At 63.9% G+C, this 54,655-nt stretch carries 59 protein-coding genes and 1 tRNA gene (1 of these 60 cut by a window edge); 32 read left to right on the plus strand and 28 right to left on the minus strand.

Annotated elements, in window-relative coordinates; all coding sequences use genetic code 11:
• Positions 1–117: 117 nt before the first annotated feature.
• From LB515_RS15130 to LB515_RS15135, 3 genes are all read right to left on the minus strand, one after another.
• Positions 118–837 carry a helix-turn-helix transcriptional regulator gene (locus tag LB515_RS15130; protein WP_095767352.1) on the minus strand — a complete coding sequence of 240 codons (720 nt, stop codon included), beginning with the start codon at positions 835–837 and terminating at the stop codon, positions 118–120.
• A gap of 18 nt (positions 838–855) precedes the next feature.
• Positions 856–981 carry a hypothetical protein gene (locus LB515_RS28150; RefSeq protein ID WP_263483645.1) on the minus strand — a complete coding sequence of 42 codons (126 nt, stop codon included), beginning with the start codon at positions 979–981 and terminating at the stop codon, positions 856–858.
• Between the two features lie 204 nt (positions 982–1,185).
• On the minus strand, positions 1,186–1,350 hold the full coding sequence (locus tag LB515_RS15135; RefSeq protein WP_095767353.1) for a hypothetical protein: 165 nt from the start codon (positions 1,348–1,350) through the stop codon (positions 1,186–1,188).
• A gap of 187 nt (positions 1,351–1,537) precedes the next feature.
• Between LB515_RS15135 and LB515_RS15140 the strand changes: the two genes are divergently transcribed.
• Positions 1,538–1,717, plus strand: a complete 180-nt coding sequence (locus tag LB515_RS15140; RefSeq protein ID WP_042641561.1) for a hypothetical protein — start codon at positions 1,538–1,540, stop codon at positions 1,715–1,717.
• A gap of 50 nt (positions 1,718–1,767) precedes the next feature.
• On the opposite strand, the gene LB515_RS15145 is transcribed toward LB515_RS15140, so the two are convergent.
• The 6 genes from LB515_RS15145 to tkt all read right to left on the minus strand — a co-directional run bounded on the left by LB515_RS15145 (position 1,768) and on the right by tkt (position 10,471).
• Positions 1,768–2,508 (minus strand): DUF899 domain-containing protein, encoded by a 741-nt coding sequence (locus tag LB515_RS15145; protein WP_224708197.1) that lies wholly within the window; start codon positions 2,506–2,508, stop codon positions 1,768–1,770.
• A 154-nt stretch (positions 2,509–2,662) separates the two neighbouring features.
• Complete coding sequence (locus LB515_RS15150; RefSeq protein ID WP_224708198.1) at positions 2,663–3,688, minus strand: class I fructose-bisphosphate aldolase; 1,026 nt, start codon at positions 3,686–3,688, stop codon at positions 2,663–2,665.
• A 117-nt stretch (positions 3,689–3,805) separates the two neighbouring features.
• Positions 3,806–5,002, minus strand: a complete 1,197-nt coding sequence (locus LB515_RS15155; protein ID WP_224708199.1) for a phosphoglycerate kinase — start codon at positions 5,000–5,002, stop codon at positions 3,806–3,808.
• 160 nt (positions 5,003–5,162) lie between these two features.
• Positions 5,163–7,052 carry a potassium/proton antiporter gene (locus LB515_RS15160; protein ID WP_224708200.1) on the minus strand — a complete coding sequence of 630 codons (1,890 nt, stop codon included), beginning with the start codon at positions 7,050–7,052 and terminating at the stop codon, positions 5,163–5,165.
• A 269-nt stretch (positions 7,053–7,321) separates the two neighbouring features.
• Positions 7,322–8,332: a type I glyceraldehyde-3-phosphate dehydrogenase gene (gap, locus tag LB515_RS15165; RefSeq protein WP_095767356.1), complete on the minus strand. Its 1,011-nt coding sequence runs from the start codon at positions 8,330–8,332 to the stop codon at positions 7,322–7,324.
• A gap of 147 nt (positions 8,333–8,479) precedes the next feature.
• Entirely contained in the window at positions 8,480–10,471 is a 1,992-nt protein-coding gene (gene tkt, locus LB515_RS15170) for a transketolase (protein ID WP_224708201.1), read from the minus strand.
• Positions 10,472–10,731: 260 nt separating this feature from the next.
• Between tkt and LB515_RS15175 the strand changes: the two genes are divergently transcribed.
• From LB515_RS15175 to LB515_RS15185, 3 genes are all read left to right on the plus strand, one after another.
• Entirely contained in the window at positions 10,732–11,004 is a 273-nt protein-coding gene (locus LB515_RS15175; protein ID WP_023763725.1) for a DUF4164 domain-containing protein, read from the plus strand.
• Positions 11,005–11,008: 4 nt separating this feature from the next.
• Positions 11,009–11,374 (plus strand): cell division protein ZapA, encoded by a 366-nt coding sequence (locus LB515_RS15180; RefSeq protein WP_095767358.1) that lies wholly within the window; start codon positions 11,009–11,011, stop codon positions 11,372–11,374.
• Between the two features lie 183 nt (positions 11,375–11,557).
• Positions 11,558–12,217, plus strand: a complete 660-nt coding sequence (locus LB515_RS15185; RefSeq protein ID WP_224708202.1) for a peroxiredoxin — start codon at positions 11,558–11,560, stop codon at positions 12,215–12,217.
• 256 nt (positions 12,218–12,473) lie between these two features.
• Here LB515_RS15185 and rpoH read toward each other — a convergent pair whose 3' ends face one another.
• Positions 12,474–13,385, minus strand: a complete 912-nt coding sequence (rpoH, locus tag LB515_RS15190) for an RNA polymerase sigma factor RpoH (protein WP_095767360.1) — start codon at positions 13,383–13,385, stop codon at positions 12,474–12,476.
• Between the two features lie 215 nt (positions 13,386–13,600).
• Complete coding sequence (locus LB515_RS15195) at positions 13,601–14,671, minus strand: RluA family pseudouridine synthase (RefSeq protein WP_224527137.1); 1,071 nt, start codon at positions 14,669–14,671, stop codon at positions 13,601–13,603.
• 26 nt (positions 14,672–14,697) lie between these two features.
• Between LB515_RS15195 and LB515_RS15200 the strand changes: the two genes are divergently transcribed.
• The 6 genes from LB515_RS15200 to LB515_RS15225 all read left to right on the plus strand — a co-directional run bounded on the left by LB515_RS15200 (position 14,698) and on the right by LB515_RS15225 (position 17,902).
• Complete coding sequence (locus LB515_RS15200; RefSeq protein WP_095767362.1) at positions 14,698–15,081, plus strand: fimbrial protein; 384 nt, start codon at positions 14,698–14,700, stop codon at positions 15,079–15,081.
• Positions 15,078–15,491: a VOC family protein gene (locus LB515_RS15205; protein ID WP_095767363.1), complete on the plus strand. Its 414-nt coding sequence runs from the start codon at positions 15,078–15,080 to the stop codon at positions 15,489–15,491. The genes LB515_RS15200 and LB515_RS15205 overlap by 4 nt, the downstream gene beginning before the upstream one ends.
• Positions 15,492–15,577: 86 nt before the next feature.
• Positions 15,578–15,652 (plus strand) — tRNA-Glu (locus LB515_RS15210).
• A 143-nt stretch (positions 15,653–15,795) separates the two neighbouring features.
• Positions 15,796–16,377, plus strand: coding sequence for a VOC family protein (locus LB515_RS15215; RefSeq protein WP_224708203.1), 582 nt, complete (start codon positions 15,796–15,798; stop codon positions 16,375–16,377).
• A 23-nt stretch (positions 16,378–16,400) separates the two neighbouring features.
• Positions 16,401–17,249, plus strand: coding sequence for a glutathione S-transferase family protein (locus LB515_RS15220; protein ID WP_224708204.1), 849 nt, complete (start codon positions 16,401–16,403; stop codon positions 17,247–17,249).
• Between the two features lie 281 nt (positions 17,250–17,530).
• Positions 17,531–17,902 (plus strand): hypothetical protein, encoded by a 372-nt coding sequence (locus LB515_RS15225; RefSeq protein WP_224708205.1) that lies wholly within the window; start codon positions 17,531–17,533, stop codon positions 17,900–17,902.
• 146 nt (positions 17,903–18,048) lie between these two features.
• On the opposite strand, the gene LB515_RS15230 is transcribed toward LB515_RS15225, so the two are convergent.
• The gene (locus tag LB515_RS15230; RefSeq protein ID WP_224708206.1) at positions 18,049–18,264 is read right to left on the minus strand and encodes a hypothetical protein; all 216 of its coding nucleotides are present in this window, start codon (positions 18,262–18,264) and stop codon (positions 18,049–18,051) included.
• A 177-nt stretch (positions 18,265–18,441) separates the two neighbouring features.
• A complete protein-coding gene (locus LB515_RS15235) occupies positions 18,442–18,789 on the minus strand; it encodes a hypothetical protein (protein WP_224611108.1) in 348 nt (115 codons plus the stop codon).
• Positions 18,790–18,988: 199 nt separating this feature from the next.
• Here LB515_RS15235 and LB515_RS15240 point away from each other — a divergent pair, with 199 nt between their 5' ends.
• The 7 genes from LB515_RS15240 (at position 18,989) to phoB (ending at position 28,026) form a co-directional block, all read left to right on the plus strand.
• Positions 18,989–22,333 carry a response regulator gene (locus LB515_RS15240; RefSeq protein WP_224708207.1) on the plus strand — a complete coding sequence of 1,115 codons (3,345 nt, stop codon included), beginning with the start codon at positions 18,989–18,991 and terminating at the stop codon, positions 22,331–22,333.
• Between the two features lie 494 nt (positions 22,334–22,827).
• A complete protein-coding gene (gene pstS, locus LB515_RS15245) occupies positions 22,828–23,886 on the plus strand; it encodes a phosphate ABC transporter substrate-binding protein PstS (protein WP_224708208.1) in 1,059 nt (352 codons plus the stop codon).
• 64 nt (positions 23,887–23,950) lie between these two features.
• Positions 23,951–24,937 carry a phosphate ABC transporter permease subunit PstC gene (pstC, locus tag LB515_RS15250; protein WP_224708209.1) on the plus strand — a complete coding sequence of 329 codons (987 nt, stop codon included), beginning with the start codon at positions 23,951–23,953 and terminating at the stop codon, positions 24,935–24,937.
• Between the two features lie 3 nt (positions 24,938–24,940).
• Positions 24,941–25,792: a phosphate ABC transporter permease PstA gene (pstA, locus tag LB515_RS15255; RefSeq protein ID WP_095767368.1), complete on the plus strand. Its 852-nt coding sequence runs from the start codon at positions 24,941–24,943 to the stop codon at positions 25,790–25,792.
• Entirely contained in the window at positions 25,789–26,592 is an 804-nt protein-coding gene (pstB, locus tag LB515_RS15260; RefSeq protein WP_095767369.1) for a phosphate ABC transporter ATP-binding protein PstB, read from the plus strand. The genes pstA and pstB overlap by 4 nt, the downstream gene beginning before the upstream one ends.
• Before the next feature lie 20 nt (positions 26,593–26,612).
• The gene (gene phoU, locus LB515_RS15265) at positions 26,613–27,320 is read left to right on the plus strand and encodes a phosphate signaling complex protein PhoU (RefSeq protein ID WP_095767370.1); all 708 of its coding nucleotides are present in this window, start codon (positions 26,613–26,615) and stop codon (positions 27,318–27,320) included.
• A gap of 16 nt (positions 27,321–27,336) precedes the next feature.
• Entirely contained in the window at positions 27,337–28,026 is a 690-nt protein-coding gene (phoB, locus tag LB515_RS15270) for a phosphate regulon transcriptional regulator PhoB (RefSeq protein ID WP_010911896.1), read from the plus strand.
• A gap of 328 nt (positions 28,027–28,354) precedes the next feature.
• Here the strand turns inward: phoB and LB515_RS15275 are convergent, their stop codons facing one another.
• Positions 28,355–29,596: an ROK family protein gene (locus LB515_RS15275; RefSeq protein WP_224708210.1), complete on the minus strand. Its 1,242-nt coding sequence runs from the start codon at positions 29,594–29,596 to the stop codon at positions 28,355–28,357.
• 266 nt (positions 29,597–29,862) lie between these two features.
• Between LB515_RS15275 and xylF the strand changes: the two genes are divergently transcribed.
• From xylF to LB515_RS15295, 4 genes are all read left to right on the plus strand, one after another.
• Positions 29,863–30,903 carry a D-xylose ABC transporter substrate-binding protein gene (gene xylF, locus LB515_RS15280; protein WP_095767551.1) on the plus strand — a complete coding sequence of 347 codons (1,041 nt, stop codon included), beginning with the start codon at positions 29,863–29,865 and terminating at the stop codon, positions 30,901–30,903.
• A 249-nt stretch (positions 30,904–31,152) separates the two neighbouring features.
• A complete protein-coding gene (locus LB515_RS15285; RefSeq protein WP_224708211.1) occupies positions 31,153–32,505 on the plus strand; it encodes a sugar ABC transporter permease in 1,353 nt (450 codons plus the stop codon).
• A gap of 27 nt (positions 32,506–32,532) precedes the next feature.
• Entirely contained in the window at positions 32,533–33,333 is an 801-nt protein-coding gene (locus tag LB515_RS15290; protein ID WP_224708212.1) for an ATP-binding cassette domain-containing protein, read from the plus strand.
• A 132-nt stretch (positions 33,334–33,465) separates the two neighbouring features.
• Complete coding sequence (locus LB515_RS15295; RefSeq protein ID WP_224708213.1) at positions 33,466–35,088, plus strand: CHASE domain-containing protein; 1,623 nt, start codon at positions 33,466–33,468, stop codon at positions 35,086–35,088.
• A gap of 78 nt (positions 35,089–35,166) precedes the next feature.
• Here LB515_RS15295 and LB515_RS15300 read toward each other — a convergent pair whose 3' ends face one another.
• The 6 genes from LB515_RS15300 to LB515_RS15325 all read right to left on the minus strand — a co-directional run bounded on the left by LB515_RS15300 (position 35,167) and on the right by LB515_RS15325 (position 38,378).
• Positions 35,167–35,412, minus strand: a complete 246-nt coding sequence (locus LB515_RS15300; protein ID WP_095767375.1) for a YMGG-like glycine zipper-containing protein — start codon at positions 35,410–35,412, stop codon at positions 35,167–35,169.
• 256 nt (positions 35,413–35,668) lie between these two features.
• Positions 35,669–35,839: a hypothetical protein gene (locus LB515_RS15305; protein WP_181164947.1), complete on the minus strand. Its 171-nt coding sequence runs from the start codon at positions 35,837–35,839 to the stop codon at positions 35,669–35,671.
• Position 35,840: 1 nt separating this feature from the next.
• Positions 35,841–36,026: a hypothetical protein gene (locus LB515_RS15310; RefSeq protein WP_224708214.1), complete on the minus strand. Its 186-nt coding sequence runs from the start codon at positions 36,024–36,026 to the stop codon at positions 35,841–35,843.
• A 30-nt stretch (positions 36,027–36,056) separates the two neighbouring features.
• Positions 36,057–37,082 carry a sensor histidine kinase gene (locus LB515_RS15315; protein ID WP_224708313.1) on the minus strand — a complete coding sequence of 342 codons (1,026 nt, stop codon included), beginning with the start codon at positions 37,080–37,082 and terminating at the stop codon, positions 36,057–36,059.
• Positions 37,083–37,249: 167 nt separating this feature from the next.
• Positions 37,250–37,414, minus strand: coding sequence for a DUF1328 domain-containing protein (locus LB515_RS15320; RefSeq protein WP_018429836.1), 165 nt, complete (start codon positions 37,412–37,414; stop codon positions 37,250–37,252).
• A gap of 169 nt (positions 37,415–37,583) precedes the next feature.
• Positions 37,584–38,378, minus strand: coding sequence for a response regulator (locus LB515_RS15325; protein WP_095767378.1), 795 nt, complete (start codon positions 38,376–38,378; stop codon positions 37,584–37,586).
• Between the two features lie 219 nt (positions 38,379–38,597).
• On the opposite strand from LB515_RS15325, the gene LB515_RS15330 reads away from it, so the two are divergent.
• Both LB515_RS15330 and LB515_RS15335 read left to right on the plus strand, forming a co-directional pair.
• The gene (locus tag LB515_RS15330) at positions 38,598–38,801 is read left to right on the plus strand and encodes a NepR family anti-sigma factor (protein WP_224527505.1); all 204 of its coding nucleotides are present in this window, start codon (positions 38,598–38,600) and stop codon (positions 38,799–38,801) included.
• 3 nt (positions 38,802–38,804) lie between these two features.
• Positions 38,805–39,356, plus strand: coding sequence for an RNA polymerase sigma factor (locus LB515_RS15335; RefSeq protein ID WP_040985057.1), 552 nt, complete (start codon positions 38,805–38,807; stop codon positions 39,354–39,356).
• Between the two features lie 153 nt (positions 39,357–39,509).
• Here the strand turns inward: LB515_RS15335 and LB515_RS15340 are convergent, their stop codons facing one another.
• Positions 39,510–39,893, minus strand: a complete 384-nt coding sequence (locus tag LB515_RS15340; RefSeq protein ID WP_095767380.1) for a response regulator — start codon at positions 39,891–39,893, stop codon at positions 39,510–39,512.
• Between the two features lie 149 nt (positions 39,894–40,042).
• Here LB515_RS15340 and LB515_RS15345 point away from each other — a divergent pair, with 149 nt between their 5' ends.
• From LB515_RS15345 to LB515_RS15355, 3 genes are all read left to right on the plus strand, one after another.
• Complete coding sequence (locus LB515_RS15345) at positions 40,043–40,795, plus strand: Crp/Fnr family transcriptional regulator (protein WP_140847055.1); 753 nt, start codon at positions 40,043–40,045, stop codon at positions 40,793–40,795.
• 72 nt (positions 40,796–40,867) lie between these two features.
• The gene (locus tag LB515_RS15350; RefSeq protein WP_224708215.1) at positions 40,868–41,194 is read left to right on the plus strand and encodes a YqjD family protein; all 327 of its coding nucleotides are present in this window, start codon (positions 40,868–40,870) and stop codon (positions 41,192–41,194) included.
• Between the two features lie 6 nt (positions 41,195–41,200).
• Positions 41,201–41,665 carry a phage holin family protein gene (locus tag LB515_RS15355; protein ID WP_224708216.1) on the plus strand — a complete coding sequence of 155 codons (465 nt, stop codon included), beginning with the start codon at positions 41,201–41,203 and terminating at the stop codon, positions 41,663–41,665.
• 15 nt (positions 41,666–41,680) lie between these two features.
• Here the strand turns inward: LB515_RS15355 and LB515_RS15360 are convergent, their stop codons facing one another.
• Positions 41,681–43,207: a sensor histidine kinase gene (locus LB515_RS15360; RefSeq protein WP_224708217.1), complete on the minus strand. Its 1,527-nt coding sequence runs from the start codon at positions 43,205–43,207 to the stop codon at positions 41,681–41,683.
• Positions 43,208–43,364: 157 nt separating this feature from the next.
• Between LB515_RS15360 and LB515_RS15365 the strand changes: the two genes are divergently transcribed.
• A complete protein-coding gene (locus LB515_RS15365) occupies positions 43,365–43,568 on the plus strand; it encodes a hypothetical protein (protein WP_095767385.1) in 204 nt (67 codons plus the stop codon).
• A gap of 8 nt (positions 43,569–43,576) precedes the next feature.
• Here LB515_RS15365 and LB515_RS15370 read toward each other — a convergent pair whose 3' ends face one another.
• Complete coding sequence (locus LB515_RS15370; protein WP_224708218.1) at positions 43,577–44,497, minus strand: diacylglycerol/lipid kinase family protein; 921 nt, start codon at positions 44,495–44,497, stop codon at positions 43,577–43,579.
• Between the two features lie 243 nt (positions 44,498–44,740).
• Between LB515_RS15370 and LB515_RS15375 the strand changes: the two genes are divergently transcribed.
• A complete protein-coding gene (locus LB515_RS15375) occupies positions 44,741–46,105 on the plus strand; it encodes a PRC-barrel domain-containing protein (protein WP_224708314.1) in 1,365 nt (454 codons plus the stop codon).
• Positions 46,106–46,280: 175 nt separating this feature from the next.
• Here the strand turns inward: LB515_RS15375 and LB515_RS15380 are convergent, their stop codons facing one another.
• Complete coding sequence (locus LB515_RS15380) at positions 46,281–47,834, minus strand: alkaline phosphatase family protein (RefSeq protein ID WP_224708219.1); 1,554 nt, start codon at positions 47,832–47,834, stop codon at positions 46,281–46,283.
• A gap of 215 nt (positions 47,835–48,049) precedes the next feature.
• Between LB515_RS15380 and LB515_RS15385 the strand changes: the two genes are divergently transcribed.
• The 4 genes from LB515_RS15385 to LB515_RS15400 all read left to right on the plus strand — a co-directional run bounded on the left by LB515_RS15385 (position 48,050) and on the right by LB515_RS15400 (position 51,274).
• A complete protein-coding gene (locus tag LB515_RS15385; protein ID WP_224708220.1) occupies positions 48,050–48,982 on the plus strand; it encodes a VOC family protein in 933 nt (310 codons plus the stop codon).
• Positions 48,983–48,986: 4 nt separating this feature from the next.
• On the plus strand, positions 48,987–49,616 hold the full coding sequence (locus LB515_RS15390; protein ID WP_224708221.1) for an alpha/beta hydrolase: 630 nt from the start codon (positions 48,987–48,989) through the stop codon (positions 49,614–49,616).
• A gap of 1 nt (position 49,617) precedes the next feature.
• A complete protein-coding gene (locus LB515_RS15395; protein WP_095767389.1) occupies positions 49,618–49,917 on the plus strand; it encodes a GNAT family N-acetyltransferase in 300 nt (99 codons plus the stop codon).
• 298 nt (positions 49,918–50,215) lie between these two features.
• The gene (locus LB515_RS15400) at positions 50,216–51,274 is read left to right on the plus strand and encodes a dipeptidase (RefSeq protein ID WP_224708222.1); all 1,059 of its coding nucleotides are present in this window, start codon (positions 50,216–50,218) and stop codon (positions 51,272–51,274) included.
• A gap of 7 nt (positions 51,275–51,281) precedes the next feature.
• Here the strand turns inward: LB515_RS15400 and LB515_RS15405 are convergent, their stop codons facing one another.
• The 4 genes from LB515_RS15405 to LB515_RS15420 all read right to left on the minus strand — a co-directional run.
• Positions 51,282–51,539, minus strand: coding sequence for a hypothetical protein (locus LB515_RS15405; protein ID WP_224708223.1), 258 nt, complete (start codon positions 51,537–51,539; stop codon positions 51,282–51,284).
• Between the two features lies 1 nt (position 51,540).
• Positions 51,541–52,770 carry an aminomethyltransferase family protein gene (locus tag LB515_RS15410; protein WP_224708224.1) on the minus strand — a complete coding sequence of 410 codons (1,230 nt, stop codon included), beginning with the start codon at positions 52,768–52,770 and terminating at the stop codon, positions 51,541–51,543.
• Between the two features lie 211 nt (positions 52,771–52,981).
• Entirely contained in the window at positions 52,982–54,556 is a 1,575-nt protein-coding gene (locus LB515_RS15415) for a phytoene desaturase family protein (protein ID WP_224708225.1), read from the minus strand.
• Positions 54,543–54,655, minus strand: partial view of a phytoene desaturase family protein gene (locus LB515_RS15420; RefSeq protein ID WP_224708226.1) — the end only. The gene runs 1,507 nt beyond the window's last position; only the last 113 of its 1,620 coding nucleotides appear in the window; its start codon lies off the right edge, out of view; it ends in the stop codon at positions 54,543–54,545. Before LB515_RS15420 ends, LB515_RS15415 begins: the two co-directional genes overlap by 14 nt.

The raw sequence follows: 54,655 nt of genomic DNA on the forward strand, positions 1-54,655 counted from the left end.
GCCGAGACGGAGGCGGGGTGTTCCAGCGGAGTGAGACGCGGCGTTCCCTGGAACACCCCTCATCCGGCCGCTTCGCGGCCACCTTCTCCCACAAGGGGAGAAGGTGAAAAGCGCAAGTCACGTCCGCGCGGCGCGGTCGGGGGCCATACCGTAATCCTCTGAGCGCTCGACGGCGCGGTAGAAATCGGCGAGCTGCTTGCCCCGCTCCGGCTTGAAGATGCGGCCGGCAATGACGACCGAGGCGATGCGATCGATGCGGAAGGCGCGGAAATCGTCGCGCATCTCGCACCAGGCGACCAGTGTCCAGACCTTGCCCCAGAACCACAGCCCCAACGGCCTGATGTCGCGCGCGGTGCCGCGGCCGGCTTCGTCGGAATAGTCGATGGTCAGCACCTGGCGCTTCTCGATGGCGCGCTCGATCAGGTCGATCGCTTCCCGCGCGGCGTCGCTCACCACCCACATCGGCGTGTGGATCTCGGTGCGGGCGATGCGGTCCTTCTCGGTGTCGGGCAGCACGGCGCCGATCTTGACCAGCGCCTCGTCGGCGGCCCTCGCCATCGTAGCGCCGCCGAAGGCGCGCACCATGCGGGCGCCGGCAACCAGCGCCACGATCTCGTCACGTGTGAACATCAGCGGGGGAAGGTCGAATCCCTCCCGCATCATGTAGCCGACGCCCGCTTCGCCATCGATCGGCACGCCGGTCGACTGCAGGTCGGCTATGTCGCGGTAAATGGTGCGTTCTGAAACCTCGAGCCATGCGCCAAGCTTCTGCGCGGTGACCAACCGGCCGCCCCGCAAATGCTGCACGATCTGGAAAAGCCTGTCAGCACGACGCATCGCTAGATCCCCCGAGGATTATGGCATAAGCCCTTCGCGCTTGCGCTGCGCGGCAATGAATTTCGCACCGAAGGACAGTCGCGGCGACGGCTTGATGTGGTTGACGCCCGGTGCGTTCAGCTTGTCGTTCCAGCTTCTCACCATTGCGGATTACTCCGGATCGTCGAACCATGTTCGTTGCTGTCAGGATCGAAGTCGCTCCAATTACCGCATGCCTCCTGACAACATACTGTCAGGAGGCTACGGCGAAGCTACCGGCAAACAAAGGCTTCTTTCCCTGAACTCAACATCGCTGGCCATTACATCTGGGCGCGCTGCCGCCACAATCCAAGTCGCGGCGGCAAAATTTCAGTTTTCACGCACGCGGCCCTGGTAAAGGTCCGGCCAGCCGATGTCCTTGCGGATGTCCGCCGGCAAGGTGTTCAGGAAACGCTGGGTGCGAATCTCGTTGCGCACGGTGCGGATTCTGCCGACATAATGCTGCACACTACGCAGAATTGTAAAACCGTTCATGACCTCACTCCTCTCTTTTGGATGGGAAGAGTATCTCACACCCCTCCTGACAGCAGTCTGTCAGGAAGTTGGCAGGGTGCGGAGAAAGACGGTGCGGTGCCGCTCGCAGCGTTCGAATAGGCCCTATTTCTGTCAGGAATGCTGCGCCCGAGGCTGCGCTCGAGAACAGCTTTGACAGTCGCCATCGATGCTGGTCAAAGGCGGCATGACGAAACTGCTCGCCCTTGTCATCTGCGGCATCATGCTGATCCAGGTCATCAAGCCGCTGGGCTGGCCGGGGCTGAAGCGGCGCGGCGATTTTTGGAAGCTGGCGCTGCTTGCGATGGCCGCTATCTCGCTGGCGGCGGTGCTTGGGCACTGGGCATAGGCCTGTCCATATTCGGGGGAGGACGGCTCGCGAGTGGCGCGTCCTGCCGTTCACGCGCAGCAGTCCGACCGATCCTTGTCTTTGTCCCGATATTCGTCATGCAGGCGCACCCAGTCCATCAGGTTGTGATAGGGACCCGTCTCGCCGCGGCCCTTCGGCGTCATGTCGAGATAATGATAGGCGCCGATCAGCGCGTCGCCGCCGCGGGCGCGCGACATGAAGGTGAGGAAGATGTCGCCGCACTCGTTGCGATAGAAGATGCTGGTGCCGGGCAGGTCTTTCGACCGCAGCGGGCGCTTCTCGAAATTATAGGTGGTCTCGCCCGCCGCGATCTGCTTGTCGGTGAAGGAGACCTGCAGGTCGAAGTTGAAATCGGACGCATAGGACGACACCCAGTCGAACTTCCAGCCCATGCGCTGCTTGTAAGGCAGGATTTCGGCCAGCGGCGCACGCGAGATGACGACCAGCGAGACGTCATGATGCTTCAGATGCCGGTTGGCGCCGTCGATATGGTCGGCGAGGAACGAGCAGCCCTCGCAGCGGTGGTCGGAGCCCGGCGCCATCATGAAATGATAGACGATGAGCTGGCTCTTGCCGGCGAACAGTTCGGCAAGATGCTTCGGCCCCGCTTCGCTCTCGAATACATAATCCTTGCGCAGCTTGAACCAGGGCAACTGCCGCCGCTCCGCGGCGATAAGCTCGCGGAATTTTGTCAGCTCCTTCTCGCGCTCGAGATGCTTGCGATGCGCTTCGAACCAGTCTTCGCGCGAAACAACGGCATTGCGATGCATGACCATCTCCTGTCCTCTCCTGCCAAGGACGTTCGACATCGGCGCGATCCGACATGGTCGATAGCGGTCGGCGCCTGACAAGTGGGAACGCGGCTCGCAAAAAGCAAAAACCCGGGCTGCCGGCCCGGGTTTTATGCACTGCTCAGAGATGGCGTCAGGCGGCCTTTTCCAGCGCCGGCTGCCATTTTCCGAGCGCTGCCAGATGGTTCATGTGGGCCCGGTGAGTGAAGGCAGCCTGGCCGGCGGCAATGTTCGAGGCCTTGCCGCTCCATGCCTTCTGCGGCGCGGCCTGCAGCGCGCGGCCATAGGAGAAGGTCAGTTTCCAAGGATGCGGGCCGATGGCGTTGATGGCATTGAGGTTGGCGGTCGCCTCCTCGTCCTCCTGGCCGCCGGAGAGGAAGGCAATGCCGGGCACTGCCGACGGCACCACTTCGCGGAACAGCTTTATCGTCTTTTCGGCGATTTCCTCCGGGCTGTCGGTCTTGCCGGACTTCTTGCCGGAGATGACCATGTTCGGCTTCAGGATCGACCCTTCCAGGATGACGCGCGCCGCGTAGAGTTCGTCATACAGCTTGACCAGCGTCGCCTTGGAGACGTCGTAGCAGGTGTCGATCGAATGCGCCCCGTCCATCAGCACTTCCGGCTCGACGATCGGCACGATGCCGGCTTCCTGGCAGAGCGCGGCATAGCGGGCCAGCGCGTGGGTGTTCGAGGCGATCGAATTGGCCGAGGGCACGCCCTTGCTGGTGTCGATGTCGATCACCGCGCGCCATTTGGCGAAGCGGGCGCCGAGCTTGTAATAGTCGGCAAGCCGCTCGCGCAGCCCGTCCAGGCCCTCGGTGATGGTGTCGCCGGGAAAGCCGGCGAGAGGCTTGGCGCCGAGATCGACCTTGATGCCGGGAATGGCGCCGGACGCCTTGATGATGTCGACCAGCGGTGTGCCGTCGGCGGCCTTCTGGCGAATGGTCTCATCGTAGAGAATGACGCCGGAGATGTATTTTGACATCGCCTCCTTGGACCGGAACATCATCTCGCGATAGTCGCGCCGGTTATCGGCCGTGGATTCGACGCCGATGACGTCAAAACGCTTCTTGATGGTGCCGGAGCTCTCATCGGCGGCCAACAGGCCCTTGCCGCCGCTCACCATCGCGGCGGCGATATCTTCGAGACGTTCGCTCATGGGTGCTCTCCTACGCTGCGTTTATTCCGCGCTAGCAGAACACTACCGCCAAAGGAATGACGCCGGAAAGCCAGAATCGATTGAAAGCCGCGCGGGCTTTGCCCGGTCTCGGACTGTTTACCGCTTCAGCACCTCGACGCCCGGCAGCGGCTTGCCTTCCATCCATTCGAGGAAGGCGCCGCCGGCGGTCGAGACATAGGTGAAGTCGTCGGCGACGCCAGCATGGTTGAGCGCGGCCACCGTGTCGCCGCCGCCGGCCACCGAGACCAGCTTGCCTTCCTTGGTGCGTGCGGCCGCATGCTTTGCCGCGGCCACCGTAGCGCGGTCGAAAGGCTCGATCTCGAAGGCGCCGAGCGGCCCGTTCCAGACCAGCGTCGCGGCGCGGTCGATCCAGTCGTTGACGCTCTGCACGGTCTTTGCACCGACATCGAGGATCATGCCGTCGGACGGCACGTCCGAGATGGCGACGGTCTCGCTGGCGGCGCCCGCCTTGAATTCCTTGGCCACAACGCCGTCGGCGGGCAGGATGATGGCGCAGCCGGCTTCCGCCGCCTCGATCATGATCTGCTTGGCGGTGCCGGCGAGGTCATGCTCGCAGAGCGATTTGCCGACATCGGTGCCGCGCGCGGCAAGGAAGGTATTGGCCATGCCGCCGCCGATCACCAGCGCATCGACCTTCTTCACCAGGTTCATCAACAGGTCGATCTTGGTCGAGACCTTGGCGCCGCCGACGATGGCCACCACCGGCCGTACCGGATCGCCGAGGCCCTTTTCCAGCGCGTCGAGCTCGGCCTGCATGGTGCGGCCGGCAAAGGCCGGCAAATGATGCGCCAGACCCTCGGTCGAAGCATGCGCGCGGTGCGCGGCCGAAAAGGCGTCGTTGACATAGATGTCGCCATTGGCGGCGAGCTGTTCGGTGAAGGCCGGTTCGTTCTTCTCCTCGGCCTTGTGGAAGCGGGTGTTCTCGAGCAGCAGGACGTCGCCGTCCTTCATCGCCGCGACGGCGTCCGCGGCCTTGGCGCCGACGCAGTCGGCGGCGAAACCGACCGGGCGGCCGAGAACGTCAGCCGTGGCCCTGGCGATAGGCTCCAGCGAGAATTCGGCCGATGGGCCGTCCTTGGGGCGGCCGAAATGCGCAAGCAGGATGACCTTGGCACCCATTTTCGAGAGCTCGGCGATGGTCGGCGCGATGCGCTCGATGCGAGTGGCGTCGGTCACCTTGCCGTCGGCGACGGGAACGTTGAGGTCGACGCGCACCAGGACGCGCTTGCCGCTGACGGCGCCGATATCATCGAGTGTCTTGAAGCCGGCCATGGTCGTTCCTTCCTAGTGCCTTGATGCAATCCAGACGGAGAACCGCCCACACTTTTCCTGAAATTGCTCTAGCAAAAACGCGGCGACCTTACTCGGCGCGGAAGACGATGCAAGGGCCGCGTCAATGGCGCGCGCGCAAAAATGATGTCGCCGTGAGACATCAGCCTTCGCCGGTTGCCTTCTGCCCGTCCGCTGGGGGCGCCACGGTGTCGACCGGCACGTCGTCGGCTGCCTGCTTCGCCGCCGGCCTGCGCCAGCTGCGGATCAGCGCTGCGATGCGGTCGCCGATCTCGCCGGCGCTCATGAACACCGGCACGCGCGCGACCGGCGCGGTCGGCTCGAAGGACAGGCCGAGGCCGGTGATTCTGCCTTTCTCATCGACATCGCGCACGATCAGCTCGATCGGTCCGATCATCACACGGTCGGCATATTCGGCACGGCCGCCAAGCCGCTCGGTAACGAGCGCTGCAACGGTGAGCTTCTGCTCGGCCTCGGACAGACCGGGGGCATAGGCGGCTTCCAGCTCCGCGGCCGAGCGGGCCGGATCGACGGCAAAGGCGCCGAAGAAGTCGGCATCCTCCGGATCGACCACGGCGCGGCTGGCAAAAAGCTTGTCGAGCAGGCGCGGATAGCGGTCCGGCACGAAGATGTAAACCTGATCGCCGGCCGCCAGCCGGCCCATGTCCTGGAAGCGCATCGAGCGGCCGTCGCGCAGCACCAGCGAGGGCCTCGCCCAGCGCGGGATGCGCTCGCCCCGCGCCACCGGGCTGCCGGGTGCTACGCGATAGGCGAGCAGCTCATGATGTGCCGAGCCCGGCAATTCGAGCTCAACCTTGTCCAGCGGCCCAAGACGGGCCGGCACGATCAGCCCGAGGCGGCGCGCCAGCGGACCGACCGTCCAGCCCTGCACCACCAGCGACACCAGCACGATGATGAAGGCGGCGTTGAAGATCAGCCGGCCGTGCTCGAGCCCGCCGAGCAGCGGCGTTATGGCGAGCAGGATCGAGACCGCGCCGCGCAGGCCGACCCAGGAGACGAAGGCGACCTCTGGCCGCGGCAGCCGGAACGGGGTCAGGCAGAGCCAGACGGCGACCGGGCGGGCGACGAAGATCAGGAACAGGCCGAGCAGGATCGCCGGCACAAGGATTTCGGGGAATTGCGAGGGTGTGGCGAACAGGCCGAGGATCAGGAACATGATGATCTGCGCCAGCCACGACATGCCGTCCTGGAAACGCTTCAGGATGGTGACGGCGCGTATGTCGGAATTGCCGGCGATCAGCCCGGCAAGATAGACGGCGAGGAAACCCGAGCCGCCGACGGCGCCGGCTGCCGCGAACACCATCAGCGATAGCGTCAGCACGAAGATGGGCAGCAGGCCGTGATCGAGATTCAACCGCTCGACCAGACGCACGATGGCAAAACCGCCGAGCACGCCGATGACGGCGCCGAGCCCCATATTGGCGAGGAAGCCGAGCAAAAGGTTGGTGGCCAGCACGTTGGCTTCCGGGTTGGCATGCGCGGCGATGATCTCGACCAGGGTGATGGTGAGGAAGATGGCGATCGGGTCGTTGGTGCCGGATTCCACCTCGAGCGTCGCGCGCACGCGCTCGCGCAGATGGATCTCGCCGGCGCGCAGCAGGAAGAAGACGGCGGCCGCATCGGTAGACGCGACAGCGGCGCCAAGTAGAGAGGATTCCAGCCAGCTGAGATTGAGGAAATACGAAGCGGCGACGCTGAAGATGCCGGTGGTGAGGATAACGCCGATCGTGGCCAGCGACAGCGCCGGCCCGGCCGCCTGGCGCAGCGCGTTGAGCGGCGTGCCGAAACCGGAATCGAACAGAATGATGGCCAAGGCCAGTGAGCCGGCAAAATAGGCCAGCCGCGCATTGTCGAATTCGATGCCGAGCCCGTCGACGCCGGTAGCAAGGCCGATGCAGAGGAAGAGGAGCAGCAAAGGCGCGCCGAAGCGGAAGGCGATCAGGCTCGAAAACGCGGCGGCGACAATGAGCGCCGTGCCGACCAGCGTCACGAGATATATCGCATGCTCCATCCGCTATTGCCCCTCCAAGTCCCTCTGTTTGTGGCTTTACGGGAGAGTGGGGCGAAGACATGACCAGTGCAAGGCAACAGGATGTTTTTTGGGTTCAATGCTTCCAAACTTCGTCATTCCAGGGCGAAGCAGGAGCGAAGCTCAGCCGCGGATTCTGGAATGACGACGCGATTGGTGTTCCGGCTGTCACCAGGTGCGCTGATCCGCCGAGACTTAAACGAAAACGCCCGGCCGAAGCCGGGCGTTTTGAACTGTAAATTGACGAGCGATCAGCCGATGGTCTTGCCGAAGGCGACGGCGGTGTCGCCCATGCGGTTCGAGAAACCCCATTCGTTGTCGTACCAGGACAGCACCGAGACGAAGTTGCCGTCCATCACCTTGGTCTGGTCGAGTGCCACGATCGAGGAATGCGGGTCGTGGTTGAAGTCGATCGACACGTTCGGGTGATGGGTGACCGACAGAACGCCCTTCAGCTTGCCATTGGACGCGGCGATGACCGCTTCGTTGATCTCCTGCGCGGAAGTCGAGCGCTTGGCGATGAACTTGAAGTCGACAACCGAGACGTTCGGGGTCGGCACGCGGATCGAAATGCCGTCGAGCTTGCCCTTGAGCTCGGGCAGCACAAGGCCGATCGCCTTGGCGGCGCCCGTCGAGGTCGGGATCTGCGACAGCGCCGCGGCGCGGGCGCGGTAGAGATCCTTGTGCATGGTGTCCAGCGTCGGCTGGTCGCCGGTGTAGGAGTGGATCGTCGTCATCATGCCCTTCTCGATGCCGACGGTCTCGTGCAGCACGGCCGCCAGCGGCGCCAGGCAGTTGGTGGTGCAGGACGCGTTCGAGATGACGATGTGGTCCTTGGTCAGCTTGTCGTGGTTGATGCCGTAGACGACGGTGAGGTCGGCGCCTTCGGCCGGGGCCGAGACGAGCACGCGCTTGGCGCCGGCGGTGAGATGCGCGGCGGCCTTGTCGCGGGCGGTGAAGATGCCGGTACATTCGAGCGCGATGTCGACACCGAGCTCCTTCCAGGGCAGTTGGGTCGGATCCTTGATCGCGGTGACCTTGAACTTCTCCTTGCCGACCGAGATCTGGTCGCCGTCGACGGTCACCTCATGCGGGAAGCGGCCATGCACGCTGTCATAGCGCAACAGGTGCGCGTTGGTCTCGACCGGGCCGAGGTCGTTGACGGCGACCACGTCGATGTCCTTGCGGCCGGATTCATGGATGGCGCGCAGGATGTTGCGGCCGATGCGGCCAAATCCGTTGATGGCAACTCTGACGGTCATTGTTCTCTCCCTTGGGGCGGATGGGTCCGCAGTGTCATAACGGCGGAAGGCGCAAGAATCCAGCCGCAGAAGGTCGCATTTAAATCGATTAGGTTGGTCCAGTCCGGCAAAACCGTTAATCGGCCTGCCGGGCCCGAGGCAATTCTCCTACTCGCCGTGTAGCCGGGCTTCGACCGCCTTGGCGGCAGCTTCGGCGGTGATGCCGAAATGCGGATAGAGCTGCTCGATCGAGCCGGAGGCGCCAAAACCGTGCATGCCGACGAAAATGCCGTCGGTGCCGATCAGGTGATCCCAGCCCTGGCGGATGCCGGCTTCGATCGCGACCTTCACCTTGGCGTTGCCGATCGTCTTCTTGCGGTAATCCTCGCTCTGCTGGTCGAACAGCTCGAAGCAGGGCACAGAGACGACGCGGGTCGGATGGCCGTGCTTTTCCAGCAGGTCGCGCGCGCCAAGCGCGACCTCGACCTCGGAGCCGGTGGCGAAGATCGTCACCACGGCCTCGCCGCCGGCGGCGGCCAGCTCATAGGCGCCCCGGCTGGAGAGGTTCGTCGCCGAGTGCTCCGTGCGCACGGTCGGCAGGTTCTGGCGGGTCAGCGCCAGCGTCGAGGGCGTCTTTTCGGATTCCAGCGCGATCTGCCAGCATTCGGCGGTTTCGACCGCGTCGGCCGGGCGGAAGACATTGTGGTTGGGGATGGCGCGAAGTGCGGCCAGATGCTCGACCGGCTGGTGGGTCGGGCCGTCCTCGCCGAGACCGATCGAATCATGCGTCATGACGAAGATCGAGCGGATGCCCATCAGCGAGGCCAGGCGCATCGACGGGCGGGCGTAGTCGGAGAAGCACAGGAAGGTGCCGCCATAGGCGATCAGGCCGCCATGCAGGGTCAGGCCGTTGATCGCCGCCGCCATGCCGTGCTCGCGAATGCCGTAATGGACATAGCGCTGGCCGTAATCGTCGGGCGTGATGTTCTTGGTCTGGCTGGTCTTGGTGTTGTTGGAGCCGGTGAGGTCGGCCGAGCCGCCGATGGTTTCCGGCACCGCGCCGTTGATGACTTCCAGCGCCATCTCCGACGACTTGCGGGTGGCGACCTTTGGCTTGTCGGCCGACAGCTTCTTCTTGTAGTCGGCGATGACGGCGTCGAAGTTGGAGGGCAGCTTGCCGGCGAGGCGGCGCTCGAACTCGGCCTTGAGCTTCGGCTCGGCCTTCGCCAGGCGGCCTTCCCAGTCGGCGCGGGCCTTGGCGCCATCCGTGCCGACGGTCCGCCAGGCATCGAGGATGTCGGCCGGAATCTCGAAGGGCGGCGAGTCCCAGTTGAAGAATTTGCGCGCCCCGGCGATTTCCTCGGCGCCCAGCGGCGAGCCATGCGCCTTGTTGGTGCCGGCCTTGGTCGGGGCGCCGAAGCCGATGGTGGTCTTGCAGGCGATCATCGTCGGCTTGTCGGAATGGCGCGCCGCCTCTATGGCATAGGCGATCGCTTCCGGATCGGTGCCGTCGATGTGGCTGGCGTTCCAACCGCTGGCCTGGAAGCGGGCGACCTGGTCGGTGTTGTCGGCCAGCGAGACCGGACCGTCGATCGAGATGTTGTTGTTGTCCCAGAAGACGATCAGCTTGTTGAGCTTCAGATGCCCGGCCAGCGCGATGGCTTCCTGGGAGACGCCTTCCATCAGGCAGCCGTCCCCGGCCAGCACATAGGTATAATGGTTGACGAGGTCGTTGCCGAAGGCGGCGTTCATGATGCGCTCGCCGAGGGCGAAGCCGACCGAATTGGCGAGGCCCTGGCCGAGCGGGCCGGTGGTGGTCTCGATGCCGGCGGCATGGCCGTATTCGGGATGGCCGGCGGTCTTGGAGCCGAGCTGGCGGAAATTCTTGATCTGGTCGATCGTCATGTCCTCATAACCGGTGAGGTAGAGGAGCGAATAGAGCAGCATCGAGCCGTGGCCGGCCGACAGAATGAAGCGGTCGCGGTCGGCCCAGTGCGGTGCCTTGGCGTCGAATTTCAGGAAACGGCTGAACAGCACCGTGGCGATGTCGGCGCAGCCCATGGGCAGGCCTGGGTGACCGGAGTTCGCCTTCTCGACGGCGTCCATGGAAAGGAAACGGATCGCGTTGGCCATCCGATCATGTTGTTCACGCGAGGTCATGCTTCCTCCGGAAGTGAGTTGGAGCCTGGGGAGAACCCTTGGAAAAGGATGCCGCGACACATAGCAGGCACGGTCTTTTAGTCAACAAATCGGGATGGATTTTGCCGGGCTTGTGATGGCACCCGCCGCCTACATTAGCGATAGCGGGGGACAGTCGCGAGAGCTTTGTTGACGTGCCCTTCACCCGGCGCCTAATCTTTCCCAGGTAACGCGTTCTGAACACGTGCGATTCGGTGATGGGCAGGGCATAGGACGAGGCCATGACCGGGGAAACGACCCTCAAGGAAGTCATCGCCAGGCTGGGCAAGGCCATGGAAGGGCTGGAAAACGCCGTGGCGGCGAAGCTCGAGCATGAGCGCGATTATTCGGAAGCCGAGGCCGAGGTGCAGCGCATGAACGCCGACCGCTCGCGCCTGGCGCAGGAGCTCGACAATTCCGAAGCGCGCGCCGAACGGCTGGAGGACGCCAACAAGGAAGTGTCGCGGCGGCTGGTGACCGCCATGGAAACCATCCGCGCGGTCCTGGACAGGTAAGGCAATGGCACAGGTCACGGTTTCCATCGACGGCAAACAGTATCGCATGGCCTGCGACGAAGGCCAGGAAGAGCATCTGATCGACCTTGCCGAGCGCTTCGACCGCTATGTCTCGCACCTGAAGGATTCCTTCGGCGAGATCGGCGATCAGCGGCTCACCGTCATGGCCGGCATCATGGTGATGGACGAGCTCTCGGAGCTCACCAAGCGTGTCAAAGGCATGGAGAGCGAAGTGCTGACCTTGCGCAAGACGCGCGACGAGGCGCTGACCAAGGCCGACAAGAGCGACAGCGTGCTCACGACCGCGCTCGGCGCGCTCGCGCAGCGCATGGAAGACCTCACGGCGACGCTCGCGATAAGGAAAGCCTGAGCGGCCCACCCTCTCGCGAAAGTGCAAAATCCTGCCGGAGAGCGCCGTGCTCGCCAAAAAAATATTTGGCTGCAGCGGGCTAGGTTACGGCTCCTGGCGTTTGACCGATGCCGCGATGGTGGTAGCTTAGAATGCTTGCCGGCCGAGCCGGCCATCGTTTCATCAAAAGGGTAGGGATAGGTCATGAGTCTTCGTATCAACGATGTCGCGCCGGATTTCACGGCCGAGACCACGCAGGGCACCGTCAAGTTCCACGACTGGATCGGCGACGGCTGGGCGGTGCTGTTCAGCCATCCGAAGAATTTCACGCCGGTCTGCACCACCGAGCTCGGCACCATGGCCGGCCTCGAAGGCGAGTTCAAAAAGCGCAACGTCAAGATCATCGGCATCTCGGTCGATCCGGTATCGAGCCACGAGAAGTGGCAGGCTGACATCAAGACCGCCACCGGCCAGACGGTGAACTATCCGCTGATCGGCGATAAGGACCTCAAGGTCGCCAAGCTTTATGAAATGTTGCCGGCAGGCGCCGGCGAGACCTCCGAGGGCCGCACGCCGGCCGACAACGCCACCGTGCGCTCGGTCTATGTCATCGGCCCGGACAAGAAGATCAAGCTGGCGCTGACCTATCCGATGACCACAGGCCGCAACTTCGACGAGATCCTGCGCGTCATCGATTCCATCCAGCTGACGGCCAAGCACCAGGTGGCGACGCCGGCCAACTGGAAGCAGGGCGACGACGTCATCATCACCGCCGCCGTCTCCAACGAAGACGCGATCAAGCGTTTCGGCGCGTATGAGACGGTTCTTCCTTACCTCAGGAAGACCAAGCAGCCGACAGCCTGAGCCTTTCCTTCTCCCCGTTCCACGGGGAGAAGGTGCCCGAAGGGCGGATGAGGGGCGGCGCCGCGGTCGAGGATCAGCGCGCCGGCCTCGCGAAGACAGTCGCTGGAAAGACAACCTAGCAGCCTCAGCGCTGCCCCTCATTGCCCTGGCGGGCATTTCTCCCCGTATAGTTACGGGGAAAGGGGCGCGCGACCGCTTTCGCCAAACAAAAAGGCGGCGCCGAAGCGCCGCCTTATTCATTGATTCCTTGAGCTTGTTACGCCGCCGGCTGCGCCTCGATGGTCCGCAGCGCCTGGGTCTGGCGCTTGGCGGCCGCCTTGACCGCGTCCTGCACCTTCTCGAAGGCGCGCACCTCGATCTGGCGCACGCGCTCGCGGCTGATGTCGAACTCGGCCGAGAGTTCTTCCAGCGTCAGCGGCTCTTCGGCCAGGCGACGCGCCTCGAAGATGCGCCGCTCGCGGTCGTTGAGCACCGACAGGGCACCCGACAGCATGGTGCGCCGGTTTTCCAACTCGTCCTGCTCGATGAGCATTTCTTCCTGGCTCTCGTGATCGTCGACCAGCCAGTCCTGCCATTCGCCGGACTCGCCTTCGCTCGCCCGGATCGGGGCGTTGAGCGAAGCGTCGCCCGAAAGGCGGCGGTTCATCGACACCACTTCGGCCTCGGAAACGTTGAGGCGAGTGGCGATCTCGGCGATCTGCTCGGGCTTCAAGTCGCCATCGTCGAGCGCCTGGATCTTGCCCTTCACCTTGCGCAGGTTGAAGAACAGACGCTTCTGATTGGCGGTGGTGCCCATCTTGACCAGGCTCCACGAGCGCAGGATGTATTCCTGGATCGAGGCCTTGATCCACCACATGGCATAGGTGGCGAGCCGGAAACCACGCTCCGGTTCGAATTTCTTCACGGCCTGCATGAGGCCGACATTGCCTTCCGAGATCACCTCGCCGATCGGCAGGCCGTAGCCGCGATAGCCCATGGCGATCTTGGCGACGAGCCGCAAATGGCTGGTGACGAGCTTGTGGGCAGCCGTAGTGTCCTGATGCTCGGCATAACGCTTTGCGAGCATGTACTCTTCCTGCGGCTGAAGCATCGGAAAGCGGCGGATTTCTTCCAGGTAACGGGCGAGACCGCCTTCACCGGAAACGATACTGGGTAATGATTGGGCCATGATAGCGCCCCTCTCTCTTTGGAGTGGATGCCCCCGAAACGCGGCGGGCATTCGTCACGGATCCCAAAGGCTCATCCGCGACAACCTGTGTATATAGGAACAAAACCAGAAAAGACAGGCATTTGTTCAACGCTAAACAGTCTGTCACGCTAAAGTGAACAACGCCGGTCAGGTTTTTTGATGGCTGGTTTGCAGCTTGTTCGTGGCGGGTCGGTTCAGAGTTTTCGGAAGTCGCCGACGAGTTCCTCCATGTCTCCTGGTATCGGCGCTTCGAACCTCATCGTTAGATGGGTGGTCGGATGCCGGAATTCAAGGAGCCACGCGTGCAGGGCCTGCCGGGGAAAGGCTTTGACCTTGGCCTTCAAGGGTCCGGGCAGCCGGTTGGCCTTGGTGCGGAAAGCCTGCCCGTAATCCGGATCGCCGATCACGGGGTGCCCGATATGGGCCATGTGGACGCGGATCTGGTGGGTCCGGCCCGTCTCCAGCCGGCATTCGACCAGGCTTGCCGTGGCGAAAGCCTGTTGTCCTTCGCCGAAACGTTCGACAATGCTGAAATGGGTGACGGCATGGCGGGCGTCGTCGCGACTTTCAGACACCACCGCGCGGCGGACGCGGTCGGCGGCGCGACCCAAGGCAGCCTCGATGGTGCCGGTCGGCCGTTGCGGGATGCCCCAGACCAGCGCCAGATAGGCGCGCTCGAGGTCGCCGGTGCGGCCATGATCGGCAAAGGCTTCCGACAGCGCCTTGTGGGCGCGGTCGGTCTTGGCCACGACCATGACGCCGCTGGTTTCCTTGTCGAGGCGATGGACGATGCCAGGACGCCTGACGCCGCCAATGCCGGACAGGCTGTCGCCGCAGTGATGGATCAGCGCGTTGACCAGCGTGCCGGTCCAGTTGCCGGCGCCGGGGTGGACGACCAGTCCCGCCGGCTTGTTGATGACGATCAGCTCGTCGTCCTCGTAAAGAATGTCGAGGGGAATGTCCTCGCCCTGTGGCTCCGCCGGCTCCGGAGCGGGCACGAGGATCTCGATCGTCTCACCGACCGTCAGCTTGCGCTTGGCTTCCAGCACCTTCCTGCCGGCGATGGAGACTGCGCCTTGCTTGATCAGCGCCTGCACGCGGCTGCGCGAGAGCTCCGGACCGAGCTTGGCGGCAAGCCACTGGTCGAGGCGCTGGCCGGCGGCATCGGCGCCGGCTTCCAGGACGGTGGCTTCGCCTGCGGCCAACTCATCGTCCGTCGGTTCCTCCCCTATCAATGTCGAACTCTCTTCGTTATGAGCGCTCATCGAAACCCGTTGCGGATTGTTTAGCCATGGCCCGGCCGATCGCCGAAGAAGATGAGGAAAAGCCGCTCGACCCCGCGGCCGAGAATGTGCGCCGCAAGCTCGTCCGCTTCATGATCGTCAATCTCGGCCTTCTGTTCCTCGCCCTTATGGTGGTGATTGGGGCGCTTGTCTACAAAGCCCGCAACGCGCCGGTGGCCGGATCGGCGCCCGCCGGCGATGTTCAGGCTCCGGCCGGTGCGCCGCTCTCGGGCGACATCGTGTTGCCCGTCGGCGCCAAGGTGATCAGCCAGTCGCTCTCCGGCAACCGCCTGTCGATCGACGCCGAGCTTGCCGATGGCGGCCGTTCGATCTTCGTCTACGACATCTCCGAGCGCCGCATCATCGGCCAATTCGCGGTTCGCAACAAATGAGCGGCTTTGCCGAGCAGCGCAGCATTGCGACCGTCGCGCTCGTCGTCGGCAATTACGACGAGGCGATCGCCTGGTATGTCGAGCGGCTCGGTTTCGTGCTGAGCCAGGATGTCGATCTCGGCGGCGGCAAGCGCTGGGTCACCGTCGCGCCGGCGAAGGGCAAGGGGGCGAGGCTGCTCCTGGCGGAAGCATCCGGCGAAGAGCAGGCAAGCCGCATCGGCAACCAGACCGGCGGCCGCGTCTTCCTGTTTCTCGAAACCGACGATTTTTCCCGCGATCACCAGGCGATGCTCGCCAAGGGCGTCGAGTTCCGCGAAGCGCCGCGCCACGAAGCCTATGGCACGGTGGCCGTTTTCGCCGATCTCTACGGCAATCTCTGGGACCTGATCGAGCCGAAACGGCAGCGCTGACCAGCAGCTTTGGGCAAAGCACGCAAAGTGCCGGAAACCCCAGTTGCTTTTTCCCAGCCGCCAGCCTATGTAGCCGGTTCTTGAGCGCGCCCATCGTCTAGCGGTCAGGACACCGCCCTCTCACGGCGGGAACAGGGGTTCGATTCCCCTTGGGCGTACCAAGCAACTCTCCTGTAGACCGAAAGACCAATCCCTGCTGGGTCCAATCTGGCGTTCGCGCGTTCGTCCGTTCTGGCGCAGCGCTTGCAGTTGCTTTAGCATTCTCTGCACAAAGCCTGCCGCAAGTGCGGGCGGGAGGAGTCCAATGCGGAAGCTGCAGTCGCAAGGTGTTCATCATATCACGCTGGTCGGCGCCGGGCGCCAGACCTCGATCGACTTCTGGGAGGGCGTGCTCGGCATGCCTTTCATCTTCGAGCAGCCCAATCTCGACAAGGCGAGCGAAAGCCACCTCTACTTCGATCCCGGCGACGGGCGGCTGATCACCGTCTTCACCGACGAGACCCGGGTCCCGGTCAAGCGGCGGACACCGACCGATATAGGCTGCGTCCATCACATCGCGTTCTCGGTGTCGCGGGTCACATTCCTGCAGGCAGTCGCGCGGCTCGACGAGCGCGGCATCAAGCACAGCGGCGTCAAGGATCGCGGCTTCATGGATTCGATCTATTTCGAAGATCCGCTCGGGCTGTTGATCGAGCTCGCGTCCTACCGCTTCGACCCGCCGGCCGGCTTCACCCATGCCGACGTGCTGATGGAGGCGCACAAGATCCGCGTGGCGCGGGGCGACTACAACATCGCCGAATTGCACCTTGCCGACGCCATCCAGGCGCTGGTCGAGCGGTCACGCGCAACCCTGTCGGAAAACAGGGCGCCGAGGAATCCGTACTGAGCAAGCAAAGGGAGGGACATGAAATGGCAAAAGCCGCAACAAAGAGCGCGAAGAAACCCGCTGCCAAGGCCGCGCCGAAAGCCGCGGTAAAAGCCGCCGCGAAATCCGGCGCCAAGGCATCGGCGAAGGCGGCGGCCAAAGCGGCCGCGACCTCGAAAGTGGCGAAGCCAGCTAAGAAGCCGGGCATAAAACTCAGCATGCTGAGGCCGAGCGTCAACAACATGACGGTGCGAGTGTTCGCGCGCGCGGCCGGGCTCGATCCGGCGGAGACCGATGCCTGGGGCCTTACGCGTTCGCCCGAATTCCTGGCGCGCAACCCGGCGCATCTGACGCCGATGATCGAGGACAAGGGCCTGCCGCGCGGCGTGCTGTGGGAAAGCTGCGCCATCATGCAGTATCTCGCCAACAAGCACGGGCTGGACAAGTTCTATCCGAAGGCGCCAGCAAAGCGGGCGATGATCGATAGCGCCATGTTCTACCTGGTCGGCACGCTCTATCCTTATGTCGCCCGCGCGACCTATCCCGCGCTCGGCTTTCCGCAATATGCCGGCGAGGTCGGCCACAGCGACGCCCATCCCGACAAGAAATCGGAAGCGCAGAAGGCGGCGATGGCTGCGATCGCCGAGCCGCTCGAGGTGTTTCACTCCTTCTTTCGTAACGGCAAACCGTTCATCGGCGGCAACAACCCGTCGATCGCGGATATAAGGCTGGCGGCGACGCTGGAATTCCTGGCGGTCATCGACTACGCGCTGCCCAGCTGGGCGAAGGAATACATGGCGGCCATGGAGAAGAAGCTCGGCAAGGCCTATGCGGAGCCGGCAGGCGACGTGCGCGGCTACATCGCGCATGTGAAATCGCAGGCCAGGGCCTAACAGCCGGCTCAGGTTAAGGTTTCATTTACCCAACGCCTGTCTACTGGTCACAGTCCTCGCCGCGACCACGGATGTACTGGCGCGAAGCGGAGGCGAAGGGAAAGGTCGGCCGAGCGCCGGCCTTTTGCTTTTCCGGCCGTTGTATCGCCTCCCACGGCAATTACGACATACGACTTATCCGGTGCCAGACTGGTTGAAATCCTATTGTCATCGGCGGGATTGATCCTACCATTACCTAGGGTTGACAGGTGCGAGCCGGGCAAAAAGCGATGAGGACGGCGATGACAAGAACGGTGAAACTTTCCGCGGTCGCGAGCGCGCTCCTGGCGAGCGCCGCCATCACGGCCGAAGCCGCGCCGCTCAACGGTATGAACGAGGTTGGCGCCGCCTTGCTCGCCTGCTGGACGCCGCCGGCCAATTCCGACAATTCCTCGGTGACACTCAGCTTCAGCTTCAAACGCGACGGCACGCTGATCGGACCGCCGAAAACAACTGCTATCCATGTCAGCGGCGACGACAAGGCGCGTAAGGCGTATATCGACGCTGCGACCAAGGCCCTGAACGATTGTCTGCCGCTCAGCCTTTCGCCCTCGCTGGCGCAAGGCATCGCCGGAAACGTCTTCACGCTGCAGTTCAACTCGCCGAAGAAGTAGGCCACGGCGAAGGCACCGAGCCTAAGGCTCGCGATCTTCCTAGATTCGCTCCATGCGCTTCAGGTTTTTGATGTTAGGCATGTCTTTGTCCCGAAATCGGTTGGAAGACATGTTCTAACCGTGTCGCACTTTTCCTGGAATTGCTTTCAGGTCAAACCGCGTGCGCGCCTGATCTGGGCGTGCTTTTCCAACTCCGGCATCTCGAAGACATAATCGTTCCAGGCGGAGTCCGGAATCTGTCCGGCAAGGTAACAATCCAGCAGAAGGCTTTGTTCGGGGGTAAGGGGTCTCGGCGCGTGCTCCAGCCCAAGCGAATGGATCAAGTTCCTGGTCAGGCCAGAGACGGTGAAGTGAAAGGACATCTTCGGTCTCCTCTGCGCAGCGCGCGTCACATCAACGCCAACAACGTCCGTCACCGGGCAAAGGTTTCATCAGCGATCCGTGATCGCGCCGCGGTCGCGGCCGGGCTGAATCTGTCGGGCTGTCTTTCTTCACGGGCAGTGGATCCAGCCGGCATCGACCGGCGGATTGAGGCAAAGCTACTCGCAGATGACGCGGTAGCGCTTGCCGGTTTCGCCGACATTCCTGCAGGTAAGAGCGGTCTGCTCGTCCGAAGACTGATCAGCCAGATTCTGGTTATATGAAGGCCTTGCCGGAGACCTGGAATAGCGCCTGACCGACGGGCCTTGCGGCGCGCCCGGCGGCGGCAAAGGAAACACGTCCGACGCGATCTGCCGCGACGCGGTCGTTCCCGGCGGCGCCTTGTCCCAGACACGTCTGACGTCCATCCGGCTAGGGACGATCACCGTGCCGTCGTCGCTGCGCGCGCAGCCGCCCGCCGCAAGCAGCGCCGGGCACAGGATGAAAGCCGCGATTCGACCAAACATTAGCAACACCTCAGGCACCTTATAATGCGTTGTTGCCATCATCGCCAACGGGCGGATTACCGCAGCCGGCGCCAGGGCCGGAAGCTGGCTCAACGGCACCGGGCGGCAGGCGGTTGCAATCATTATGGTTAGCGGATCGTTAATGCTTGTCGGGCACATTCCCCCGACGGACCGGCACAGTTCGGCCTTGGGGGTAGGAATGGCGGATACGGACGGGACTGTCGAGGCGGACAACGAGGCGGACAGACGCGGCAACGAGGCCTTTCTCGGCGACGTCCACGATATGGCCGGGACCTCGGAGGCGCTTGCCAATCTCAGGCTGATGGTCGATTCGATGCCGATCGGCGTCATCGTTCTCGATGCCGAATTGCGCGCGGAGGTGGTCAACCGGGCATTTTACGACTTCTGGCAGATCGATCCGCGGCGCGCTCCGGCCGGCAGTCGCTTTCGCGACCTCATGGAAGCCAGTCGTGATGCCGATCCGTTCGGCGCCGAGGAACAGGCCTGGCAAAGACATGTGGCCGAACGGGAGGCCGAAATCCGGGCTGGAAGCGCAGGGTCCAGGCAGTTGCCGCGCAAGGACGGCCGCACGCTGATAGCCTCGCTGGCGCCTCTTCCAGGCGGCAAGCGGCTGATCTCCTATGTCGACATCACCGACATGAAACAGCGCGAGAACGAGGCAGAGGACGCGCGCAAGAATCTCGTCACCGTGCTGGAGTCGCTGCCGGCGGGGGTCATCATCTACGATCGCGACGACCGCTTCGTCTTCGCCAACCGCAAGCTGCAGGATACGCTGCCGGCGCTGAAGCCGGCCTGGCAGCCTGGCCGCACGTTTCGCGAGGCGTTGGCGCTTGGCCACTCCGTCGGCTATTTCCGCTCGAGCGGCGACTCCGGAATCGACAGCCTGTATGGCGTCGACACCGAGCGTTGGCTTGACGCCATGCTCAAGCGGTACCGTTTGCCGAGCTCGGCCTACGAACGCCTCAACGCCGACGGGCGCTGGTACCAGGTCTATGACATGCGTACCGACGACGGCACATTCATCGGCGTGCGTGTCGATATCACCGACATCAAGGCGCGCGAGAAGGCGTTGCGCGATTCCATGCGCCAGATCGACCTTTACCGGCATGTGATGGACGAATTGCCCGTGGCAGCCTTCATCAAGGCCGACGATCTCACCATAGAATTCGTCAACAAGGCCTGGTGCGCGCTGACCGGACTGCCCAAGGACGAGGTGCTCGGCAAGACTGATCGCGAGCTTTTCGCGACCGAAGAGGCGGACGGTTTCAGCAATGACGACAACGAAGTTGTGGCGACCGGCGCGGGACGCGAGATCGAGGAAGCCGTCACCCACCGCGACGGCACGGTGCGCCAGCTGATGACGCGCAAGAGTCGGCTGGTGGCGATCGACGGGTCGGTGCATCTGGTCGGCTCCAGCACCGACATCACCGACGTCAAGGCGCGCGAGCAGGCGCTGCGGCAGAGCATGAGCGAGAACGAGGTGTTCCGCAGCCTCATCGACAATGTGCCGGTGTCGATCTACGCCAAGCGCTCGGACCTCAGGCAATTCTACGTCAACAAGGGCTGGTGCGATCTCACCGGCTTCAGCAGGGAAGAAGCGATCGGCAAGACCGACGTCGAGATTTTCGGCGCGGACGGCGAAGCCTTCGTCGCCGGCGACCTTGCTGTGCTTCGCACCGGCGAGACGCAGGAGATCGAAGAGACGGTGACGATGCCGGACGGCAGCGTCAGGCATCAATTCGCGCGCAAGGGCGCGATGATCGCCTCGGACGGCTCGCTCTATCTCATCGGCTCCACCACGGACATCACCGAGCTCAAGCAGCGCGAGGCGGAGCTCAGCGAGGCACGCCGGCGCGCCGTGCTCGCCGACCGGGCCAAGTCGGAGTTCCTCGCCAATATGAGCCACGAGATCCGCACGCCGATGAACGGGGTTCTTGGTATGGCAGAGCTGCTGGCAAAGTCGGACCTCGATCCGAAGCAGAAGACGTTCACCGACATCATCGTCAAATCCGGCAATGCGCTGCTCACCATCATCAACGACATCCTCGACTTCTCGAAGATCGATGCCGGCCAGCTGGTGCTCGACCCTGCACCCTTCAATCTGGCCGAGGCGATCGAGGATGTGGCGACGCTGGTCTCGACGCGCGCCAAGGAGAAGGACCTCGAGCTCATCGTTCGCATTCAGCCGGGCCTCGACGGCCAGTTCGTCGGCGATGTCGGCCGTGTCAGGCAGATCGTCACCAACCTGCTCGGCAACGCGGTGAAGTTCACCGACAAGGGTCATGTCCTGGTCGACGTGACGGGTGAGCGGGTTCCGGCGGGAACGAGGCTCACCATTTCCGTGACCGATACCGGCATCGGCATTCCGGAAGACAAGCTGAAGCAGGTTTTCGAAAAATTCAGCCAGGTCGACACCTCCTCGACCAGGCGGCATGAGGGCACCGGGCTTGGCCTTGCCATCACCTCGCGGCTGGTCGAGATGATGGCCGGCGAGATCGGTGTCGACAGCGCCGAAGGCAAGGGTTCGACCTTCTGGTTCACGATCACGCTGCCCAAGGCCGAGCAGGGCGGTCAGCGCATCATGCCGGTCGACGTCACCGGCGCGCGCGTGCTCATCGTCGACGACAATGCCGTCAACCGCTCGATCCTCAGCGAGCAGATGGCGTCATGGACGTTCGATTCCTGCGCGGCCGAAAGCGGCGCCGAAGGGTTGAAGGTGCTGATTGCCGCCGCCGCCTACGGCGTGCCGGTGGACTGCGTCGTGCTTGATTATCAGATGCCGGGCATGACCGGCGCCGAGATGGCGCGCATCGTGCGCAATACGGCGGGCCTGGCGCATACGCCCATCATCATGCTGACCTCGGTCGACCAGTCGCTTGCCGGCACGGCCTATCGCGACCTCGGCATCGATGCGCAGCTGATCAAGCCGGCGCGCTCCTCCATTCTCCTGGAAACGCTGGTCTCGACCATCCAGCGCCACCGCCACAGCAGCGCGGCGGCGCAACCCGCCATTGGCACCGCCAGCCCCCCGCGAGCCGCTCCGGCGCAGACGGCGGCATCGGAGCGCGCCATGCTGCAACCGCCCCCGGCGCGGGCTCGTCCGCGCCCCGCCGATGCCGAGCGCGAGCTCGACATCCTCGTCGCCGAGGACAATGAGGTGAACCAGATGGTGTTCACCCAGATTCTTGGCGAGACCGGTTACCGCTTCGAGATCGTCGGCAACGGCCGCAAGGCGCTCGACGCCTTCGGCAGACTCAATCCGCGCATGATCCTGATGGATGTATCGATGCCGGAAATGAACGGGCTGGAGGCGACGGGCGCGATCCGCCGGCTCGAGGAGGACATGGGCACGCATGTGCCGATCGTCGGCGTCACCGCGCATGCGCTGAAGGGCGACCGCGAACGCTGCCTGGAAGCCGGCATGGACGATTACCTGCCGAAGCCGGTCAGTCCGCGGGCGCTGCTCGAAAAGCTCGAGCGCTGGCTGGGTTCGGACGTCGAGACCCGGCGCAACGCCGGTTAAAACGAATTTGGCGGGCAGGACGGCGGCAAGGGGCTGACGCATGCGTATGGTGCGATCGCACCATACCAAAGCAAGCGCCAAGCTCGGACAATCATGACATTGATTCCGCTCTTCGGTTACGGGCGGGAGCAGCGACCGCCGACAAGAAACAGCGTCGACTCTACCCCAACGGACCCTGTTTTCGGCGATGGCCAGGCCATGATCCGCTCTGGCTTACAGGCAACGCACTCTCGTCCGGATTTTATTTCCCGGCGGCCGTCATCCGGCCGCCGGGATAAATTTTGTTTCAAAAGTCAGACAAGTTGCTGATTTCCGCGGCAAACTCCGTCCGGCCCTTCGAGGCCGCTGCGGAACCCCTTCCGAGCATCCTCGTCCAGACGTTACCGGGCTGACACGAAACTGTCATGCGACTGTAATAATCGAGGGCTATTGCGCTGACCGGGCGCCGATACAACGGGTGCCGAAAGACCATCTTCCGAACAGGAGCAGGCCACATGAGACATTTCATCCGCTCGGCGGCCGTTGCAATTGCAATGGCTGCGGCATCAACCCTTAGCATGGCCGCCGCGATGGCAGCCGACATTTCCGGCGCTGGCGCCACCTTCCCCTATCCGATCTACGCGAAGTGGGCCGACGCCTACAAGAAGGAGACCGGCATCGGTCTCAACTACCAGTCGATCGGCTCCGGCGGCGGCATCAAGCAGATCAAGGCCAAGACCGTGACCTTCGGCGCTTCCGACGCGCCGCTGAAGGGCGAGGATCTCAACTCCACCGGCCTCGCGCAGTTCCCGATGGTGATGGGCGGCATCGTGCCGGTCGTCAACCTCGAAGGCATCAAGCCGGGCGAGCTGGTGCTCGACGGTCCGACGCTCGCCGACATCTTCGCCGGCAAGATCACCAACTGGAACGACGCGGCGATCAAGAAGCTCAACCCCAAGATCAAGCTGCCCGACCAGGCGATTGCCGTCGTCCACCGTTCGGACGGCTCGGGCACCACCTTCAACTTCAGCTACTACCTGGCCGACGTCAGCGCCGACTGGAAATCGAAGGTCGGCGTCAACACCGCGCTTGAATGGCCGGTGGGCATCGGCGCCAAGGGCAATGAAGGCGTCGCCAACAACGTGTCGCAGACTGGCGGCGCGATCGGCTATGTCGAATACGCCTATGCCAAGCAGAACAAGCTCACCTATACCGACATGGTGAACAAGGACGGCAAGAAGGTCGAGCCGACCGCGAAGGCGTTCTCGGCCGCCGCGGCCAATGCCGACTGGAGCTCGCAGCCGGGCTACGGCGTTATCCTGGCCAACCAGGCGGGCGCCGAATCCTGGCCGATGACTTCCGCCACCTGGATCCTCGTCTACCAGAAGCCCGATGATGCGGCAGCCACGGCCGAAGCGCTCAAGTTCTTCGCCTGGTCCTATGCCAAGGGCGACAAGATGGCTGCTGAGCTTGACTACGTTCCGATGCCCGACAAGGTCGTGAAGAGCGTCGAGGAGATGTGGGGCAAGGACATCGTCGACAAGGATGGCAAGCCGGTCTACTCCGGCATGTAATTCCCGCCGAATGAGGAGGGCGCCTCTAGCGCCCTCCTGTCTCTTTCGAAATGCGAGGGGCTAAATGACAGCCGTTTCCGAAGCCGCGACATCGTCCGCCCTGCGGACCAGAGAAGCGACGGTGCGCCGCTTCGCCGTCACCGACATGGTTTTCCGGACGGCGACGCGCCTTTCCGCCATACTCGTGCTCGTTCTGCTCGGCGGGGTCGCGATCTCGCTGGTCGCCGGATCGTGGGAGGCCCTGTCGAAGTTCGGCTTCTCCTTCCTGACCACCGAATCCTGGAACCCGGTCACCGAGAATTTCGGCGCGCTCGCGCCCATCTACGGCACCATCGTCACTTCGGCCATCGCCATTCTCATCGCCGTGCCGATCGGCATCGGCATCGCCGTCTTCCTGACCGAGCTTTGTCCGCGCCCGCTCAGGCGTCCGATTGGCATCGCCGTCGAGCTGCTCGCCGGCATTCCCTCGATCATCTACGGCATCTGGGGCCTGTTCGTCTTCGCGCCGTTCCTGCAGACGACTGTGCAGCCCTTCATCATCAGTCTTTTCCACGGCATACCGGGGCTCTCCAGCCTGTTTGCCGGTCCGCCCTACGGCATCGGCTTGCTGACCTCGTCGCTGATCCTCGCCATCATGGTGCTGCCTTTCATCACCTCGATCACCAAGGACGTGTTCGACACGGTGCCGGCGGTGCTGAAGGAATCGGCCTACGGCATCGGCTGCACGACCTGGGAAGTGACCCGGCGCGTGACCATCCCCTATACCCGCATCGGCATCATGGGCGGCGTCATGCTCGGCCTCGGCCGCGCGCTCGGCGAGACGATGGCCGTCACCTTCGTCATCGGCAACGCGCACCGCATCAGCGCCTCGCTGTTTGCGCCGGGCACGACGATCTCGGCGACCATCGCCAACGAATTCACCGAAGCCGACGGCAACCTCTATACATCCTCGCTGGTATCGCTCGGCCTGATCCTGTTCATCATCACCTTCATCATCCTCGCGCTCGCACGCTACATGCTGTTGCGCATCGATAGCCGCACGGGAGCCTGACCGATGTCGACTGCCGCATCGCTTCACCAAAGCCGCAAGCGCAAGAATGCCGTGATGATGACGCTGTGCGTCGTCGCGGCGGGCATCGGGCTGGCCTGGCTGGCGCTGATTCTCGGCGCCCTGCTCTACAAGGGGCTTTCCGGGGTGTCGCTCTCCGTGTTCACGGAAATGACGCCGCCGCCCGGCGATGCCGGCGGCCTGCTCAATGCCATCTACGGCAGCATCGTCATGACGATCATCGGTATCGTCGTCGGCACGCCGATCGGCGTGCTGGCCGGCACCTACATGGCCGAATACGGACGCTTCTCGAAGCTTACGACGGTGGTGCGCTTCATCAACGACATCCTCTTGTCGGCGCCTTCCATCATCATCGGCCTGTTCGTCTACGAGCTGATGGTGCGGCCGATGGGGCACTTCTCGGCGATTGCCGGCGCGGTCGCGCTGTCGATCCTGGTGATCCCCGTCGTGGTGCGCACCACCGAGGACATGCTGAACCTTGTGCCCAACGCGCTGCGCGAAGCAGGCACCGCCATCGGAGCACCGCGCTGGGTAGTGATCCGCTCGGTTGCCTATCGCGCGGCGCTCTCCGGCATCGTCACCGGCATCCTTTTGGCGATCGCCCGCATCTCCGGCGAGACGGCGCCGCTTCTCTTCACCGCGCTCAACAACCAGTTCTGGTCGAGCAATCTCAATGCGCCGATGGCCAGCCTGCCGGTAACCATCTTCCAGTTCGCTCTCAGCCCCTACGAGGAATGGCAGCAACTGGCCTGGACGGGCGCACTCATAATCACCCTGACGGTTCTCGGGCTGAGCATCATCGCCCGCAGCCTAACCGGACGCAGAGAGGACAGATGAAACCGATGTTGTCCACCGACCTGAACGCAGCCGACACGACCGTCGAGAAGGCCAAGATCGAGGTCAAGAACCTCAATTTCTACTATGGCCAGTCGAAGGCGCTGAAGGACATCAACCTGTCCCTGCCCGAGCGCAGCGTGACCGCCTTCATCGGCCCGTCGGGCTGCGGGAAGTCGACGCTGCTGCGCGTGCTCAACCGCATCTACGAGCTCTATCCGAAGCAGAGCGCCGAGGGCCAGGTGCTGCTCGACGGCAAGAACATCCTCGACCGCTCGCAGGACCTCAACCTGCTCAGGACCAAGATCGGCATGGTGTTCCAGAAGCCGACGCCGTTCCCGATGTCGATCTACGAGAACATCGCTTTCGGCGTCAGGCTCTATGAGAAGATCAGCAAGGCTGAGATGGACAGCCGCGTCGAGCAGGCGCTGAAGCGCGCAGCACTCTGGAACGAGGTCAAGGACAAGCTCAACGCCAGCGGCCTAAGCCTCTCGGGCGGCCAGCAGCAGCGCCTGTGCATCGCCCGTACCGTTGCGGTGAAGCCCGAGGTCATCCTGCTCGACGAGCCGGCCTCGGCGCTCGATCCGCTGTCGACCGCCAAGATCGAGGAACTGATCGACGAGCTGCAGGCCGACTACACGATCGTCATCGTCACCCACAACATGCAGCAGGCGGCGCGCGTGTCGCGGCAGACGGCGTTCATGTATCTGGGCGAGCTGGTGGAGTTCGACCGGACCGAGAAGATCTTCACCTCGCCCCGCGAAAAGCGCACGCAGGACTACATCACCGGCCGCTTCGGCTGAGCTCATACGAGGACATCATCATGGCCGAACATACCGTCGCTTCCTTCGACGAGGATCTGAGGCAGATCAGCCGGCTCATCAACGACATGGGCGATCTCGCCGCCTCCATGGTCGGCGCTTCGACCAAGGCCCTGCTCGAGACCGACAATGCCATGGCGCAGCGCGTCGTTTCCGACGATGCCATCATGGACGCGCGCCAGCGCGAGCTCGACGACCGCGCCATCACGCTGATCGCCAAGCGCCAGCCGATGGCCGACGACCTGCGCAACGTGGTCGGCTCGATCCGCATGGCGGGCGACCTCGAACGCATCGGCGACCTCGCCAAGAACATCGCCAAGCGCGTCGGCTCGGTCGGCGTCAGCGCCGCGCCGCGCGACCTCACGCATTCGATCGATTCCATGGCGCAGCTGGTGCTGATCCAGGTCCAGGCCGTGATCCAGGAATATACGGTGGGCGACGCCACGGCGCTGGCCAAGCTTCGCAACGACGACGAGCGCATCGACGTCAAATACACATCCGTCTTCCGGGAACTCCTGACCTACATGATGGAAGACCCGCGCAACATAACCGCCTGCACGCATCTTCTGTTCTGCGCCAAGAATCTCGAGCGCATCGGCGACCATGTGACCAACATCGCCGAGAACGCCTATTATGTGCTGACCGGCACGCAATTGCCCGCGAATCGTCCCAAGCAGGACGAGACGACAATGTCGGCGCCGGCGGCCTGACGATGGGTATCTGCCAATGATCGCGCCACGCATCATGGTGGTGGAGGACGAGGAGCCGCTTGGTGTGCTGCTCCGCTACAATCTCGAATCCGAGGGTTACCAGGTCGAAGTGGTGACCCGCGGCGACGAGGCCGAAATCCGCCTTCAGGAAAACGTCCCCGACCTGCTCGTGCTCGACTGGATGGTGCCCGCGGTTTCCGGCATCGAGCTCTGCCGGCGCCTCAGGATGCGGCCCGAGACCGAGCGGCTGCCGATCATCATGCTGACGGCGCGGGGCGAAGAAAGCGACCGCGTGCGCGGCCTCTCGACCGGCGCCGACGACTATCTGGTCAAGCCGTTCTCGACGCCGGAGTTCATGGCGCGCGTCAAGGCGCTGCTGCGTCGCGCCAAGCCGGAGGTGCTGTCCAGCGTGCTCAAGGTCGGCGACATCGTGCTCGACCGCGAGTCGCACCGCGTCTACCGCAAGAAGAGCGAGATCAGGCTCGGCCCGACCGAGTTCCGGCTGCTGGAATTCATGATGCGTCATCCCGGCCGGGTGTTCTCGCGCAGCCAGCTGCTCGACAATGTCTGGGGCGAGACGATCTATATCGACGAACGCACCGTCGACGTCCATGTCGGCCGCCTGCGCAAGGCAGTCAACAACGGCCGCATGCCGGACGTCATCCGCACCATCCGCGGGGCGGGTTACGCGATCAGGGAAGATTAGGGGTAAGGCGCCGAGGCGCTGACGGATTCTGTCTCCAGCATCGGATCGCGTGCATTGGCGATTAGTCGAGACGCTTGTGCTTCGCACGGGCGGAGCAAGGAGCGCAGCGACGCAGCGCAGACCCGAGGATCCATTCCGTGATGTCGATGCGTTGCGACAGTCCAGAATTCTGTGCCGCTGCGCTCGACGCGTGAGGTAGCGGCATGGATTCCAGGGTCTCCGCGACGGAGCTTCGCTCCTGCTCCGCCCTGGAATGACGAAGCTGCGGGGCCTTCCCTTCGCTAATTTCAAGCGTCTGCTGCTGTCCCCGGACCTCTTCAAGGCTGCCTCAGGCCACGTTCTTTCCCGTCCCCGCTCTTGCCTGGCCTCCCGGCCCGAAAATCTCCTGGTCGACGAAGGTCAGCGCGCGCATGGCGCAGCCTTCGCGGATCAGCGGCAGTTCGTTCGGCTCGGTGTCGAAGGAGATCGATTCGGAGTGCTGGCCGCCGGCCGTCTGGGCGATCGCCTCGCGCAGCGCCGGCTCGATCAGGTCGAAGGCGGCCGCACTGACGCCGACCATGGCGACGGGCGCCGGGTCGATGAGGGCGAACAAGCTGCCGAGACCGAAACCAAGCGCTTCGCCAGCCCGGCGGTAAGCCTCCCGTTCGGGGCCGTCCCTCTCGCGCGCCTTCGCGGCAAGGGCCCGCATGTCGGCGTCGCCGACGTCGACCGGCTCGGCGTCCTCGCTCATTTTCATGGCGCTGCGCCAGATCGCATAGTTGCCGGCATAGGCCTCGACGCAGCCGCGGCGGCCGCAGCGGCAAAGCGCCCCGCCCGGGCGGTGAATCATGTGGCCGAACTCGCCGCCGGAGGAATGCGTGCCGGTGAACAGCGCACCCTTGAGCACGAGACCCATGCCGATGCCGTGCGACAACAGGATGGCGATGAAGTCGTCGCGATAGCGCTCCGGGTCGCGCCATTGCAGCGCTACCGCCATCATGTTGCAGTCATTCTCCATGGTGGCGGAGATGCCGAATTCCTTCTCGAGGATGTCGGCGAAAGGAATGTCGGTCAGCGGCGTTATCGGCGACCACAGCATGGAGCGCGCATGCGAATCGGTGATGCCCTGGATGCCCATGGCGATGCGGGCGACGCTGCCAATGTCGAGGTCGGGATCCTGCAGCCGGCGCCGCACGATCGCCACGCATTCGCCGATCAGCTCGTCGCGGGGCATAACAAGCGTGTCCAGGCGCTGCTGCTCCTCGGCAACAACCTGACCGGCATAGTCGATCACGGCGACCGACAGGAAGTTCAGCGACAACACCACGGTCAGCACCGCGGCTGCTTCAGGGTTCAGCGCAAGGCCGATCTGCGGCCGGCCGCGTTTCAACGCCGTCGGCTCGCTGGCCTTGCTTTCGGTGAGAATGCCCTCCTGGATCAGGTCGGCGGAGATCGCCGAAATGGTCGAGTGGCTGAGCCCGGTGGTGGCGGCAATTTCGGTCCGTGATGGCTGACCGGCGCGGCGTACCGCCGAAATCACCATGGCGCGGTTGCGCCGGCGCAAATCGTCGTGGCGGATTCCGACCGACATCGTTTCGCACGTCCTCCCCGGTCATCGCGGCCTTGTGATAATGCCATAGCCTCGCTGACACGCTAGGGATTGTGGCAGAAGCCAGGGGCCATGTCATTATTTATTGCGGATGCCGAAAAAAATGCCTGAGCCCATCAAAACCCATCAGAATCTCGGTTGACAGTGTCGTTACGCTGGACCACTATTTTTTTGAGGCTCGAAAAAAAGCCTCTGTGCCGGCCTTCGGGCCAGTCTGGGTCGCGCCGCACGGGCGCAGGGAGGATATCATGAAGAAATTTGCAGCCGCCATTCTGGCGGGCGTTGCCATGTCGCTGACGCTGGCGTCTGTCGCCGAGGCGAAGGACAAGGTGATCGGCGTGTCGTGGTCGAATTTCCAGGAAGAGCGCTGGAAGACCGACGAAGCAGCGATGAAGGCCGCCATCGAGGCCGCCGGCGACAAGTATATCTCGGCCGACGCGCAGTCCAATCCGGGCAAGCAGCTAACCGACGTCGAAAGCCTGATCTCGCAGGGCGCCAACGCGCTGATCATCCTGGCGCAGGATGCCTCGGCAATCGGCCCGGCGGTGCAGAAGGCGCTCGATGAAGGAATCCCGGTCGTCGGCTATGACCGCCTGATCGAGAACAAGGACGTGTTCTATCTGACCTTCGACAACAAGGAAGTCGGGCGCATGCAGGCCCGCGAGGTGTTCAAGGCCAAGCCGGAAGGCAACTATGTCTTCATCAAGGGCTCGGGCTCCGATCCGAACGCCGACTTCCTGTTCGCGGGCTCCATGGAAGTCCTGAAGGACGCCATCGACAGCGGCAAGATCAAGAATGTCGGCGAGGCCTACACGGACGGCTGGCTGCCGGCCAACGCGCAGAAGAACATGGAGCAGTTCCTGACCGCCAACGACAACAAGGTCGACGCGGTCGTGGCTGCCAATGACGGCACCGCCGGCGGCGTTGTCGCGGCGCTGACGGCGCAGGGGCTGGCCGGCACCGTGCCGGTCTCGGGCCAGGACGGCGACCACGCGGCGCTCAACCGCATCGCGCTCGGCACGCAGACCGTGTCGGTGTGGAAAGACGCGCGCGAGCTCGGCAAGAACGCCGCCGAGATCGCCTCGCAGCTCGCCGACGGCAAGAAGATGGGCGACATCGCCGGCGCCAAGGACTTCACGACGCCTGGCGGCAACACCGTCAAGTCGCTGTTCCTGACGCCGGTCGCGATCACCAAGGACAATCTCAACGTCGTCATCGACGCCGGTTGGATCAAGAAGGACGAGGTCTGCGCGGGCGTGCCCGCCGGCAGCGTCCAGGTCTGCAACTGAACCTTGCCGACGTTCGATCAAAAATACCTGCGCCGCGGCCAGGAGCGGTTCAACGAACCGCTCCTGGTTTTTGTTGCCGCAATCCCGGACGGAAAACCGCTACGCACTTTTCCTGGGATTGCTTTAAAGCCGCGGCGTTTTCAAAAAAGCCGCGGCGTTTTCAAAAGATTTTGCCGTTCTGCCTCAGGCGGATAGCTTCCAGCTGAGTTCCGGCATCCGCGCCAGACGGCAAGCCCGTGGGAGGAAATCATGACCGACACGACGTCTACCCAACCGGCGGACACCGCGCGCGCGTCGGAACTCGGCACTGTTGCCCGGTTCCTGAAGGCGACCGAGCTCGACACCCGCATGCTGGGCATGATCGGCGCGCTGCTCCTCATCTGGATCGGGCTGCATGTGATTTCCAGCCTGCGGCTTGGCGTCAACCCGCTCGACTTCGACAGCCGCACGTTCCTGACGCCGCGCAATCTCTGGAACCTGTCGGTTCAGTCTTCGGCCGTGGCGATCATGGCCTCCGGCATGGTGCTGGTCATCGTCATGCGCAACATCGACCTGTCGGTCGGGTCGGCCGAAGGGCTGATCGGCATGGTCATGGGCTTTGCCCAGGCGCATTTCCTGGTTCGCTTCGTCGGGCTTGAACTGGGAAACCCCTGGATCTGGGTTCTGGCGTTGATGATCGGCCTGGCGCTCGGCCTCATCATCGGCGCCTTCCAGGGCTTCGTTATCGCCTATCTCGAAGTGCCGGCCTTCATCGTCACGCTGGGCGGATTGCTGGTATGGCGGGGCGCTGCCTGGTGGGTCACCAGCGGCCAGACCGTTGCGCCGCTCGACGCCACGTTCCAGTTGATGGGCGGCGGCCCGGCGGGCTCGATCGGCGCCAGATGGAGCTGGGCCGTCGGCATCGTCGCCTGCCTGGCGGTTATCTTCATGCATTTCAACGGCCGCGTGCAGCGCAAGCGCTTCCGCTTCCCCCTGCGTCCGGTCTGGGCCGAGACGCTGCTTGCCACGGTCACCTGCGCGGTCATCCTGGGCGCGGTGTGGCTCGCCAACTCCTATCCGTGGCCGGTCGGCATCGTGAACCGCTACGCTGCCGCCAACAACATCACCGTGCCCGAAGGCGGGCTGTTCATCGCGCATGGCATCGCCATTCCGGTGCTGATGGCGGTCGCCGTCGGCCTGATCATGACCTTCGTCACCAAGCGCACTAGATTCGGCCGCTACGTCTTTGCCATCGGCGGCAATCCGGAAGCCGCCAATCTTGCCGGCATCAACACGCGCTGGATCACCATGAAGGTGTTCATGATCATGGGCGTGCTGGCGACGATCGCGGCGGCGATCTCGTCGGCCAGGCAGAACTCCTCGACAAACGCGCTGGGGACGCTGGATGAACTGCTGGTCATCGCCGCGGCGGTCATCGGCGGCACGTCGCTTGCAGGCGGTTCCGGGACCGTGCTCGGCGCCATGCTGGGCGCATTGCTGATGCAGTCGCTGCAATCCGGCATGGTGCTGCTCGGCGTCGATTCACCGCTGCAGAGCATCGTCGTGGGCGCCGTACTGGTCATCGCGGTGTGGCTCGACACCCTCTACCGCAAGCGCGTCTGAGCAAGGATTATAGAGAGGAAAGGGATCATGGCTGACAAGACCGCTCCCGCCGGCGCTCCGCTGGTCGACATGCGCAACGTCTCGATCGCCTTTGGCGGCATCCGCGCCGTCGACGACGCATCCGTCGATCTTTTCCCCGGCGAAGTGATGGCGCTGCTCGGTCACAATGGCGCCGGCAAATCGACGCTGATCAAGATCCTGTCCGGCGCCTATAAGCGCGACAGCGGGCAGATATTCATCAATGGCGAGGAGGCTTCGATCTCCAATCCGCGCGACGCCAAGAAATATGGCGTCGAGACGATCTATCAGACGCTGGCGCTGGCCGACAATGTCGATGCCGCGGCCAATCTCTTCCTCGGCCGCGAGCTGATGACGGGTTGGGGCACGCTCGACGACGTCGCCATGGAAGCCGAGGCGCGCAAGGTGATGGGCCGGCTCAATCCGCGTTTCCAGCGCTTCAAGGAGCCGGTTATCAAGCTGTCGGGCGGACAGCGGCAGTCGGTGGCGATCGCGCGCGCGATCCTGTTCAATGCCCGTATCCTGATAATGGACGAGCCGACGGCGGCGCTCGGCCCGCAAGAGACGGCGCAGGTCGGCGAACTGGTCAAGCAGCTCAAGGCCGACGGCATCGGCATCTTCCTGATCAGCCACGACATCCATGACGTGTTCGAGCTTGCCGACCGGGTCTGCGTGATGAAGAACGGCCAGGTGGTCGGCACGGCGCGCACGACCGATGTCACCCAGGACGAGGTGCTCGGCATGATCATCCTCGGCAGGTGCCCGCCAGGCGCCATTCCGGGCCCAGGGGCGCTGAAAATCGCGGCATGAAGTCGAACTGGTAGCCGGCTAATTAACGGCTGCGTGATGTACCAGCCGCGGTGATGGTTTGACCGCGCCATTGTGTTGGCGCCGAGACTTGCCCATAAAGATCGTCGACCGTCCACGGGCCGCATCCTTGATTTGAAGAAGCTCTTTCCGATCCTTGCCTTTGTCGCCGTCGCGCTGATCAGCCTGACCATGGCAGGGTTCGCCTATTTCGCGACGCAGGAGGCGGCGCGGATCAAGTTCGAGGGCACGGCCGACGACGCGCTCAACCGCATCGAGAGCCGCGTCGACCTGCATCTGTCGCTGCTGCGTTCGACGCAGGCGCTGTTCGATGCCCGCAACGGCGACATCTCGCGCGGCGAATTCAAGGCCTTCTTCACCGCCCTCGACATCGACGACAATTTCGCCGGGCTGCGCGGCATCGGCTTCCTGAGGCTCGCCAAGACCGGCGACGAGGCGGCGGTGGAACGCGACATCCTGCACGATCATGGGTCGGCGCATCCGATCTATCCTGCCACGACGCAGCAATGGCGCACGCCCATCGTGCTGTTCGAGCCGCTCGCTGCCTCCAACCAGTCGATCATCGGCTTCGATATGTTCACCGAGCCGGTTCGGCGCGCGGCGATCGAAAAGGCGATGGCAGACGACCGGCAGCATGCGAGCGGTTTGGTCCAGCTCGGCCAGGGCGCCGGCGTGGCGCAGACCTTCACCGGGTTCCTGGTTTTCGTGCGTCTGAACGTCGAGACCGCGCCAGACGTCATCAATGCAAGCCGCTCGTCGACGGCCGGCTTTCTTTACGCCGCGTTCCGCGCGCAGGACTTGTTCCAGGTCGCGCTCAGTCGTTCTCCGCTGCTGCCGGTCAATGTCGAGGTCTATGACGGCAAGCCCGAGGACGGCAATCTTCTGTTCCGTTCGGAGGCGCCGCCTGCAGAACGCATCGGGGCGACGCTTCTGGCGCATCGCGATATCGTTGTCGCGGGCCGGCCCTGGACCGTGCTGTTCAGGCCGACAAGCGCCTTCGAACCACCGTCTTCGCGCGCCATACCGGTGATGCTCGGACTGTTCGGCCTTTTGCTTGCCGGCGCCATCGCGCTGGTGGCGCGCTACCAGGAGCGCGCCTATGAGGCGAAATCGGCGCTGCACGAGGCGACCGAAAAGAGCCTGCTGGAAAAGGATCTGATCCTGCAGGAGATGAAGCACCGCATCAAGAATTCGATCACCCGCGTGCTGGCGATCGCGCGACAGACGGCTTCGCAAGCCACCGACGTGAAGGAGTTTTCGGCTTCGTTCTCGGCGCGCCTGCAGGCCATGGCTGCATCGCAGGACATGCTGACCCGCTCGCGCTGGCAGAAGGCCGATCTTGGCGACCTGCTGCGCATCGAGCTCGGGCAGGTGTTCGGCAAGGACCTTCCCGACGGCGTGTTGTCAGGGCCGGAAGTGCTGCTGGACGAGACGACGACGCAGGCGCTCGGGCTGACCTTCCACGAACTTGCCACCAACGCGCTGAAATATGGCGAGGCCGGCAGTTCGGTGGGCGCCCTCAAGGTCGACTGGAGCGTCAACGGCCGCGGTCGCGAGCGGACGCTGGTTCTGAACTGGCGCGAGGCGGGTCAGAAGGAACTGGAAGCGCCAGTCAAGACCGGCTTCGGCACCAAATTGATAGATCTCAACGTCACGCGCGAATTGCGCGGCACCATCGCGCGCGACTACCACGCCGACGGATTGAAGGTGGAAATCAGGATCCCGCTGGGCGCGTAAGGCAAAACAACGATTTGAATTTGAGTTTAGAGCAAACCGGGGGGCCGGCTGCCGGCCCCCGGTCTTTCCCGTGCTGAACTAGTTGCAGCGAGCCGTGTAGATCCGGCCGCGATGATCGCGATACTGGCAATAGCCGTTGCGCAGGTTGCGAACCAGAAGGCCCGACCCGGCGCCGACGGCCGCGCCGATCAGCGCACCCTTGCTGCCGCCGACCAAGCCGCCCACGCCGGCGCCGATCAGGCCGCCGCCGACGACGTCCTGCTCGGTTGTTGTGCAGCCGCTGACAGCGACCACGGCAACCATGGCAATCATCATCTTCCGCATAGAATTGCTCCTCACTTTTGTCCTCACTTTCGGCAGTGCCACCAGCCATTTAGCATGAAAAAAGGTGCTTTGCCTGCCCGATTTTACTGTTGCCTAACGTAGTCTTGTCGGGGCGCTCGCCGTTCGACCCGACAAGCATGCCGGGCACCTCCAGCGTTGCGAACTGCGTGCCGTCGGGCCGCACGTTCCAGACGATCCGATCGCAGTCGTCCAGCGCCGGATCCATAGTGGCCGACAGTCAAAGCCGCGTGCGGGGTCAGAACAACTGCCAGGCCGCGGTCAGGGCCACGGCGGCCAGAAGCGCGATCGCGCCCAGGCGGAGCGAAAGATGCGACGACCGCGGCGCCGGCGGCAGCTCGGCATCCTGGAAGCCGCTCATCGAGACGCGGGCGGCCTGCTCCAGCCTGTTCATGTCGGCAACCATCATTTCAGTCTCCCCAGGTCGCGCCGGGGCGCGGATGGGTTTCCGGCGCATCGTCAGCCGGGAGCACAGGATCGGACTTTATGGTGAACAGCCGGTTAAGGGCTCCGCCGGCAAAGCGCTCCCATCTCCGTCTGACGAAATTGCGGACGGCTGCGGCGAAGCCGCCGAGCCTGACGGTTACATTTTTCATGGAATTGCTCCTACGCCATCGGCGGCGCTCTCAATCGGTCTCGAAATTCCCGTGCGGGACGGTGAGACGGTATTCCATCCGGTCTCTGCCGATTTCCAGCGTCGCTGAGCCATTCAGCGACATCGGCACGACGCGTTCCAGCGCCACGCTGCCGAAACGCTTCTCATTGCGCTGCGCGTCGCCGACCGCCTCCGTCCAGGTCAGCAAGAGGTTGGGCGAGGTTCCGTCTTCAGCCTCGAGCTTGGCGCGCACCTCGACATGGCCGTCCGGCCGCGACAGTGCGCCATAGCTCACTGAGTTGACGGCCAGCTCATGCATGGCGAGACCGATATGCAGGGCGGCGTTGGGGTTGAGGTAAGGATTTTCGCCCGCGAACCGCAGGCTTTGAGCCAGATCGCTGCTGTAGCGGCCGACCTGGCCGGATACGAGCTCGTGCAGCGCTGCTCCTCGCCAGTTGGAGGATGTGACGAGATCCTGCGAGGACGCGAGCGATTGCAGCCGGCCGCGAAACCGCGCCAGGAAGTCGCCGAGCGTCTCCGTGTACCGCCCGGTCTGAGTGGCGACACTCTGGATGATGGCGAGGAGATTTTTCGATCGATGGCTGACTTCGCGCAGCAATGTCTTGAGGGTCTGCTCGCGGCGTTTCTGCTCCGTCGTCTCCACCATCGTCGTGACGACGCCGAGGACATCGCCGGTCTCCCCCCGGTCTGCATCGATCCAAAGCTGGAACCAACGCACGCCCTGGTGCCCCGGAATGCTGAGCTCGAGCTGGTCCGGGTTGCCGGATTCGATCACCTTGAGTTTGGCGGCTCTTATGCGTTCGGCCTGCGCCGGCGAGAGCAAGTCCTTGCCGTCGGCTGTATCGGACGCCCACGGCGCGTTCATGTTGCGCGCCCAGACCGTTTCCATCTGCCGATCCTGGTAGAGAACCGAAATCCCTGCGTTGTGCAGGGCGTGAAGCAAAGCCCGCCCCACCTGCATCCCGCTTTCCGAAGGATGCATTGCGATCACTTCGCGCTTTTCGACCCTGTCTTGCGTGGGACCTTGGGAAGGCATTGGAGATATCCCCCACTCGGTCCTTGAACGGCCCAATCCGCAACTTGTTCCGCACGAGTCAAACCCTGCAGGGCTCTCCAAAAACGGTCCGCCGGACGGTGCTCTTTCGAGGCGCCGTCCGGCGGTGGCTGGAAACCGTTTGAGGGGTGCGGCTTCCAGTGTTGCGGTCAGGCTCTCCTGAAGAGGCCTGCGATGAGCGAAATCACCAGGAAGGCAAGAAAGATAAAGAACAGGATTTGCGCGATGCCTGCCGATGTGCCTGCGATGCCGCCGAACCCAAGCGCGCCGGCGATGATCGCAACTACGAGAAATACGAGCGCCCAGTACAGCATGATGCGTCTCCTTCTTATGTCGGGAAAAGAACGTGGCCAGATGCCGTTTGTTCCACCATTTGCTGAAAAAGACGATCCCCCAAAGCGAGCTTTTCAGACCGCGCACAGCCAAGCGTCACGCATGGCGCGAAGCCCTCGCATGACACTCGAGATCCAGCTTCGGAAGGGATCAGGCGGCGGCCTTGGCCTGACGGTCGAAGAACAGGGCCTGGCTGATCAACGCCTTGACCATGTCGGGATTGAACGGCTTGGTGACCAGGAAGGCCGGCTCGGGCCGTTCGCCGGTCAGCAGGCGTTCAGGGAAGGCGGTGATGAAGATCACCGGCACAGGCGTCGAGGACAAGATCTCGTTGACCGCTTCGATGCCCGAGCTCCCATCGGCGAGCTGGATGTCGGCCAGAACCATTTTCGGCCGCGTCCTGCCGAACAAGGCCACAGCCTCGGCATGCGTGCGCGCCGTGCCGACGACGCGGTGGCCGAGGCTCTCGACCATCTCCTCGATATCCATGGCGATCAGCGGCTCGTCCTCGATGATCAGCACGTCGGTCGCAACTTGCCGGGAAATCTCGTTGCTCGCTTGGGCAAGCAGCTCCGAGAACTCATCCTCGTCGACGTCGAGGATCTCCGCCGCCTCGTCCTCGCTGAAACCCTCGACGGCAACCAGAAGGAAAGCCTGCCTCGGCAGGGGCGCGATGGCATTCAGATTGGCCGCGGCCCGCTGCTCCCAGGCGGTCTGCGCCTGTTCCTGCGGCACGCGGATGGCCACGGAGGTGAACAGCCTGGCGAAAACCTTGTACAGCGCAATACGGTCGCTCGAGGCTTCGGGGAAGATGTTGGTATCGGCGATAATGGCTTCCAGCATCGCGGCGACCAGCGCGTCACCGCTCTCCTGCGATCCCGACACCGCGCGCGAGAAGCGGCGAAGGAACGGGAGATGAGGAGCGATGGTTGCGGACAGACTCATTATTGACGTCTCCCTCAGATGACGTTTCATGTTCAAGGCCGCATTGGTTGCAAGCCCCTCTGCATCAAACGCCGGCTTCCGGAAAAAGTTCCGCCGGCCGCGGAACTAAATTAGCAGGTGAGCGTTTCGGATCCAGGGATGGGCAACCAGACGAGGGTACCGCTTGCGTTGTGGTTTGAAGTCGAAGAGCGGCTCGGGTGCTGGAAATTAGGGCTATTTATGAAGGAAATGTCAAAAAAACAGATGGCTGATGCCGCAAGCAGGCATCGGAACGGGGATGGCAATCCGCTTGGTGCAAACTCCGAAATCGCTCGCAAGCTCAAGCAGTATTATGACGAACTGGTCTCGGATCGTGTGCCGGACCGTTTCGCTCAGCTGCTCAGCCAGCTGGAACAGACCGAACCTGCCCAGAAAAAGGACTGAGGCATGGCGGCGGTATCCCAGAGCTTCAAGACCGAGCTGCTCGGCGCGATCCCGAGCCTGCGGGCTTTCGCCGTGTCGCTCACACAGAATGCCGACCGGGCCGACGACCTCGTCCAGGAAACGCTGGTCAAGGCATGGGACAAGCATGAGAGCTTCCAGCCGGGCACCAATTTGAAGGCCTGGCTGTTCACCATCCTGCGCAACGAATTCTATTCGCAGATGCGCAAGCGCGGCCGCGAAGTGCAGGACAGCGACGGCATCATGACGGCCAGGCTTGCCGTTCATCCGGCTCAGCATGGCCAGCTCGATCTCAAGGATTTCCGCGGCGCGCTCGAGCAACTGCCCGAGGACCAGCGCGAAGCCATCATCCTGATCGGCGCTTCCGGCTTCTCCTATGAAGAAGCCGCCGAGATCTGCGGCTGCGCGGTCGGCACGATCAAAAGCCGCGTCAGCCGGGCGCGCGCCAGGCTGCAGGAGATCCTCAAGATTTCCGGAGAGGACGAGTTCGGACCCGACGCGATCTCAGCGCAGGTCACAGGTTCGAACGCGGCTTAACTTTCGGGACGCGAAGGCGACAAGTACCTGCTCGCGCATTCGGCGTCATCATTCGGCACGCTTGACGTATACGGCATTTCCTTGGGAAACCCGGATTCGCACCGGCCATGATGTGAGCACGCAGGCGGCCTGAGATTGCCTCGGCGGCGACCGTCAGGCCGCCGGAGCGGCCCGTCCGCAGGCGATCGCCACGGCTTCGACGAGATCGTCGCCCGAGTAAGGCTTGGTCACCAGTCGAACGTCGGGGAACGAGTTCTTGACTTCGTCGGAATCCGAATAGCCGGAGGCGAATACGAACGGCACGCCCTCTGCACGCAACCGCGCGGCGAAATCCAGGGTCGACACCCCGCCAAGCATCAGATCGACAACTGCCGCGTCGAAGCTCGAGGGAAGCGCCTGCCCGTCGATGTCGGCGATCTCGCGCGCGATCGTCACATCCGCGGCGCCGTGATCACGGCAAAGCTGCTCGACATCCATCGCTATCAGGAACTCGTCTTCGAGGACAAGAATGCGCAATCCGTCAAGCAATGCTGTCACCTATGGGGTATCTCCTTGGCAGCCGCACTCATGCGCGCAATCCGTCACGATGTCATTTAAAAAAGACATGGACATGACCCCGGCGGAACCGCTGCCCCCCTCAAACGTTTCCTTGCGCCCCTAGGGCAGGGATTTCGAAGAGGGGTCGAATGTCCGGACGTTTGGTTGCCACTCGCCAATATCCTTGTGAAAAATGCCCGCTGCGGCCGCTGCCGGCCTTCCGCGAATTCGACGAGCAGGAATTGTCATTTATCGACACCTTCAAGCGTGGCGAATTGGCTGTCGACAGAGGTGCGACCGTGCTGGTCGAAGGCAGCCACAGCGCGCATCTTTACACGGTGCTGTCGGGTTGGGCGTTCCGCTACAAGCTTTTGCCCGACGGGCGCCGGCAGATCCTCAATTTTTCCATGCCTGGCGACCTCATCGGCCTGCAGGGAAGTCTGATGGGCGAAATGCAGCATTCCGTCGAAGCCCTGTCGCCGATGCTGCTTTGCGTTTTCGAACGCGATCAGCTGCAGGAACTCTATCGCAACCATCCCGGCCTTGCCTATGACATCACCTGGATCGCGTCGCGCGAGGAGCGCATGCTGGATGAGAACCTGCTCAGCATCGGCCGCCGCACCGCGCTTGAACGCGCCGCCTATCTTATCGCCTTCATCGCCCGCCGGGCTCGCGGCGCCGGTCTCAACGGCAAGACACCGGTGCAGATCCCGATCACGCAACAGCACATCGCCGACACGCTCGGCCTCTCGCTGGTCCATACCAACAAGACGATCCGCAAGCTGATGGACCGCAAGCTCATCATGTGGCGGGACGGCGGCTGCGAAGTGATCGACTATGACGGGCTGAAGAAGCTTGCCCGCTGGGAGGGGCTAGGCGAGGAATGCAGGCCGCTGATCTAGGTTGGCTTGCAACGACCGGAACCATGGCGCCGAAGGGGCGTTGAAACCAACGCAAACACAAGGAGTTAGAGAATGGCAACCGCCGCAGGCAAATCCGCCACAGACGAAGCAACCGCCGCCGATTTGGAGGCCGATATCGAGCAACTGAAAGCGGACATCCAGCGACTCACCGAGCAACTCGCCACGACCGGTCAACACGGCTACGGCGCGGCCCGTCGCGCCGCCGCGGACGGCGTCGAGCAATTGCGCGCGCAGGGCGAAGCCGCGTTCGAGAGCATGCGGGGAAGCGCCGAGGATATCGAAGCGCAGCTGATCGCCAAGGTGCGCGAGAAGCCGGTGACATCGCTGGCCATAGCGGCGGGCGTCGGTTACCTGTTCGCCCTGTTTTCCCGCCGCTAACCGCAGATGGGGGCGCTTGTCTCGCTGATCTCGGCCCTCGCCTCGGGCGAGGCGATGGCCGCTTTGCATAGGGCGCGGACCGCGGCAATCCTTTACGGGCTTGCCGCCATTTTCGCCGTGTGCGGTGTCGGCTTCCTCATCGGCGCCGCCTACATCTGGCTGGCAGTCCGCTACGGACCGATCGCGACCAGTCTCGGCTTCGGCATCGGCTTCCTGGTGGTTGCCGGGCTCATCCTCGTCATTCACAAGCTGGCGGCCGGCATGCGCAGCAAGCGCCGCGCGCGGCGACGCCAGGCCAATATGACGGCGGCGGGCGTTACCGCAGCACTTGCCTTGCTTCCGGCCCTCGCCAAAAGCAAAGGCGGGCTTGGAGCCGTTGTCGCGCCTGCCCTGGCGGTCGTCGCGTATGCTATCTATCGCGAGAACACCAAATCCGGGCCGTCGAAGCCGGACCCGGAAGACTTGCCTTGAGCAGTGCCGGAGCGCTCATTTCAAGGACGGCTCGAGCGGCATCGATATTTCGGCGAAAACGCCATCCGGGCGGAATTCGTGGATCACCTCGCTGTCGATGACCTTGGCGAGGCTGCGGCGGATCAGGATCGAGCCAAAACCCTGGCGATCCGGAGGCTCGACCCGCGGCCCACCGCTTTCGCGCCAGGTCAGCACCAGGCGGCGCGCGCCTTTGCGGCCTTGCGTCTTCCAGTCGAGATCGACTTTTCCCGACGGCGCGGAGAGTGAGCCGTATTTCATCGCGTTGCTGGCGAGCTCATGCAGGATCAGGCCGAGCCCGACCGCTTGATCGGGCGAGAGCAGAAGCTCGGGACCCGAAATCGCGATACGCGGCTGGCGGCCCGTGTCGAAAGCCCTGACCTCGATGCGTGCCAATTCGCCGATGCCAATGCCGCGCCATTCGCGGTCGGACAGCAGATTATGGGCGGCGCCGAGCGCCTGCAGCCTGGCACCGAAGGCCTCCAGGAACACACTCGGCTGGCGAGCGTGGCGGACGGTCTGCGTCGCCAGCGCCTGCACGGTCGCCAATGTGTTCTTGACGCGGTGGTTGAGCTCACGCAGCAAGAGGCGCTGCCGCTCGTCGCCGAGCTTGCGCTCGGTGATGTCGTAGTTGACGCCGAAGATCAGCGTCGGCTTGCCCTCGCCGTCGCGTTCGATCACGCGTCCGCGCGTGGCGATCCAGCGGGGTGGATGGACCCCCTTGACCCGGTACTCGCCAAAATAGTCGTCGCTGCCGCTCAGCGCGTCGCGGAAACGCGTCTCGGTCTGGTAGACGTCGCGCGGGTCGATGGCGCGCAGGATGTCGCGCGCCTTCAGCCGGTTCGAAGGCGGCAGGTTGAAAAGCTCGGCCAGAAGCGTGTCGCATTCGATCATGTCGGTGGGTATGTCCCACGCCCAGCTCGCCAGTGAGGCGGCGTCGAGCGCGATGGCGCGGCGCTTTTCCTCGCGCGCCAGTTCCGCCTTGGCGATGGCGCCGTCGCGGGTGGCGTCCTTCAGCGCGAACAGGCTGGCCGCGAGGTCGGCCAGCATTCTCAGCTTCGCCAGCTTTTTCTCGGCCGGAAACGGTCTCGGCTGGCGATCGAGCACGCAGAGCGTACCGATCCTGGCACCGGCCACCATCATCGGCACGCCGATAAAAAAACGGATGTGCTGCTTGCCCGTGACCAGCGGATTGTCGGCGAAACGCGGATCGAGCGTGGCGTCGGTCACCACCATGGGATCGTCGCCGGCGGCGATGGCGTGGGCGCTGAAGGAAGTGCTGGTTGGCGTCTCCTTCTCGTCGAGGCCGATGCGCGCCTTTAACCGCCGGCGACTGCTGCCGATCAGGTTCACCAGCGCGACAGGCGCTTCGGCGATTGCCGCAGCGAGACCGGTGATACGGTCGAAGTCCGGATCGGTTGCGGTATCCATGGCGCCCAGGCCCTGAAGCAGGGCGAGCCGTTCCGCATCGATCACGACGCGGCTGACGTCCGCTGGCAAACTATCCGCCTTGCTGCTCACCATTCCCTCAAAACGCCACGCAATCGGCCATCATATACACGCAATCGGTTGCCGCATGCTTGCGGGGCGTCTTTTCCGACACGGAACCTTCCCGAACAGGATCCGTTACCGACCATGTCGTGCCTGAAGCGCCCGCCGCCGCGCAGCATGGAGGCCAATCGTGACCAAGATCGTACCTGAAGACAAAGCTCGCCAGGGGCATTGGGGCTGGCACGCCCTCAGAATCCTCATCGCCGGGCTGCTGCTCGCCTTCATCGCGTGGGGCGCGGTCGAGATCTACGGCGAGCTGATCAAGTCGCCGACGACCCAGCAGAACGTGCCGACGGCGCCGCCCGCCGAGCAGAAATCCACTCAAGGCAGCTGATCTTTCCATCACGCCGCCTTCGCCTGCGCATTGCGGGACGGGACAAGCACGTTCAGGGCGCCGGGGTGAATCTCGACCGTGGTTTCCCTCTCCAGCCTGATCAATTCGCCGTCCAGCACCGCGCTGAACTTCCTGGTGGGCGAACGGATTTTCAGCACGACCTTGCCAGCCTGATGCACTTCGACATGCGCGCTCTGGCGCAACCTGCCGCGCAGCATGTCCAGCAGCAGCTTCGCCAGATGATGGCGCCGGCGCGCGACGCTGACATAGATGCCGAGCACGCCGCCAGCCGGGTTGTCGGCATAGGGCAGGTGGCCTTCGCCGAACAGATTGTTGGAGATGCCGATGCCGGTCGTGCGGGCGACGATCTCGGTCTTGCCGATGCTCAGGCTCACCTTGAGCGCCGGCGGGTTCTTGATAGCCGCCCACGCCGCGCGCACGGACGCCTGCATCTTTCCAAGGCGCGAGCCGAAATCCATTTTCTCGCGCAACTGGACCATCTTGGCGTGCATGCCGACGGAGAACTGATGCACGAAGGGCTGGCCGTTGGCGCTCGCCATATCGACGGCGATCACCTCGCCGTCGGCAAAGGACTGCAACGCCGCTTCCAATGTCTGCGGGATGCCCAGGCCGCGCGCAAACAGGTTCATCGTGCCGGCCGGCAAGATGGCCAGGGCCTTCTTCTTGTTCATGAGGAGGGATGCCGCGGTGGAAATCGTGCCGTCGCCGCCTCCGGCGAGAACAACGTCGATATTTCGCCTGGCGATGACCTTTTCCAGCGCCGTGGCGACGTCGCGACCGGCAACGATGTCGATCTCGACCGAATGCCCCGCCGCTTCGAGGGTCTGACGCAGCTTTTCGGAAAATGCCTCCATGTCGATGGTACGGAGGGTGCCGCCGTCCTGGTTCAGCACCGCAGCAAACCGCATATCGCGCTCCGTGTTCAGGTCACTTTGAGCCGGCAGACCCTCAGCCGCAGGCTGAAACGAGGAGGCCGCCGCAAAGGTTCCGCCGGGAGGCCAGCAGTCCACGGACGCGTGAACGCGTTGCGGTTGGAACAACCCTCCGGTCACAACGTTGTGAACCTGTAGACATTGCCGCTTCCGACCTGCCGTCAAGAGGCTGGCCAAGGAGCGTCATGCACAGATCAGGCACGAGGAGAGACCATCATGATGATCCGCACTCTTTTTGCGACGACCGCGATCGCAACCCTTCTGGCAACCGGCGCTTTCGCGCAGACGACGCCCGCCCCGGCTCCACAGCCCCCAGCAGCCGAGAATCCGGCGCCGGTCCCGCGCGCCGATGGCGCCCTGATGAGCAATATTATCGGCGAGTCCGTCTATAACGGCACGGGAGACGATGCACAGAATATCGGCAAGGTTGACGATGTCGTCTTCGATTCCGGCGGCAAAGCCAAGTCCGCTATCATCGGCGTCGGCGGATTTCTCGGCGTCGGCAAGAAGGACGTCGCTTTCGACTACGGCAAGCTGGAATGGGCAGAGAAGAACGGCGACCGCTGGCTGGTCGCCAAGTCCACCAAGGATGAGCTGAACGCTCTGCCGGCGTTCGACCGCAAGCCTTACGATCCGGCGCCGGCGCAGTCTACCGACGCTACGCAGCCCGCCAACAACACGACGACAGCCCAGGCTCCCGCGGCCGCACCGGCCGAGCCGGTGAAGAAGGCGGAGGGCAACCTCGCCACCAACATCATGGGCGAGTCGGTTTATAACGGCACTGCGGACGATGCCCAGAAGATCGGCGACGTGAAGGACATCGTGCTTGCCAAGGACGGCAAGGCCGAGTCGCTGGTGATCGGTGTCGGCGGCTTCCTCGGCATCGGCACGAAGAACGTCACTTTCGACTTCGACAAGGCAAAATGGGCGGAGAAGAACGGCGACCGCTGGCTGGTGGCCGAGACGACGAAGGAGCAGCTGCAGGCCCAGCCGGAGTTCGACCGCAAGCCCTATGATCCGGCGCCCGGCACGACGACGGCCGCGAACAACGCGCCGGCAACGACCACGCCTGCGGTGGTCGCTTCGGGCACGACGTCCGATAAGGGAGCGAAGCCGGCAGAGCCCGCCAAGCCGACGGCCGAGAACAAGCCTGCGACGCCGCCGGCCCAGAGCACGGCTGAGAACAAGCCTGCCGATAATAGCGGCGCTGCTACCGACCAGACCAAGACCGCTTCCATCGACAAGTCGACACTGACCGAGATGCCGATGGGCAACATGCGCGTCGACGACCTCAAGGGCACGACGGTCTATGGCGCCAACGACGAGAAGATCGGTTCGATCGGCGACGTCGTGCTGACGCCCGACAACAAGCCGGACGCGGTCATCGTCGATGTCGGCGGCTTCCTCGGCATCGGCGCCAAGGAAGTGGCGATCGGCATGGATAAGCTCAAATTCATGACCGACAAGAACGGCAAGAAGTATCTCTACACCAACTTCACCAAGGAGCAGCTGCAGGCACAAACGGCCTATGACAAGAGCAGTTATGCCGCCAACCGCGACCAGCAGCGGATGATTCTGAAGTGACGATCAGGCAGTAGGCAGTAGGAATTAGGCAATAGGGAATAGGGAAAGAGGCTATTGCCTCCGGCGATCCAACGCGGACCATCTCCTACTGCCTACTGCCTACTGCCTACTGCCTACTGCCTACTGCCTACTGCCTACTGCCTACTGCCTACTGCCTACTGCCTACTCCTACTGCCTACTGCCTACTCACGTACCCCACCACTCCATCTTCGGTCAGTTCCGCCAAGGCAAGGGACTGATCGAGGTGAGCGGCACGCCAGGCAAGCATCTTCTCGGCGAACTCGAGCCGTACCGGGAGATAGGCCGGGTCGTTCGCCACATTTTTCAGCTCGCCTGGGTCCTTCGATAGGTCGAACAGAAGCGCCGGCAGACCGCCGCCGAAATGGACATATTTGAAGTCCGCCGCGCGGATGACGGCGAGGTTGCAGGTGTTCGATCCGACACCGAAATGGCGTTCGGCTTCCCCTTGGGCGACCGTGCGGAAATCAAACTCCCAATGCGCGGCGTCGCGCCAGGCTTCCGGTTCCGTTCCATCCAGCCAAGGCGCGAGCGAACGGCCGTCGAGGTGGCGCTGCGGGGCGGCGCCGATCAGGTCGAGCAAGGTGGGGAAGACATCGACGGCTTCGGTGAAATGATCCACGGATGTGCCCGCCGCGGCTCCCCGCCGCGGATCGCGGATGATCAACGGAATGTGGTAGCTGGCGTCGAAGAAGCCGCCTTTGCCGAGCATGAAATGATCGCCCATCATCTCGGCATGGTCGGAGGTGAGCACGATCACGGTGTCGTCCCAGGCGCCCGCCGATTTGATGGCCTGCCAGATGCGGCCGAGCTGCGCGTCGACCTCGGAGATCATGCCGTAATAGATCGCGCGGATGCGGCGGAAGTTCTCCTCGCTCCAGTCCGCCACCTTGCCCTCGATGCCGGGGACGAATTTTGTCCGCTTTTGCCCGGCCAGATCGTAGGCGATATAGGGATGGCTGCCGGCCTCGGCCTGCCAACTTGCAGCGCGTTTGAACGCGGGACCTTCAGCCGGATCATACATGGTATTGTAGGGTTCGGGCACGATGAAGGGCGGGTGCGGGCTGATGAAGGAGATATGCGCGAACCACGGCGCGCTCTCCTCCTGCTCGCCAAGCCAGCGGATGAATTCGCCGGCCAGGAACGCGGTCGGCGTCTGGTCTTTCGAATAGACCGGCGGCGCGTTGGTCACGTCGCGTTCCGCCTGGCCTCGGGCCGGACGGTGGATGTCGGGGCTGCCTGCACCGGTGTCGATGCCTTGGGTCCGCAGCCATGACAACCATTGCTTCTGATGCTCGGGCAGGGCCTGGCGCACGGTGAAGCCCGGCAGCACGCCTTCATAGCTGCGCAGGCGCGGATCCCCGGCCGCCAGCGGGCGCGGATCGAGCGCGACATCGGTGTAGCCGAACAGGGTGGGATCATAGCCTGCCGCGCGCGCCGAAAGCGCGATGTTGCCATGGCGCGCGTCAAGCGGCGTGCCGTTGCGGCAGACGCGATTGTTCATCTGGTAAAGCCCGGTGTAGAGGCACGCGCGGGCAGGCGAGCAGGGTGCTGCCCCGCCATAATGGCGGCGGAAAAGCACGCCTTCCGCGGCGAGAGCATCGACGTTCGGCGTCTTCACCACCGGATGGCCGGCCGTCGACAGGCAATCGCCACGCCACTGGTCGCAGGTGATGAGCAGGACGTTCGGGCGGTGCGTGCGATTGTCCAAGATCGTCTCCTTGTGGAAGCGTTCAGATGGAACGGAAGTCACCCGCGTTGCAAGCCAAGCTTGGTGACACCATTGGTGAACATACTTAGAATAGTCGTTCACTTTCATGATACAGTCCATTCTATGTTTGCCTGCTTTGCCACCGGCCCGCTCATCCTCATATTGGCGTGGACAGCGGCAAGGGCCGCACAAGGACAAAGGGAAGGAGCAGGATCATGCTCAATCAGATACAGGGGCTGCATCACGTCACCTCCATGGCGAGCGATGCACGCCGCAACAATGAGTTCTTTACGAAAAAGCTTGGCCTGCGCCGGGTGAAGAAGACCGTCAATTTCGACGCGCCGGATGTCTACCATCTCTACTATGCCGACGAGGTCGGCACGCCGGGTTCGGTGATGACCTATTTCCCGTTCCCCGATATCGCCAAGGGCCGGCACGGCGTCGGCGAGGTGGGCACAACGGTATTCTCGGTGCCGGAAGGCACCTTGGCCTATTGGGAAAAGCGCTTCGCCGATGAGGGCGTGGGCAATGTTGCCCGCACCGAAAGCTTCGGCGAAAAGCGGCTCACCTTCACCGGCCCGGACGGCGACAGTTTCGCGCTCGTCGAGGACAAGACCGACAAGCGGGCGCCCTGGGTCAAGGGCGGTGTTCCCGGCGACGAGGCGATCCGCGGCTTTCACTCGGTCTCGCTGCGGCTGAAGGACGGCGGCGCCACCGAGGAGCTTTTGAAATTCATGGGCTATGAGGAGGTCGACAAGTCCGGCAATATTCGCCGGCTGGCGATCAAGAACGGCAACGGCGCCGACGTCGTCGACATCGAATCGCTGCCGGGTGCCGGCTTTGCCAATCTCGGCGCCGGCTCGGTACACCATGTCGCTTTCGCGGTCGAGGATCGCGCAAAACAGCTGGAAGTGCGCAAGGCGCTGGTCGACACGGGCTATGGCGTGACGCCGGTCATCAATCGCGACTATTTCTGGGCGATCTATTTCCGCACGCCGGGCGGCGTGCTGTTCGAGGTTTCGACCAACGAGCCGGGCTTCGACCGCGACGAGGACACCGCGCATCTCGGCGAGGCGCTGAGGCTGCCGGCGCAGCACCAGCATCTGCGGCCCTATCTCGAACAGCATCTGCAGAAGCTGGAAGACTGAAGCCATGAGCAAGGACGCTTACATCCACAAGGTGCTGCCCGGTTCGCCGGGCAGCCCGCTGCTCTTCGTCCTCCACGGCACCGGCGCGGACGAGAACCAGCTTCTCGGTTTCGGCCGCGAGCTTATGCCTTCGGCGACGATCGTCTCGCCGCGCGGCGATGTGTCGGAGCACGGCGCTCCCCGTTTCTTTCGCCGCACCGGCGAGGGCGTCTACGACATGGACGACCTGGCGCGCGCGGCCTCGAAGATGGCGGGCTTCGTCAAGGCGCATGTCGGGACCGCAAAACCCTCGGCGGTGTTCGGCCTCGGCTACTCCAACGGCGCCAACATCCTGGCCTCGGTGGTGTTCGCCGAGCCGACCCTGTTCGATGGCGCGACGCTGATGCATCCGCTGATCCCGTTCGAACCCCGCGTCCAGGGCAGCCTTGCCGGCCGCCGCATCCTGATCACGGCCGGCAGGCGCGACCCGATCTGTCCGCCCAACTTGACGTCGCGGCTCGAGGCCTATTTGCGCGCCGACGGCGCCGATGTCACAGTGGAATGGCACGACGGCGGGCATGAGGTTCGGCCGAATGAAATCGAATCGGCGCGGCGGTTTTTCGCGCCGGCGCCCGTTGCCGAAGGAGGCAAGTAACATGGCCGACCAACTGCCCGAGATCGAACTGGAAGACCGCGGCTCCAAGGGGCGTTACGTGCTGCGCGGCCCGGGCGGCGCCGAGGCCGAGATGACGTTCACCAAGATCGGCGAGCACCAGCTCATCATCGACCACACCGAGGTGCCGGACGTCTTTCGCGGCCAGGGCGCCGGGCTTCGGCTCGTCACCCGCGCGGTCGAGGATGCGCGTGCCGCCGGCAAGAAGATCATCCCGCTCTGCCCCTTCGCCAACGCCCAGTTCCGTCGCCACCCGGAATGGGCGGATGTGCTGAAGCGGTAGCACCGTCTTTCCCTCCTCCCCCTGTGGGAGAAGGTGGCCGCGCAGCGCCGCGATGGATGAGGGGTGCTCCAGCGGAGTGAGACGTTCGCATTCCCTGGAACATCCCTCATCCGTCTCGGCGCTGTCGCGCCGATCCACCGCCCGGGGCGAGCCACGCGTCTCGCCCGTCCTTCGGACCCCACAAGGGGAGAAGGGGAAGCTCTTGGCATTTGCACCGCCCGGTCATCTTGCCTAAGTTGACGGTTCGCCCGGACGAAACCTGTCGTCCCGCCCATCTCCGATTTGAATGGCTTCCCTGATGACCGATACCGACCTGATCCCCGTTTTCGACGGACATAACGACACGCTGCTTCGGCTCTACCAGTCGAAGGAAGCCGACGTCGAAAAGCTGTTCATCGAGGGGACGCCGGGCGGGCATATCGACCTGCCGCGCGCCAGGAAAGGCGGCTTTGCCGGCGGCATGTTCGCGATCTTTCCGCCTCCGGTCGAAAAGTCGAAACGCAGCGCCGTGCCGCCGGCACCGAGCGACAATGAACCGCTGCCGCCGGAACTGCCGCAGGCCGAGGCGATCACCTCGACCATCGGCATGGCTTCGATCCTGTTCCGGCTGGAGCGCGCCGGGGCATTGACCGTCTGCCGCAGCGCCGGCGATGTGCGGGACGCGATGGCCAAGGGCTCGATCGCGGCGGTGTTCCACATCGAAGGCGTCGAGGCGATCGATCCCGGGCTTGCCATGCTCGATGTGCTGCACGCCGCAGGGCTGCGCTCGCTGGGCATCGTCTGGAGCCGCCCCAACGCCTTCGGCAACGGCGTGCCGTTCCGCTTTCCGTCCTCGCCCGACACCGGGCCTGGTCTCACCGATGCCGGCAAGGCGCTGGTCAAGGCGTGCAACCAGCTCAGGATCATGATCGACCTCTCGCATCTCAACGAGAAGGGTTTTCGCGACGTGGCGGGCTTGAGCGACGCGCCGCTGGTCGCGACCCATTCCAATGTGCATGCGATCTGCGGCCATTCGCGCAACCTGACCGACTGGCAGCTCGGCGCGATCCGCGAATCCGGCGGCATGGTGGGCCTGAACTTCGCCACCGGCTTCCTGCGCGAGGACGGCCGCATGAACGCCGACACCAGCATTGATATCATGGTGCGCCACATCGATTCGCTGTTGCAGGCGCTGGGTGAAGACGGGGTCGGACTGGGCTCGGATTTCGACGGCGCCATGATCCCGGCCCCCATCGGCGACGTCGCCGGTCTGCCGAAGCTCACCGATGCGCTGGCGGCACGCGGTTTCGGGCGCGCGCTGATCGAGAAGATCGCTTATCGGAACTGGTTGAGCGTGCTGGAGCGCACCATAGGCTAAGGCGGGTCTATCCGTCGTAGCCGATACGCTTCAGCCATTCCTTGCCGACGCCGCGGTGGCGGATGATCGGCAGGGGATCCTCGTGGTCGAGCCGGGCGCAGATGCGGTAGACCTCCAGCGTCTCGGCATTCATCTCGCCGCGCTTGAAGAAGAACATCGCCGCCGCGTAGCGGGTGCGGCCGGACCACATCTCGCCGAGCGGTGTGTTGACCAGCTCCCACTGCTCGGCGGCTTCCGCTTCCAGGTCTTCCGCTTCGCTTGCCATGTCAAAAGTCCGCGGGCGGGTTGGCGGTGCGGCGGTCGAGCCTGATGAAGGGCCGCGGCACCACCTTCGCCTTCTTCATCAGCTTCTGGTACTGCAACTCGCGCATGGCGTAAATCTCGACCCACAGGTCGTCGGCGATCGTGTCGCCATAGGGCCGCTGCAGCGAGGCGAGCGCGATGTTGCGCTTGGCCATGGGCGACCACATCGCCGCGCTGACCAGCCCAACCTCCTGGCTTTTCTTGTAGTAGACGATCGCATGCTCGGCCGGGATGTTGCCTTCGATCTCCAGGCCGACCAGCACATGGCGCAGCTTCTTCTTCGCCCGGGCGTCGAGGATGGCGCGGCGGCCGTTGAAATGGCCTTTGTCCGGATCGATCATGAAGCCGAGGCCGATCTCGTCCGGCATGCGCAGGCGGTCGGCGCGGATCGCGTGCTCGGCAGCTGTGAAATCGGCATTGGTGACGATCAGCCCCGCCTCCAGCCGGGCTCGGTTCAGCGCGGTATAGCCAATGGCGCGGATGCCGCGCAGCTCGCCCGCCGCCATCAGCCGGTCCCACAGGCTCAGCGCCTTGTCGGCCGGCACGAACAATTCGTAGCCGAGATCGCCGGTGAAGCCGGTGCGCGAGATGGTCACCGCAGCGCCGACATGCGCGAACTCGGCGAGGTCGAAGATTTTCAGCCGCTCGACGCCGGCAAAGCCCGCTTCGCGCAGGATGGCGAAGGAGGTCGGACCCTGCAGCGCCAGTCCGGCGACCGCTTCGGTCTCTTCCTCGACACTGATCTCATAGCCGATCGCGCTGTCGAGCAGCCAACGCAGATGGCGCTCTTGCGAGCAGAGACGGAAGCGTGTCGGCGACAGCCGGAACAAAGTGCCGTCGTCGAGCACGAAACCATCGTCATCGCACCAGGCGGTGTAGTGGACGCGGCCGGGTTTCTGCTTGGTCACGTCGCGCAGGGTGACGCGGTCGAGATAGGCTTCGGCATCCGGTCCCTCGATTCGGTATTTGGTCATCGGCGAGATGTCGAAGAGCGCCGCCTGGCTGCGGATGGCGAAATATTCGAGCTCCTCGTCCCACAGCGAATGCGGCGCGCGGTAGCCGGCCCAGTTGTACCAGTCGTTCGTCAGCGCCAGCGCGTCGATGCGCGGCTGGAAGGGGGTGCCCATGCGCAAAGTGCGGAAGTGGGATTGGGCGAGGGTGCGGGCGGCGTCGGTTTTCACATGACGATTCATGACAGCGTTCCTTCGCGCCCCCCTCTGTCCTGCCGGACATCTCCCCCACAAGGGGGGAGATTGGACGTCACGCTGACTTTCGCCAGTCTCCGACGTCGCAAGAAAAGCGCCGACAGATCGAGCTGCTGATCTCCCCCCTCGTGGGGGAGATGGCCGGCAGGCCAGAGGGGGGCGCCATGGAGCGCGACTTCAGCGATTTGCAAAAACATATTCACCCCTTCATCGCGATGATGCGGCGCGCGGCGTTGAGGCCGGGCGCGCCGGAGATGCCGCCGCCCGGATGCGAGCCGGCGCCGGCAAGGTACAGGCCTTCGAGCGGCGTGTCGTAGCCCGACCAGCCGGAGACCGGCCGCGACATCAGCATCTGGTCGGCCTGCAACTCGCCATGGTGCCAGTGGCCGCCAGGCATGCGGTAGCGCGCCTCGATGTCGGCGGGCGTCAAAAGCTCGGCGTGGCTGACCGTTGCGCCGATGCCGGGCGCATAGGTCTCGAGCTGCGCCATGATCGCCTTGAGGAAGCGCGGCTTGCCGGCGCCCCAGCCCTCTCTCAACGCATAAGGCGCGTACTGCACCACAGCCGAAAGCACGCAGGCGCCGAATGGGGCGAGCGATAGGTCGGCCAGGCTGGGCAGCGTGATTTCCATCACCGGCTCAGGCGAGAACTCACCATATTTCGACGGATTGAAGGCGCGCTCAACATGGTCGGGCGAAGGCGCGACGACGAGGCGACCTTTGTGGCCGGCGGCGTCGACGCCCGAAAATTGCGGCGGCCGATCCAGCGCCAGATGCAGCTTGGCCGCATCGCCCTTCATGCGGATGTTCTTCACCTTGCGCACGAAGCCGGTATCGACGTCGCGCGGGCCGACAAGATCGAGGATCGTCGTCGCCGGGTTGATCGCGGAGACGACGATGTTGGCCTGCAGCGTTTCGCCGCCCTGCGTGACGACGCCGACGGCGCGGCCCTTTTCGACGATCACCTTGGCGACCGGCGAAGCCGGGCGGATCGAAACGCCCGCCTTTTCCGCCGCCGTGCGGATGACGGCGACGACGGCGCCCATGCCGCCTTTCGGCTGGACCTGCGCGCCGGCAAGGCCGCCAATTTCGCCGGCCAGCCTGTAGTAGAGGCCGAGCAGCGAAGTCGGCGAGCGCGGCCCAAGATGCGAGCCGAGCGTCGCGTCGAAAGCAAGCAGGCCCTTCAGCCGGTCGTCCGAGAGCTGCTCGTCGAGCAGGTCGTAGACATTCATCAAAAGCACGCGCAGGAAGTCGCGCATGTCTTCCCTGCCAAGCCGCTTCAGCGCCAGCGCGGTCTGGCCGAGCCCGGTCACATCGGCGAGTGACATGCCGCCAAGATCAGGCGGTCGGCGCGACAGGAAAGGCTTCAGCACGCCGGCATAGCGCAGCAGTTGCGCGCGCAAATCTTTCCAGGCGGACTGTTCCGAAGGGCTGGCGCCCGTCAGCACCTCGCCATAGGCGCCGTGCAGCACCAGCGGACCGTCTCTCGACAGCGCAACCGACGGCACGAAGTCGCCGCGCTCTACCGTCAGTCCGTGGCGTTCCAGCTCCAGCGTCTTCACGACATCGGGATGCAGCCGGTTGAGCAGATGCGCGACCGTGGAGACGCGAAAGCCCGGCGCGAATTCCTCGGTGCGCGCGCCGCCGCCGACCTCGTTGCCGGCCTCGAGCAGCAGCACCTTGCGGCCGGATTTCGCCAGCGTGGCGGCGGCGACGAGGCCGTTATGGCCGCCGCCGATGACGATAACGTCCCAGTTCAAATCAGATGACGTCATGGGCCGGGCTCATATGCAGGGTTGGCTTGGCCAGATCACGCAGGATTTCGGCGGCGGCATTGCGTCCGGGCGCACCCATGACGCCGCCGCCCGGATGGG

Source organism: Mesorhizobium sp. CA15, from assembly GCF_020165215.1.
Classification (GTDB): Bacteria; Pseudomonadota; Alphaproteobacteria; order Rhizobiales; family Rhizobiaceae; genus Mesorhizobium.

Bases quoted from the DNA above. Each gene is read 5' to 3' on its own strand.
- LB515_RS15130 (WP_095767352.1), bottom strand. From the start codon at position 837: ATGCGTCGTGCTGACAGGCTTTTCCAGATCGTGCAGCATTTGCGGGGC.
- LB515_RS28150 (WP_263483645.1), bottom strand. From the start codon at position 981: ATGGTGAGAAGCTGGAACGACAAGCTGAACGCACCGGGCGTCAACCAC.
- LB515_RS15135 (WP_095767353.1), bottom strand. From the start codon at position 1,350: ATGAACGGTTTTACAATTCTGCGTAGTGTGCAGCATTATGTCGGCAGA.
- LB515_RS15140 (WP_042641561.1), top strand. From the start codon at position 1,538: ATGCTGGTCAAAGGCGGCATGACGAAACTGCTCGCCCTTGTCATCTGC.
- LB515_RS15145 (WP_224708197.1), bottom strand. From the start codon at position 2,508: ATGCATCGCAATGCCGTTGTTTCGCGCGAAGACTGGTTCGAAGCGCAT.
- LB515_RS15150 (WP_224708198.1), bottom strand. From the start codon at position 3,688: ATGAGCGAACGTCTCGAAGATATCGCCGCCGCGATGGTGAGCGGCGGC.
- LB515_RS15155 (WP_224708199.1), bottom strand. From the start codon at position 5,002: ATGGCCGGCTTCAAGACACTCGATGATATCGGCGCCGTCAGCGGCAAG.
- LB515_RS15160 (WP_224708200.1), bottom strand. From the start codon at position 7,052: ATGGAGCATGCGATATATCTCGTGACGCTGGTCGGCACGGCGCTCATT.
- gap (WP_095767356.1), bottom strand. From the start codon at position 8,332: ATGACCGTCAGAGTTGCCATCAACGGATTTGGCCGCATCGGCCGCAAC.
- tkt (WP_224708201.1), bottom strand. From the start codon at position 10,471: ATGACCTCGCGTGAACAACATGATCGGATGGCCAACGCGATCCGTTTC.
- LB515_RS15175 (WP_023763725.1), top strand. From the start codon at position 10,732: ATGACCGGGGAAACGACCCTCAAGGAAGTCATCGCCAGGCTGGGCAAG.
- LB515_RS15180 (WP_095767358.1), top strand. From the start codon at position 11,009: ATGGCACAGGTCACGGTTTCCATCGACGGCAAACAGTATCGCATGGCC.
- LB515_RS15185 (WP_224708202.1), top strand. From the start codon at position 11,558: ATGAGTCTTCGTATCAACGATGTCGCGCCGGATTTCACGGCCGAGACC.
- rpoH (WP_095767360.1), bottom strand. From the start codon at position 13,385: ATGGCCCAATCATTACCCAGTATCGTTTCCGGTGAAGGCGGTCTCGCC.
- LB515_RS15195 (WP_224527137.1), bottom strand. From the start codon at position 14,671: ATGAGCGCTCATAACGAAGAGAGTTCGACATTGATAGGGGAGGAACCG.
- LB515_RS15200 (WP_095767362.1), top strand. From the start codon at position 14,698: ATGGCCCGGCCGATCGCCGAAGAAGATGAGGAAAAGCCGCTCGACCCC.
- LB515_RS15205 (WP_095767363.1), top strand. From the start codon at position 15,078: ATGAGCGGCTTTGCCGAGCAGCGCAGCATTGCGACCGTCGCGCTCGTC.
- LB515_RS15215 (WP_224708203.1), top strand. From the start codon at position 15,796: ATGCGGAAGCTGCAGTCGCAAGGTGTTCATCATATCACGCTGGTCGGC.
- LB515_RS15220 (WP_224708204.1), top strand. From the start codon at position 16,401: ATGGCAAAAGCCGCAACAAAGAGCGCGAAGAAACCCGCTGCCAAGGCC.
- LB515_RS15225 (WP_224708205.1), top strand. From the start codon at position 17,531: ATGACAAGAACGGTGAAACTTTCCGCGGTCGCGAGCGCGCTCCTGGCG.
- LB515_RS15230 (WP_224708206.1), bottom strand. From the start codon at position 18,264: ATGTCCTTTCACTTCACCGTCTCTGGCCTGACCAGGAACTTGATCCAT.
- LB515_RS15235 (WP_224611108.1), bottom strand. From the start codon at position 18,789: ATGTTTGGTCGAATCGCGGCTTTCATCCTGTGCCCGGCGCTGCTTGCG.
- LB515_RS15240 (WP_224708207.1), top strand. From the start codon at position 18,989: ATGGCGGATACGGACGGGACTGTCGAGGCGGACAACGAGGCGGACAGA.
- pstS (WP_224708208.1), top strand. From the start codon at position 22,828: ATGAGACATTTCATCCGCTCGGCGGCCGTTGCAATTGCAATGGCTGCG.
- pstC (WP_224708209.1), top strand. From the start codon at position 23,951: ATGACAGCCGTTTCCGAAGCCGCGACATCGTCCGCCCTGCGGACCAGA.
- pstA (WP_095767368.1), top strand. From the start codon at position 24,941: ATGTCGACTGCCGCATCGCTTCACCAAAGCCGCAAGCGCAAGAATGCC.
- pstB (WP_095767369.1), top strand. From the start codon at position 25,789: ATGAAACCGATGTTGTCCACCGACCTGAACGCAGCCGACACGACCGTC.
- phoU (WP_095767370.1), top strand. From the start codon at position 26,613: ATGGCCGAACATACCGTCGCTTCCTTCGACGAGGATCTGAGGCAGATC.
- phoB (WP_010911896.1), top strand. From the start codon at position 27,337: ATGATCGCGCCACGCATCATGGTGGTGGAGGACGAGGAGCCGCTTGGT.
- LB515_RS15275 (WP_224708210.1), bottom strand. From the start codon at position 29,596: ATGTCGGTCGGAATCCGCCACGACGATTTGCGCCGGCGCAACCGCGCC.
- xylF (WP_095767551.1), top strand. From the start codon at position 29,863: ATGAAGAAATTTGCAGCCGCCATTCTGGCGGGCGTTGCCATGTCGCTG.
- LB515_RS15285 (WP_224708211.1), top strand. From the start codon at position 31,153: ATGACCGACACGACGTCTACCCAACCGGCGGACACCGCGCGCGCGTCG.
- LB515_RS15290 (WP_224708212.1), top strand. From the start codon at position 32,533: ATGGCTGACAAGACCGCTCCCGCCGGCGCTCCGCTGGTCGACATGCGC.
- LB515_RS15300 (WP_095767375.1), bottom strand. From the start codon at position 35,412: ATGCGGAAGATGATGATTGCCATGGTTGCCGTGGTCGCTGTCAGCGGC.
- LB515_RS15305 (WP_181164947.1), bottom strand. From the start codon at position 35,839: ATGATGGTTGCCGACATGAACAGGCTGGAGCAGGCCGCCCGCGTCTCG.
- LB515_RS15310 (WP_224708214.1), bottom strand. From the start codon at position 36,026: ATGAAAAATGTAACCGTCAGGCTCGGCGGCTTCGCCGCAGCCGTCCGC.
- LB515_RS15315 (WP_224708313.1), bottom strand. From the start codon at position 37,082: ATGCCTTCCCAAGGTCCCACGCAAGACAGGGTCGAAAAGCGCGAAGTG.
- LB515_RS15320 (WP_018429836.1), bottom strand. From the start codon at position 37,414: ATGCTGTACTGGGCGCTCGTATTTCTCGTAGTTGCGATCATCGCCGGC.
- LB515_RS15325 (WP_095767378.1), bottom strand. From the start codon at position 38,378: ATGAGTCTGTCCGCAACCATCGCTCCTCATCTCCCGTTCCTTCGCCGC.
- LB515_RS15330 (WP_224527505.1), top strand. From the start codon at position 38,598: ATGAAGGAAATGTCAAAAAAACAGATGGCTGATGCCGCAAGCAGGCAT.
- LB515_RS15335 (WP_040985057.1), top strand. From the start codon at position 38,805: ATGGCGGCGGTATCCCAGAGCTTCAAGACCGAGCTGCTCGGCGCGATC.
- LB515_RS15345 (WP_140847055.1), top strand. From the start codon at position 40,043: ATGTCCGGACGTTTGGTTGCCACTCGCCAATATCCTTGTGAAAAATGC.
- LB515_RS15350 (WP_224708215.1), top strand. From the start codon at position 40,868: ATGGCAACCGCCGCAGGCAAATCCGCCACAGACGAAGCAACCGCCGCC.
- LB515_RS15355 (WP_224708216.1), top strand. From the start codon at position 41,201: ATGGGGGCGCTTGTCTCGCTGATCTCGGCCCTCGCCTCGGGCGAGGCG.
- LB515_RS15360 (WP_224708217.1), bottom strand. From the start codon at position 43,207: ATGGTGAGCAGCAAGGCGGATAGTTTGCCAGCGGACGTCAGCCGCGTC.
- LB515_RS15370 (WP_224708218.1), bottom strand. From the start codon at position 44,497: ATGCGGTTTGCTGCGGTGCTGAACCAGGACGGCGGCACCCTCCGTACC.
- LB515_RS15375 (WP_224708314.1), top strand. From the start codon at position 44,741: ATGATCCGCACTCTTTTTGCGACGACCGCGATCGCAACCCTTCTGGCA.
- LB515_RS15385 (WP_224708220.1), top strand. From the start codon at position 48,050: ATGCTCAATCAGATACAGGGGCTGCATCACGTCACCTCCATGGCGAGC.
- LB515_RS15390 (WP_224708221.1), top strand. From the start codon at position 48,987: ATGAGCAAGGACGCTTACATCCACAAGGTGCTGCCCGGTTCGCCGGGC.
- LB515_RS15395 (WP_095767389.1), top strand. From the start codon at position 49,618: ATGGCCGACCAACTGCCCGAGATCGAACTGGAAGACCGCGGCTCCAAG.
- LB515_RS15400 (WP_224708222.1), top strand. From the start codon at position 50,216: ATGACCGATACCGACCTGATCCCCGTTTTCGACGGACATAACGACACG.
- LB515_RS15405 (WP_224708223.1), bottom strand. From the start codon at position 51,539: ATGGCAAGCGAAGCGGAAGACCTGGAAGCGGAAGCCGCCGAGCAGTGG.
- LB515_RS15410 (WP_224708224.1), bottom strand. From the start codon at position 52,770: ATGAATCGTCATGTGAAAACCGACGCCGCCCGCACCCTCGCCCAATCC.
- LB515_RS15415 (WP_224708225.1), bottom strand. From the start codon at position 54,556: ATGACGTCATCTGATTTGAACTGGGACGTTATCGTCATCGGCGGCGGC.